The following is a 57,671-nucleotide window of genomic DNA, read 5'->3' on the forward strand; positions in this document are numbered from 1 at the left end:
GTGGAGAATCTGGGCAATGTCCTTATCAGCAGCAAGCGTCTCTCCTGCACGATTCACAATCTCGCCCGATGGATCATATCCTTCCCCAGTAGCCTGCCATACTTCATGTACAGTTGCCATACGAGTAACGGTCATCTCGTTTTTAGTCAATGTTCCGGTCTTATCCGAACAGATAACTGACACACGGCCAAGCGTTTCTAGTGCTGAGAGCTTACGCATGATCGCATTGCGCTTCGACATACGACGAATCCCCGCACTAAGCGCAATTGTAATCGTTACCGGCAGCCCTTCTGGAATGGCCGAAGCAATCAGGGCAACAGAAGTCGGTACCATCTGGCCGATTGTATTGCCGCGAAGCAGGCCGACTCCTAGTACGAGAATCCCCGCTGCAAAAGCGCCTTTCACGAACTTTTTGCTGATGGAGGTCACTTTTTCCTGTAATGGGGTCGTTACTTCTTCATCTTTTAACAGCGAGGTCAGATACCCAATTTCTGTGTTCATCCCGGTTTCCACGACAACGCCCAGTGCTTTGCCGCGTGTAATGTTTGTCCCCATATAAACCATGTTGCTTCGTTCCGCCAATGCTGTGTCGGTCGCCACTGTACCAACCGACTTCTTCACCGCCATCGATTCACCGGTGAGGGCGGCTTCATTCACTTCCAGGTTCCAGTCCGAAATAATCCGTATATCAGCCGGAACACAGTCACCTGCTTCGAGCACAACGACATCGCCTGGTACAAGATCAACAGAAGAAAGTTCACATTCGGTACCGGAGCGGATTACCTTGCACATTGGTGGCTGGAACTCATTGAGTTCATCCACTACTTTCTCTGCTTTTTGTTCCTGTACAGTACTGATGAAGGCGTTAGCTATCAGCACAGCTGACATCGCTACGCCGTCAAAAATATCCCCGGAAAAAATCGAGAGTGCGGCCGTACCGAGCAGCACAAGTGTGGTAAATTCTTTGAATTGACGGGCAAACCGCATCAGCCAGGGTGACTTTTCGGCAGGAAGCAATTGATTAAGTCCGGTTTTGGCCCGAATGCCCGCAATGCTTTTCTCTTCCAGTCCGATCTGCTTATCGGTATGCAGCTTAGAAAGGACATCCGCTTCCACTATGGAATACCACGAGGTGCCGCCCCGCTTTTCGATTTGTGGTTTAGCTCTTTCCTTGCCAGTCGTATCTATACTATTTTCCTGCTTAATATGCCGGGTAGCTCGCGTAATCCATAACAGCTTCAGTGCATCAGCAATCAGATTGACAAGCGGCGCAAGCAGCCTTCCGGTTACCATAAGCCCTGTTCCCGCTACATTCCACAGCGCTGTCCATTTCCGATGCTGTCCAGTTACATGCTCTGCATGTTTTGCGTAAGCATAATTCTTTGCTAGATGCTTTAGCTCCTCGATATGCAGATAACCGCATGCAACCTTTTCGAAGCTCGGGTTGTTCGTAATAACAAGATACTGCTTATTATTTTCCCGTTCTGGCGAGAAGCTCTCTTGTGCAATCCGGGTGAATTCCCGTTCCTCCGGGGCAGTTTTCTGTAAAATTCCGATTGAATCTTCTAGAAACCGAACCTGCACATGAGGATACTGTTCCACAAACTGTCTTACATACATCGCTTCTTTTTTCGGTGATTCTTCCCCATTAAAGAGAAGACTTGTATCTTCGACAACTAACTCCTGAACTTCAGCCATTTCACATAGTGTGATATTTTCCGGAAGAGTCACACCATCTTCCTTCGCTTTTAATTCCTGCGCTTTCCACGCATGTTCCTCCGCTACCAAACACGGCTGCGGGTTCGCAGCAAGTAATATACCCAGCGTATACAGTGGATTGCGTGTAAGAACAAACGCAGCTCCCGCCAGCCCAAAACCTAACGTAGTGGCTCGGCTTGCATACGTTTTTGTCTGGCTTGAGACGTATTGAGCCGAGTCTGTTTCTTTGCTAAAATGCTTCGTTCGCTGCCACTGCAGGAACTGGAGCGCACTAATGCCAGCCAACACGAGCAGATTCTCACGTATAAGCGCCAGGCCTAACGCAGCTGCCCCAAGAACGAGATCTCCATTTAAACGCTTTTCATGTGAAAAGCGCCTATATCCCTGTTTTAGAATGGGATACCCGCTTACAATCGAAAAAATGCCTGCGGCTGAAAACAGTCCCGTACTGCTTGCAAGTTGCGACCGCCCCATAAGCAATTGTTTTACACCCAGCACACCCATTCCGACGACAGACGCCGTAAGAGCGACCGGTGGTTTATCTTCTACTTCTCGCTTGTCCACCGGCATGACTCGAAAATGCTCGGAAATCCCCTCCGACGCATCCGCAGTCAGCACAGCAGCACTTGCTGTCTCAAGCACAGTCTGCTCATCCGGACCTTCTCCGAATTTCGAATGCCGCGCCGCATACTGTTCTTCTTCTAGCTGTTGCAGTAGACGGCAAAGAGTATGTGCTGAAACAATCGCGGTATCATATTGAAGTAGTACCCTTCCTGTAAATGGACAGGCACTGACGTTCACACGTTCGGTATTTTTATGAAAAAAGGCTTCAATCTTCCGTGCAAACGCGGTATCTCCTTTTAACCCGTATACTTCGATACGCAGCCTACCGGGCAGCGAACGAATAAATCTTTCTCTAAACGTAATGCATGCCAATGGTCCATCTCCTCTCCCTTCTTCCGTAATTCCCAAATTACAAATCATAACGTGTAGTATTGGTTGTGATAAACCGTTCTATACGTAAAAATTTGTTGAAATCATTTTTTACGATGTATAAAGATGGACAGATTATGTCACAATAATGGCTATATATTGATTAAGGAGGAGAAGTAATATGTTGAAAAAACTACTTCCCAAGTCTCCCTTAGGCATCGTTCTCACCGCCGCTGCCGTTATCTTATATGCATCACCTGAAGCAAGAAAAGCAGTTCGTAAGGCTGCCGTCAAAGGCTTATCGGCACTTATGGCTCTGACAGAACAAGTTAAAGAAAGTACTTCTTCGATACGCAACGAGCTTTCCGAAACGATGCGTGAAAGTGAAAAAGTAGAAACTAAGGAGCCTTCCAAACTCGATACACATACAACATTTACATACAACACAGAGATCGAACCGGAAGATTTCCTGAAAAGCCCGGGGCCATTAAATGTAATGAATGATGAATACTTGAAAAAGCACGCTACAGAGATTCCGACAAAACTACATTAAAGGTTGCAACATGCAAAGACCGGATAACCTGTCCGGTCTTTTTCCATACACCAAACGACGAGGTACAAGATTATGAAAAAAACGAATCAAAAAACACCGGATATTAGCCTGCCCACATACTACAACAACCGGGAGCTTAGCTGGCTGGCATTTAACGAACGGGTGCTAGAGGAAGCACAAGACGACAGCAATCCGCTCCTGGAGAGGTTCAAGTTTCTGGCAATTTTCAGTTCTAATCTGGATGAGTTCTTTATGGTACGGGTCGCTGGATTAAAGGACCAAATTAAAATCGGATTTACTAAGCCAGAGGACAAATCAGGGCTTACCCCTAAGCAGCAGGTTGATGAAATTACTAAAAAAACAACAGGTCTGGTAACCACTCAATACGCCGTCTATCATAAGATTCTGCACGCACTGCACCATGAGCATATAAAGATTGCCCGCATACAAGATATAAACGAAACGCAGTATGCGTACCTTGAGCAGTTATTTGAGCATACATTACTTCCGATTTTGACGCCGATGGCTGTAGATACGTACCATCCGTTTCCCAAGCTGTTGAATAAACGAATTAATCTTGCTGTTTTTCTGAGTCGGAAAAACGATCCGAAACAGGAACGACTGCTTGCGATTGTACAAGTACCCGCACTATTCAGTCGATTTATTCAACTACCAGCCGCTCAAGACAAGCATATCTTCATCCTGCTCGAAGATGTACTCTGCCATTTTATGTATAAGCTATTTACTGGCTACGATATCCTTTCGGTCTCCGAGTTCCGGATTACCCGCAACACTGATTTAACCATTGATGAGGAAGATGCTCAGGATTTTCTCCGCGAAATCGAAAAAGAATTAAAAAAGCGCGAACTCGGTGCAGCCGTTCGGCTGGAAATTCGTGAGAACGAGGTAGACCACACCCTCCTTCCGTATTTGCTCAACGCACTAGGCATTGAACAAAAAGATGTGTACGCCGTTAGCGGTCCGCTGGACTTAACGTTTCTATTCGCTTTTTACAATCAGCTTGCAGACACGAAAGAACACCTTATTTATGAAAAATTTACGCCGCAGCCGACTCAAGATTTTCTTGAAAGCCACAATGTCTTTGCGGTTATAGAAAAGCAGGACGTGTTGCTTCATCATCCGTATGAATCTTTCCAACCCGTGATTGATTTTCTGTGCCAGGCGGCAGATGATCCAGGCGTGATGGCGATTAAACAAACACTCTACCGTGTCAGCGGCAATTCACCGATCATTAAAGCACTAAAGCGTGCAGCCGAAAACGGCAAGCAGGTAACCGTTCTGCTTGAACTGAAAGCACGTTTTGACGAGGAAAACAATGTACACTGGGCTAAAGAGCTAGAGGAAGTTGGCTGCCATGTCATCTACGGAATGAATCGACTGAAGACCCACAGCAAAATCACGCTCGTCGTCCGGCATAAGGAAGGGAAAATTCAGCGCTTTGTTCATCTTGGTACGGGAAATTATAATGACGTTACAGCCAAAATTTATACCGATGTCGGCTTTTTCACCTCGCATCCAGAGTTCGGAAAGGACGCTACCGACTTCTTTAATTATTTAAGCGGTTACTGTGAAAAACCATCGTTTTACCATCTTTGTACGTCTCCCTTCGATATACGGGACGAACTGATGCGACTTATTGATGAAGAAATCGAATGCCAGCGCCAAAACGGTACTGGACATATCATTGCCAAAATGAATTCCATGACAGACAAAAAACTTATGATGAAGCTGTACGAAGCATCAAGAGCAGGCGTAAAAATCGAGCTGATTGTACGGGGGATTTGCTGTCTTCGTCCCGAAATGAAAAATGTGAGCGAAACGATTACGGTACGCAGCATCGTCGGACGATTCCTTGAGCATGAAAGGATTTTTTACTTCCATCATAACCATAAAGAGAAGGTCTTCATCTCTTCGGCAGACTGGATGACACGTAATATGGAAAACCGGGTAGAAATTATGTTTCCTATCTATGCAGATCATCTAAAAACCCGGATTAAAGAATTTTTGTCCGTTATGCTAAAAGATAACGTTAAAGCACGCGAACAAGGGGCAGACGGCAAGTATCGCTATGTATCTCCGAAGAAAGGCGAACCACGGATAAACAGCCAGCAGGTTTTCTGCATCCAGGCTTATGAAGCGGGGAAAGACAATTAAAAAAGCGTACCAAGGTACGCCCTTATTATTGTGAAGATAATGGACGACCTCTGTTGATCCTTTAGTTCTCTTCAAAATGATGTTTATTGGCTATTTGTATGGCATTCGTTCTGAACGGCAGCTGGAAAGAGAAATCCAAATGAATATTGCGTATCGCTGGTTTTTAGGACTGGGATTCACGGACCCTGTTCCTGATCATACAACCATTAGCTGGAATCGTCGTACTCACTTTAAGGGCACAATTATTTTTCAGGATATTTTCATGGTCGAACCCGAAACAAAGGCGTATGTGGAAGCGTTAAATCAAGCCGTTGAGGAGGATCGACTTTCCCATGGAAAAAAGCCGTTGAAAGAACAGCAGGAAATGTACATGATTCTATGCCGTACCTTGCTCGTTTAGATCGCCAAAGATTGTCCATTACTTTCTCAATGTACACAGTCCAAAAATCATCAAAAGATCATCACTCGTCATTTTTGGGAAGAATGCAAGGAAACGGTGCGAGAAAATCGATTATCGAAGTCAGGGAAAATTCTTTATAAAAAACGAAAAGAAAAGATTGAGCGAAGCTTCGCGGATGCAAAAGAACTCCTTGGGCTTCGCTATTGCTGTTTACAGGGAAGAGATAATGTGCAGGAACAGGCGCTTATGACAGCAGCCTGTCAGAACATGGAGAAGATTGCCAACCCTCTATCCTAGCTTGGCTAGATGGTTGAGAGGGCTTTTCCTCAAAAAATATCCTTTAAAAAATGTGTAGAGAAACGATGGGTTTCTCTACACTCTGAAGCTGCTTTTAATAGCTTTTTTTTCATAAAGTTATAAATTTGAATTAAATTAGCATATAAGCTTCGATTATCATTTTGATACATATAATATTTTATGACTATATTCAATGTTCCCTCTATGATAAAAGTATCATTTAACCAGAAATGGAAGGTAAATGAATCAAGGTGTCGAAAAGTTTTTTACTGGAATGAAAATAATTACATTAAATTAAATAGGGGGAAAAATTTATGATAAAGTTATGGGGAAATAAACATATCGCTCATAAAATCCAGCAGTCAAAAGAGTCTCGTTTTTTTCTTATTACAATGCTTTCATGTGCTTTCGTTTTCGCTCCATCTATCGTCAATGCAGCTACAACACTAGATAAAAACAGCCAAGACAGTCTCTATACGGGGTCTGTAGAATCTAATAGTGAATCATTTAAAACCCTCCTGAAAGAAGCAGAAGCAGGGGACGATGAATCACAGTATCTAGTTGGAGAGGCATATTATTACGGTTCAGGAGAAGTTCAAAAAAACTATAAAAAAGCATTTGAATGGTATATGAAATCAGCTGTACAAGGCAATATAGATGCACAGTATACAATTGGATATTTTTATTATAGAGGCTTAGAGGTATCTAAAGATGATAAAAAAGCGATGGAGTGGTACCTCAAGGCCGCTGAGCAAGGGCAAACTTCGGCTCAAACTAGTGTTGGAGATTTTTATCGCCAAGGGATAGCTACCTCTCAGGATTATAAAAAAGCAATGGAATGGTACCTCAAGGCCGCTGAGCAAGAGAATGCTGTTGCTCAGTATAATATAGGTAATTTATATTTCAAGGGGGCGGGCGTTACCAAAGACTATAAGAGAGCAATGGAATGGTACCTTAAGGCTGCTGAGCAAGAAGATGCTTATGCTCAATGTAATATAGGAATCTTATATGAAAATGGCTATGGTGTTACTAAAGATTATAAGAAAGCAATGGAATGGTACCTCAAAGCTGCTGAGCAAGAAAATGCTGTTGCTCAGTACAATATAGGTCTTGCATATGAAAATGGACACGGAGTTGCAAGAGACTATAAAAAAGCAATGGAATGGTACCTCAAGGCCGCTGCTCAAGAAGATGCTTATGCTCAATGTAATATAGGCGTTTTATATCATAATGGATTCGGCATTACCAGAGACTATAAAAAGGCCATGGAGTGGTACCTCAAGGCCGCTGAGCAAGAGAATGCTGTTGCTCAGTATAATATAGGAATCTTATATGAAAATGGCTATGGTGTTACTAAAGATTATAAGAAAGCAATGGAATGGTACCTTAAGGCTGCTGCTCAAGGAGATGCTTATGCTCAATGTAATATAGGAATCTTATATGCAAATGGCTATGGTGTTACTAAAGATTATAAGAAAGCAATGGAATGGTACCTTAAGGCTGCTGAGCAAGAAGATGCTGTTGCTCAGTACAATATAGGTCTTGCATATGAAAATGGACACGGAGTTGCAAGAAACTATAAAAAGGCCATGGAATGGTACCTCAAGGCTGCTGAGCAAGAAGATGCTGATGCTCAATGTAATATAGGCGCTTTATATCATAATGGATTCGGCATTACCCGAGACTATAAAAAGGCCATGGAGTGGTATCTCAAAGCCGCTGCTCAAGAGAATGCTAATGCTCAATATAATATAGGATTCTTATATGAAAATGGACAGGGAGTTGCTAAGAATTACAATAAAGCCCTGGAATGGTATCAGAAAGCAGCCAAACAGGGAGATCAAGATGCACAAGATCGAATTAAGGCTTTGCAAAAAAAATAATCGATTATGATTATAGAATAAAGCCTTCCTATCTTAGAAAATGATTTTTTAATGTATAAAAAAGGTTCGAGCCTTATTTCTCTCGAACCTTTTTTTATATATCTTAGAGATGTATACTGATTAACTTCTCCATCAATTCCCGTACTAGCTTCACACAGCGGTCATTATCCGACGTCAAATTATCCCCATCCGAAAAATGAAACGGATAAATATTATACCTCGACGGTGGATAGCGTTCATCAATAATCTCCAGCGCCTTACGGTACGCAGACGAACAAATCGTCCCGCCACTCTCTCCCTTAGAGAAAACTGCCTCTTCCGTTACTTCCTTCGCCTCTGTATGATGGGCAATAAACACAATCTCCACTTTTTCATACTTTGTGCGCAAAAAGCGCAGCATCCAGAAAAAGAAACTGTGCGCTACATACTTTTCCATCTGTCCCACAGCCTTATGCGGCTGTCTTCTTATACCAATCCCCAGTGTTAAGCAGTAAACAAATTCCTCTTTCTTAAAACTCTTTAATCTATTTTATAAACCATGATACCATGTAATTATATTTTTTACATAAAAAAAGAAAATAAGGATAAAGAGGTGAAGATATTGAAAATAAGAGAGGAATACACCTGCCCATTAGAACTGACACATGATATTACAAAGGGTAAATGGAAACCGATTATATTATGGCAGCTACGGCTTGGTAACACATCACTTACAAATCTTGAAAAGGATATTCGAGGTATTAATCAAAAAATGCTTATAGAACAGCTAAAAGAACTTTTAGAATTTGGAATGATCGGCAAAAAAACATTTGATGGTTATCCACTAAAGGTTGAATATTTTTTAACAGAGCGTGGAAAAAAAATGCTTGAAGCTATTAGCATTATGCAACAGATAGGCGTTGAGCTTATGCGGGAAAACGGAATGGACGAGGTACTAAAGGCAAGCGGATTTATTGAGTAGTTCAGCCATCATACCCACGAAAAAGTGTGTAATTTACGAATTAGTTGTGAGACATTACCATTAATTATGTTCCTAACAAATAAATTCACATGGAGGGTATCAAAATGATAGATATAGAGAAAACAATAGGAAATTTAATTGATAAAATTGGTGTTTCTTTTATCGGCTCTATAGATAATGAAGGATTTCCAAATATGAAAGCCATGTTACCACCTCGAAAAAGAGAAGGAATTAAACATGTTTATTTTACTACGAATACCTCGTCTATGAGAGTAAGACAGTATAAAGAAAATCCGAAAGCAAGCGTGTACTTTTGTGATACCCGCTTTTTCAAGGGCGTAATGCTAAAGGGAACTATGGAAGTGCTTGAGGATAATGATTCCAAAGAAATGATTTGGCGTGAGGGTGATACTATGTATTATCCTTTAGGTATAACTGATCCCGACTATTGCGTTTTAAAATTCACAGCACATAATGGGCGATTTTATAGCAATTTTAACTCAGAAAGCTTTACTATTGATTAGGATATCACTTGGTAATCTTAAAGTTTTACATAGAGAAGATGATATACATATTTTTGATTGGTAAATTTACGAATTAGGTTAGCTAATTAAACATCACACCGTTCCCCTAAACATACTTTGTAAGTGTAAGCATCATACGAAGGGTGTGTTCATCTTGAAAGTTAGTGTAAACGAGATATACTCTAACGGATCATCCGGTAAATTTAGGGTTGAACGCAAGATTTTATATATAGGTGATGAGGAGCAGGGAAAAGAGACATTAATATACATGGTAATTAGGGGCGAAGAAAGAGGTTTATGCTTTAAAACAACTATACATCATTTTTCTAATTGGGCTAAAGAGAACGTTCAGAGCCATAACATAATCTAAAACAACAAGGTAACTAAATGAAGGAATATATACCAAAAGGTTCGAGAGAAATAAGGCTCGAACCTTTTAATCATTGGTGGGTGTTATCAAAATCTCGACCCGTCTATTTTTTTGTCGATTCTTATCCGTATCGTTAGAGGCAATCGGTTTCGCTTCCCCATATCCTTTTGTTGTGAATGCAAGCAATTCTAGGGATGCTGCGTTTTTAAGATATGTTTCTACTTCTTTTGCCCGTCTCTCTGACAAATTAACATTATAATTTGCGTCTCCTTGACTATCCGTATGGCCGTAAATCTGCACATTTGCTTTTTGAATTTTTTTCAGCTCACCACTAATGTCATCAAGAACTTTTTTTGCTCCGTTTTTCAGGCGGCTGTCGTCATAGTCAAACAGCACTGTATCAGGGATTTCTATTTTGACCTGCTTCTCATCCGAGGTAACTTGCACGTTGTTATTATTGATATGAAACTCGATTGGCTTTCCTGGCTCAATCGGTTTGCCTGGAGTAATCGGCTTGCCCGGTTCAATCGGTTTGCCCGGGGTGATTGGTTTACCAGGGGTTATAGGCTCACCTGCTTCAATTGGTTTTCCCGGCTCAATAGGAGCAGACTCTTTTGCCTTTTCTTCGGTTTGCGTACAGCCGATAAGGAACATTGTCAATAGGACAGCACCTATTTTCTTATACATAACAAAGTCCTCCCTTGTATCTTGTTGCTATGTATTTCCCAAATAAATAGGACTCTCCTGAATCCGTGGCGGAAAACGTTTGGCACCTTAAAAGTTCAATCGCCACGAATTCAGGTTATCATCCTAGTCGATTATTTTTTTTTCAAAGCCTTAATCCGATTCTGTGCGTCCTTATCTCCCTGATCGGCCGCTTTTTGGTACCATTCTATAGCTTTACTGTAATTTTTAGTAACGCCTTCTCCATTTTCATATAAGATCCCTATATTATATTGAGCATCAACATCGCCTTGAGCCGCAGCCTTGAGGTACCACTCCATCGCTTTTTTATAATCTCTCGTAACGCCCGTGCCATCGTTGTATAGCACTCCTATATTATATTGAGCACCGGCATCCCCTTGTTCAGCAGCCTTGAGATACCATTCCATCGCTTTCTTATAATTTCTTGCAACCCCGTGTCCCGTTTCATATGAAACACCTAGATTGTACTGTGCATCAACATTTCCTTGTTCCGCGGCTTTGAGGAACCATTCCGTTGCTTTTTTATAATCTTTAGTAACGCCCCATCCGTTTAAATATAAACTGCCTACATTATATTGAGCATCAGCATCCCCTTGAGCAGCAGACTTAAGGTACCATTCCATCGCTTTCTTATAGTCTTTGGTAACGCCCGATCCCTTTAAATATAAATTACCTATATTATACTGGGCATCAGCATCCTCTTGCTCAGCAGCCTTAAGGTACCATTCCATGGCCTTCTTATAGTCCTGAGGGGTAGCTATCCCCTGGTGATAAAAATATCCAACGCTAGTTTGAGCCGAAGTTTGTCCTTGTTCAGCAGCCTTGAGGTACCACTCCATCGCTTTTTTGTAATCCTTCGGTACCTCTAAACCTTTATAATAAAAATATCCAATTGTATACTGTGCATCTATATTGCCTTGTTCAGCTGATTTCATGTACCATTCAAGTGCTTTTTTATAGTTTTTTTGAACTCCTAAACCGTAATAGTATGCCTCTCCAACTAGATACTGTGATTCATCATCTCCTGCTTCTGCTTCTTTCAGGGCAGTTTTGAATAATGCAGCGTCAGATTCCGTAGACTCTATATAAATACTATCCTGGCTGTTTCTATCTAGCGTTGTGGCTGCGCTGCCGACAGATGGAGAGAAAACAAAAGCACATGAAAGCATTGTAATAAGAAAAAACCGACGTTCTTTTGACTGTTGAGCTTTATGGGTGATATGTTTGTTTCCCCATAACTTTTTCATAAATTTTTCCCCCTCTTCAATTCGATGTAATTATTTCCATCTCAGTAAAAATCTTTTCGACACCTCGATTGATTTACCTTCCATTTCTGATCAAATGATACTTTTATCATAGATAGAATGTTAAATACAGTCATAAAATATCACATTTATCAAAATGATAATAGAAAAAGGCGCGATTGCTCACGCCTTTGCTGATTACTTGAGATTCGCGGTAAATCTGTTTGATATCTGGTATAAATCTTCCATTTGTACACATCTTACTAGTACATCAATTATGGAGGATAACAAAGTGAATAAACACAACCATAAAAAGAAAGCCACTAACGCAGCAAATCCTACCAACTCATTTGATCTTGTAGTTGATGGGTTTGAACACATGATGAACCCATCAAAAGAAACCATGCAAAAGATTGAATCCGATCGGGATGATAATCCCGATGATGTAACACTTATTTAGATATGATCAAACACATAAGTTTTATCATATCTACATGCAGCTACTCTTCATCATCCCGCTCAATCGGTACCTGCACATAGTTGCCCGTAAATGCATCGACATAATCAACTGCATTTTCGGAACGTTCCCATGTATACGTCAGAATAGGAGCAGGACCCTTCTGACCAAAATAGGATGGCCATAGGTATTCCAGTTTTAGCTTTTTGTTTTGCATGAAGGATTCGGCCGCTTTTTCTTTTGACGTTATTCCCTCTGGCGCAGGAAGAGAAAGCTTTTCCTTATAAGGAGCAAGTGAAAAACCGATAACTTTTCCAGTTACTGCATCAACCGTTACACTGTATGAACGATCCGCGATCGGGATGCCCTCATAGCGTTCCTGGAACCAGAAATGATGATTTTGCCGTTCGTTTCTTGAAAACGTAGAGATGTTTTCCTTGTCTGCCCAGGATGGCGGCTGTTCCTCTTCCCATATCATATATTGGACCTCCAACTCCTTGGCTGTAGGACTTGCATACTTTTCGATGAATGCAAGTGCTGTTGCGAAAGCTTCTTCCTTATTGACTGCTGCTGGGCGATTGTTTTCTGCATTCATATCCAGGCCTGCGCTCGTAATCAAGCCGCTTGCTTTTTCTATGGTTATATTAATTCCAGAGCCTTTTTGATCGCTCCCATAATAGTGGGCATATGGATATTGTTCTTGCCTAGTAGAAAAAGGCCAATCGGGTTTTTGTAGCTGCACCTGGCTAAAGTCGAGGTTAAACACTTTACTTAATACTTCTGCTGTTTCTTTTTCTGAATGAGCAGTCAACTTATTCCCTTGCGGATGAATTTGCACCACTTTCCACGGAGCAAAAAAGAGAGAAACTTGTTTGAGTTCTTCCCCTGTCATACTGCTAATTGGCTTACCGGTTTGAGCATCGAAAGTTCCATATACATTCATCAAATCATAGCGCAGTACCGATTTTGTTTTTTGTGTTCCTGTCGGAGGATAGCTATATATTTCCGGCTGCTCTTCCTCGTATTGGAGCGCAAGACTATCCGAAGTAATGAGCTGTTTTTTCATATCCTCAGCAGATCGAATATGGGCGATAGTTGGAATCGATATATTTTTTAGATTGGGCGGATTGTATGCCAGTCTCGTAACATGCCCTGCAGCATCCACGTTTATACGAAGAAAGTCATTCCCTGAAACCGGAATATTGTTAAGCATAAGCGGGAATTCGACTTGAAGGTTTGCCCAGGTAGTTGGATTTCCGTTCTCGTCATACGTCGTAGATGAGCCGCTTCCATGTGAGGTAGGTTCACCAAATTGTTTTCGTCCTTCAGCTCCCAGCCAATTGATAAGGAATTGCTCCGCCTTCTCTTTAGCTAACTTGGTAGATGGCTTTTTTTCAGAGGCCCATTCTTTCATTTGAATATCGAATGATCGAAGCTCTCCTGTTTCCAGATCAAAGACAAGATTTGCATTGGAAGGAATATTGTCTCCCTTGAACAAAGCTTCATCATTCGGTGCATCTGTAAGCGAAACATAGAATATCTTGTTATCATCATCTGGCATACTCATATGAATGCGTAGTTGCTTAAAAGCGGGTTGCAGCGCGAACAGTTTATCCATTTTCTTTTGAATCGTTGGAGGGATTGAGGTCACTTTCATGGCGATGGCTGTCTGCTCGATAGCGGTCGGCTTGCTTTCCTGTTCTGCGGCCAGCACTGATCCTGACGGAAACAGTGCGGCTGTCAAAAGAAGGACGGTAAATGATCGTTTCATTATATCTCCCCTTTACTATGTAAAAATTACAATATATTACCATGATACAGATAAATAAAATGATTTCAACATTATTTTCCAAATTATATAGTTTTGTATCAATAGATGGTCATCTGCCTGTTTCCTATCTAAAAGAAAAAGCCACTCCATCGGAGCGACTCTTTAGCCTTGCTTATTGCCAATATAGAAACTGGTACCCTTCTGCCTGATCCGCTTCCTCATTATCCAACTGGTTATCTTCATTTAAAATAAAGCTTGATACATCTGTATCCACTTTGTCATTTAGATACTGATTTTCTCCTGGGGCAAATCGTGCTGTAAGAAGGGAATCGTTTTCTTTCTTTTTATCCATTAACCATCATCATCCTTTCTGCAATTGGCTACCATACATTTATTATGTCCTGTACGATTGCGTTAAATCCTTTTAAATCAGGGGTTTGACGCTTTTTGCTGTGTCTTATTGCTTCAGTTTTGGTTATCCCTTCCTAAAAAATCTCTAACAAAATTAGGCCTCCCACTTATCCGGGAGGCCTTAATTATAACGGATTGCATGTATTTACGACTGATTTACTACCCTTCTACCTGCACAAACACTATTTTTGTTCTAACATATTAAGAAGCAGAACAACAGCCTCTGCTCGGGTAGTTGAATCATTGGGGACAAATTGATTATCGTCTCGTCCGTGGATTAAACCTTTCTCCAACAAAGCACTTACAAAGCCTCGTGCCCATTCTGGAATTTTTTCATTATCTGAAAATGTTGTCGATGGACGATTCTTCACTTCTAACTTCAGAGCACGTGCAAGAACACTAGCCATTTCCGCTCGTGTAATTTCCTGATTGGGACGAAACGTACCATCTGGATAACCGTTTACAAGCCCTTTTTTCACCACAAGAGAAAGGGATTGTTCCGCCCACTTCGGAATTTCCTCCTGATCATGGAATGATGTTACTTCCTCTTCACCCTGTAGTTGTAGAGCGCGTGCCAATAGTGATACCCATTGAATGCGTGTTACTGGCTGGTTTGGACGGAAGCTTCCATCCGGATAGCCGCTTACCAACCCCTTTTGCACAGCCTCTTGAATCTTTTCTTTTGCCCAGTGTTTCTCTATATCGTTAAAAACAATTGGGGAAGGCGGAACCTTTGGCGGCTCCGGTTGCTTCACTTCCACAGGAGGTAATTGTACAGTAGACGAAGAGGAGCCTCCCCCACCACTACTACCTCCCCCATTCGAAGCGTACGCACGGTATAAGGTAAGCTTATACGTTTTCTTTGTACCATCCTGAGCAGTCACTACAACTGCTACTACACTGTTCCCTTCAGGAACATGGATCGATTTGATTACACCGTTATTTTGTGTCTGACCATTTATCGTCATGGATGCATTCGTATCGTCTAACGTCGCCAACAAGTCAATGGACGTACTTTGATTCGGAAGAGTGAGTGTATACTCTGTTACCCCTGGATCAAATATCGGATTTATCGTTCCTTGATTCACTGTAAGATTACGCAGATTCGCATTTGAAGACAGTGGTTGGCTAGGCTGTGTGATTACAACAGCTACTGTTTTTGTATGACCATTGTTTATGATAGTTACTTCTATCGTGCCTGGCTGCGCTCCAGATGCAACCGTGATCAATCCATTTGGGCTGACGGTTACCAGATTCGTATTGGCCGATAAATAGGTAGTTCCTTCCGATCCTGCTGTCACATCTTTTGTGCTTCCATTAGACATTGTCGCTTCAACATATAACTGATGTGTGGCTCCCGGCAACAAGGTAATGGTATCTGGTGTCACCCCAATACTCGTTACGGTTGGTGCAGGAGGTGGTGTTTCTACTCCAATAAGAGTAGCAGTTCCAAGATTTCCCTGATACTCAGCCGTAACAGTAACCGTATCGGCCGATGTAACGTTCACCAGTCCGTTCGTTACACCTGCTATTGCTGGTTTATCTACAGACCATGTTGATAAGCTTGTTACATCTGTAGTTGCACCATCAGTAAATTCAGCTATTGCTCTATACTGCTGCGTTGCTCCTACCTCAACGGTTGCCGTAGAAGGTGTGAGAGTTAGCTGAGTCACAGTAGGTGGAGGATTCGTTGTAAACGTGATAATTGTGTCTGCTCCGGTAGGTGCTCCCGTTACCGCATTAGCTGCAACCCTTACTCTCACCGTACGGTCTCCACTTAGATCCGGATGGTTACTTCCGGTATACTGGACATACGCGCCCCCGTCTACACTAAACTCCATTGCTGTTGTTAAGCCTGTGATTACATTATTTAGGTCATCCGCTGTTACCTGTGGTGCTCCTGGCGGACTTACCAGTGTAATGGAGTTCGTAAGGGAAGTTTCGTTCCCTGCATCATCACGAAGCTGCATATGAACGGTTTTACTACCGTCCCCAGCAGTAAGAGTCCAGCCCTTAGTAGATTTCACCGTTTCCCAGTTAGTCCATGTACTTCCGTCATTGGAGAACCGCATATCGGTACTTCCACTCTCAGTAATATCAAGCGTGACACTTTCGCTTGATGTAAACGCTGCTCCGTTGTTAATCGTGAACGAGCCAGTTGGCGGTGTTTTGTCTATCGTAAAAGAAATGGTTGTTGTATTTCCCGCAGCATCCGTGACAACCAAAGTATACAAGCCTTCATTACTTATTTTTGTACCATTTGTAAAGGGTGAGCCGTTTAATGTAGCTGTTCCTTCGTTAAATGTAACGGTCAAGTCAGTATTAACTGTTTGACCATTACTCACTCCTGTCACAACCGGTGGTACTGTATCAATTGTCCACGTATACGTTGCTGGAGTTGAATCTACATTTCCTGCTGCATCCTTTGCTCGTACAGAGAAAGTGTGACTCCCTGTACCTAAACCCGAGAGAATAGCAGGAGAAGTGCAAGCCGTATATGCCCCTCCATCTAGGCGGCATTCAAATGAGCTACTTCCCTCATTTGAGGTAAACGTAAATATCGCTCCTGTGCTACTTGTAATTCCAGCAGGCCCTGACGTAATAAAGGTATCTGGTGGTGTCGTATCTACTATAATCGTGTCACTAAAAGAAGACACATTTCCTGCCCCATCACGAAGATTCATATAGACGGTTTTATTCCCTTCTCCAGCGACAAGAGTCCATGACTTCGAAGCACTAAATGCCTCCCAAGAACTCCATGTGGTATTATCGTTGGAGAATTGCATTTGCGTCACTCCACTAGCATCCGTACCTGTTACATTGAGAGTGACACTCGTAGAAGATGTATAAGAAGAATCATTGTTAATCTTCACAGCTCCAGTTGGAGGAACGGTATCTAAAATAATTGTATCGGAATACGTATCTGATACTAATCCACCTGCATCCTGGATTTGCATGTACACTGTTTTACTACCGTCTCCTGCTGCAAGCGGCCAAACTTTAGTTGTGGATACTGTTTCCCAATTACTCCACGTCGCATTGTCATTGGAAAATCTCATGTTAAGGGGGTCATTTTCTGGATCAGAGGCATTCACTTCTAGTGTGACAGTAGAAGATGATGTATAGGCTGCCCCAGAGTTTATTGTAATGGATCCTGTCGGGGGACTAGTAACAGGGTTATTCGTAACATAAGTAGCAAATTGCTCATTGGATGTATCATGTGTTGGACTAGCCCAGCCATTATTGAAATGAGCCAGAGTTACCCATAAAGCATAAGAGGGTGGGATTTCACTAGATGTAACTACCTGACTGCCATCAATGCTATACTTGTACGTTTGATAACGTATTTCCTTATTGTATGATACTGTTTCGATTTTAAATCTGGAAATCGTCGCCCAACGTGCATCTACCGGTATGGACAGTGGATTAGTCGTCTCTAGCACCTGATTATTTCTGCTATAAAGATATACTTCATCCCGAGAATCTGAAGACCATCCATTATCACGAATTGTCTTAGCTACTACCCATTTTGCGCTTGAAGGAGGGGTAGAGCTTTCGCTAATCTGTATCCCATCACTATAAACATAGTTCGTTACACTACCTAAATAACTACCATTATGATACGTATAGGATGCTAATACTTGGGCATTAGATACTGCTGCAAAAGATTTTTCGCTTGTGAAAATGGAAAGACAGGTAAAAAAGAAAAGTATAAAGGTTAATGCTATACGCCTTGCTCTTTTAGAAGAAGGGCTTTTAAGCATTATTCGTAGCCCCCTTTTTGTAATTAAAATTATAGTTCATAGATAATAATGTTACCTTTATAAGTTCCACCACCTTTTGTTTATTTATTTTTACGATACATCTGTGAAATGAAAAAATGGGTTGCGTGAAAATTATACCATTGACTTTACTGTCTACTCAGTCACATGTTTGGTCATAATTTCAATGAGGTAGATGGTTTTTTAGGCCTATAAGCTTGAGTTTCCTTACTCAATTACCACCAGTACGAAGCAAGTTGAAAAATCCATTTTAGGGAAGTTAGCCTGTCTAAGGAGGTTACACTACTGAGACGCACGGTTGTCGTCTAAACTTGGAGAATGATTTTGACCAAACTCAATGTATAAGAGAAAACTTAGCACTTGAAGAAAATTTCTTAATAGATTAAGATAGTTCAAATACAGATCCGCATTTTACATATTGCGAATTTGTAATTTATTAGAGAAGAAACGAGTATCTAATCTGGTTGGATGGAGTTGAGTTGTTGTGGCAATGCAAGTAATACGAAAAACACAAACGATAGTTCGCTATCAGAATCATGATGGTAAAATATACTACGGAATTGTTGAGGATGACGAAATTTTACAATTGTCCAGTGATTTTACTGAAATCGCAAATAATCAACTAAAATATGATGGTGTAAGAGTTAAATATAGCGATGTGAAAATTTTGGAGCCTGTAATCCCCTCCAAAGTGGTTAATTTCGGTTGGACATATGCGGAACACGTAAAAGAAGTTGGAGGACAGGCCAATCTCAAACAACCACTTTTATTTTTAAAACCGATATCTGCCTTGATTCCAGATCAGGGGGAAATTATTCTTCCGCCAAATGATTTAACCAATCAGGTCGAGATGGAGGGCGAATTAGCGCTCGTTATTGGGAAACGCGGCAAAAATATAAAAGAAGAAGATGCATTAGATTATGTTTTTGGCTGTACGGTATTTAATGATGTGACTGCAAGAGACCTTACACAAACAGATCCCCAGTATACACGCGGAAAAGGTTTTGACACGTTTGGTCCTTTGGGTCCATGGATTGTGACAGGTGTAGATCCAACTAATTTACGAATCGTTACAACTTTAAATGACAAGACCGTACAAGATTGTAATACCAATCAGATGTCATTTTCTATTCCTTTCCTTATTAGTTGGATTTCACAGATTATGACACTGGAGCCGGGTGATATTTTGGCTACTGGTTCACCTTCTGGCAGTTGTCCAATGAAGTCAGGCGATGTCGTATCTGTAGAAATAGAGAATATTGGCAAGCTATGTAATTATGTAAAATAATAAATACATTCTTACAATTATCAAAATATTGCATATACAAATTTCGAAGTTTACTGAACTAACGGAAATCGATCGTTTAATAAATCGGGAGCAGTCTAAAACTATATTTTCTAGTTTTGGGCTGCTCTTTGTTTTTTTCGGGTATTCAGTCTACAACTTTATTTTTCATTAACACCCTTTTTGGTGTATAAAACGAGGAAAATAATTCCTCATACTTTGCTAAAACCTTGTCATAATCCTTACCCTATCGCAATCTTACCGTTTTTAAGGTGTTCGGTATGTCCGATTACACTTTAACTTCCTTCCGAAAGAAGTCTCCAACTTCTAAACGTGAAGGTGCGACAGCACCAGTGAAAGTGGGAGATGAATTTCGGTTGGCGTAAACTAAAGATATCAGAATTATGATAGAATAGAACGAACGTTCCTTATAGAAATGAGGTGATTTGATATGGCAAATAAAGCATACAAGTTCCGTTTGTACCCAACACAGGAACAGGAGTATTTTCTTGCAAAAACATTCGGTTGTGTACGTTTCGTCTACAACAAAATGCTGGCTGAACGAAAAGAAATGTATGAGCAATTCAAGGACGATAAAGAAACGATAAAGAAGCAACCGTTTCCGACTCCTGCCAAATATAAAGATGAGTTTGTATGGCTCAAAGAAGTAGATAGCCTTGCATTAGCAAATGCCCAACTAAACCTGCAAAAAGCATACAAAAATTTCTTTTCAGGTCGTGCTGAATTTCCGAAGTTCAAAAATCGTAAGGCAAGACAGTCCTATACAACTAACGTGGTCAACGGTAATATTATGCTTTTGGATGGCTATATCAAATTACCGAAACTCAAGCTTGTAAAAATCAAACAGCATCGAAAAATTCCATCGCATCATATCATTAAGTCTTGTACGATTTCTCGAACAAAAACAGGAAAATACTATGTGTCGATTCTTACCAAATATGAACACAAACCTCCACAAAAAGAAGTACAAGCTGTCGTGGGCTTAGATTTTTCCATGAAAGTCTTATTTGTCGAGAGTGAAGAAGGTAAGACAGCCAATTACCCTCGCTTCTATCGTCAAGCTTTGGAAAAACTAGCAAAGGAACAGCGTATTTTATCACGCAGAAAGAAAAGTTCTAATCGTTGGCACAAACAGCGACTGAAAGTAGCCAAGCTACACGAAAGAATTGCAAACCAACGAAAAGACTTTCTCCATAAAGAATCGCATAAATTGGCGAAACAGTATGATTGCGTGGTGATCGAAGACCTCAATATGAAAGGAATGTCACAAGCCCTCAACTTTGGAAAAAGTGTTGCGGACAATGCCTGGGGCATGTTCACGACACTTCTCAAATATAAGTTAGAAGAGCAAGGGAAAAAGCTGATCAAAATAGATAAGTGGTTTCCCTCATCAAGAACTTGCTCATGTTGTGGTCAAGTAAAGGAGTCGCTATCTCTTTCTGAGCGCACATTCCACTGTGATTGTGGTTCTGTGGTAGACAGGGACTGGAACGCCTCGATCAATATCAAGCGTGAAGGACTGCGACGATTAGCATAATCATAGATAGAGCATGGAACAGGCTCGATAGCTAAGTGCATTTCGTACCAGTAGGTGCGATTACCTTAGAAGCCCCCACCTCTGAGCGAAGCGTAGGTGGCGGGTAGTTCACTGGATGTATGATAATTATCCATTACAAAGTCTATTTTTTGTACCCATTTTTGGTAAATACCGCTATTATGTTTCCGTTTATGTGCCTCTTGGACTTGATGCATTCCTCGTTTTAATGCCTATGGTACAGCAGACATTGACCCCTCACCTATCTCTTCTCCTGTATTTTTTGCAATTCTTACTGCTACTCTTTCTGTATAATAGGTATATACTAAGCAGTTCAAAAGGAAGAGGTAAAAATGCTAACAAATCAAGAAAAAGACGATGTAATCTATATGGCGCGACGGATCATGCTTTCGAATCGTGATGTGGAATGGGAAGGATGGAAGCAGCTAGTTGAAGATGAACTTCTACAATTGGGCTGGCCAATCGAAAAACAGCAAGAAGCACTTAAATTAGTAGGACTGTTCAAGAAAAAAACACTTTAGAACTAACGAAAATCAAAGTAAGCCTCCCACTAATTCCGGGAGGCTTTTGACTGTATATAACCTTGTATACTGTAATTGTATGTTTATAATCAGGAATTTATTGCACGTATTTTCCGCTGAGCTGCTGTTCTGCCATCTGAACGAGACGCTTTGTGATCTCGCCCCCGACAGAACCGTTCTGACGAGATGTTGTGTCCGGGCCGAGCGTCACACCAAATTCAGACGCGATTTCATACTTCATCATATCCAATGCTTGACGTGCTTGTGGAGCAACCAGATTATTCGTATTGCGGTTTTGACTTTGTTGTGGCATATTTTATTGCCTCCTATGGAGAATTTTACTGCTTGGTAATTTTAAGATTCCACATAGGGAAGATAGTATACATATTTCCGATTGGTAAATTCATGAATTAGGTGAGCATAAATTAAATGCGTATGAGAGGTTAACCAAGAGAAAGCAAAAAGCCCCAGCATATAGCCAGGGCTGCCATCATTATTTCGTAGCATCTACATATGATTGACCAAGAATATAAGCTACTACTACACCAGCAATAGACATAACGGATTCTTCTGGGATATTTAAGCCAAGTCCATTATTTGCAATTACAAGACCAGCTGTTACAACCGCCATCCAAAGCTTACGGGATTTAAGTTTCTCCATTATTGCTTCCCCCTTTTTATATGGTATGTTTGTTCGTGTTTATCTGCTTGTTCGTTCGCCTTAGTTTTGCATGAAATAGAAAAAGGCGCGATTGCTCACGCCTATGCTGATTACTTGAGGTCCACAGTTCTACCTAACTTTGAAGGATTTTCTTTTATGTTGTTGAATTGAAAATACATCAAATCTTTCTGTGGTGAAAAATGAACACTCATCTATATACTATTTCAAAACTGAACATGCTGATTTTTTTGTTTCCGATCCTCTATTTCGTTCATGATATTGAAGAAATTTTGACCGTTGAAAAATTTCTTGCGAATCATTCCGATATGATACCTTTTCGCATTACAACCGCACAATTTACATGTGCCTTTATTCTTTTATGGATTTTAACTTTATTCGGATGCTATCAAACTTTACACCAGAAACGCTTTTTAGGTATGAGTGCTATAACGTTCTTTTCCTTTTTAGTACCTGGTATATTTCTAGCAAATGGCATCGGTCATCTACTGCAATTTATTTTTTTTCAAAGTTATGTTCCGGGCGTTGTTACATCTGTTTTGATTATATATCCGTATTCTTTTTTCACGTTAAGGTATCTGTTACGAAAGAACCTGTTGACACTTAAAAAGTTTCTTTTGTTTTTATTTTTAGGATTCATTTTGCAAGCTCCCTTTGCATTACTAGCGCTTCTCATTGCGAAGGTACTTCTTTAATTTTTTCTTAGACGACGCTTCCTAAAAGAAAGAGTCACTCCATCGGAGCGACTCTTTATCCTTGCTTATTGCCAGTATGGACACTATTTGCCCTCACAAATCCACTTGATTAGTTCTCTGTCAAAGGATTGAGGCTCTTCAAACATAGGATTATGCCCACTATGCTCAAAAATTACTTTCTTCACATGCTTATACGTGTCATCAATAGAATCCCAAAGTGAAACAGGCGCTACCAAGTAATCATATTTTCCTAAACCAATAAATACAGGTTTATCGAAAGTGTTCAGTGACTGTATAAGATTTAACTCTCCGAACGCCTCTCCCCACAGGTAATCAATGACTGGCATATTCGTGTATACTCCATCCCACATATGCGCCGCATCAAATGTATAGTCGTAAAAGCTGTGCGCTCCCATACGAATACACATATGGACAAATCGTCGTTCAGGGTCTTTCTTGATATCACTTTCTAATAAAGCAATGTCCTTCTCAAACTGCCTCTTTCGTTCCGGGCTTGCTGTCTCATTAAAAAATGCAAAGCTTTGACGCTGCCTTTCCTGGCTATTTGTAGGTGCTGAATTTAACAAGATAACTTTTTGGACATGTTCAGGATATTTTCTTGCATATTCCAAGGCCATGAAAGCATGTCCTGAGTGCCCCAATATAATGAAATCTGTTAAACAAAGAGTTTGCCTTACTATTTCTATATCATCTAACACTTTATCCAATGTATAATCGTCTGATTCCAGAACGCGAGGCGGCTTCACAAATCCTCGATGATCAAGGAAAATAAACTGAAATGTTTCATATAAGTTTTCCGAAAATAGGCGGGGGTAATATACGCTGCTGCCTACCACCAATATAGGTTTTCCCGTTCCTTTTACACAATAATTCAGTTTAAATCCATCACTGTTTATACTTTGGTATTTGTTCATTGTAATCATCCTCTTTTATTTAATGAGAAGAGCTACTGATCAAGTAAAAGCTCTCCCTTACATCACTTCCTTTCTTTTTTCTAATTCCCTTACATTCTCCATAAAGCGTTCTAGCACTATACATCACCTCTATCAAGGTTGCCTTCAAGTAAAAATAATTTATCATAACTCAAACTGATAGACAATGTTTCAAATAAGCAAAAAACTCATACTTCTTTCGTAACTATTCAACCTGTGGATAATTACGTATTATGTTAGGTAAATTCATCCATATAATATAGTTGCGAGTATGTTTCTTCCGATTGGGAAAAGTAATTCACATCAGGAGGAATACAATATGAACCAGATCGAAGAACTGTTAGCAAAGATAGAAGCGTTAAGAAAAATTCTGCATTCATTGGCAGCGGAAAAGGGAATAAGCGATCCGGAAGTTCTAACAGCAAGCCAGATGCTCGATGCCTTGCTGAACGAATATGAGAAGCTAATTAGGAAAAAAGCTGAGAAAAATATTGATGCTAATTGAGTAGGAGGTTATATCATCATGAAAGCTGTAACATATCAAGGACCAAATACTGTAGCGGTTAACGAAGTGGCAGATGCAAAAATAGAAAAAAGTGATGACGTAATTGTTCGGATAACATCTACTACGATTTGCGGATCAGATTTGCATTTATACCAGGGGAATATGCCGTTACCTAAAGGATATATTATTGGTCACGAACCAATGGGAATTGTAGAAGAAGTTGGACCTGAAGTAACAAAGGTAAAAAAAGGGGACCGTGTTGTTATCCCTTTTACCGTTGCATGCGGTCACTGCTTCTACTGTCAGCATGAGATGGAAAGCCAATGTGATAACTCCAATCCTCATTACGACTCGGGAGGATACTTTGGCTACACTGAAAAATTCGGAAATCATCCAGGCGGCCAAGCTGAATATTTAAGAGTTCCTTTTGGAAACTTCACTCCTTTTGTTATCCCCGAATCATGTGAATTAGAAGATGAATCCCTGCTTTTTCTATCGGATGTTTTACCTACTGCTTATTGGAGTGTCGATCATGCTGGAGTAAAATCCGGGGATACCGTGATTGTACTTGGCTGTGGTCCAATTGGATTAATGGCACAAAAATTTGCCTGGATGAAAGGCGCAAAACGTGTGATCGCTGTTGATTACATCGGTTATCGGTTACATCACGCCAAAAAAATCAATAATGTTGAGGTATTTGATTTTACCGAGTACCCTGATATGGGTGAACATTTAAAGGAAATCACTCATGGCGGTGCAGATGTTGTCATTGATTGTGTAGGAATGGATGGAAAGAAATCACCCCTAGAGTTTATTGAACAAAAATTAAAGCTGCAAGGCGGAACGCTTGGACCTATTCAGATTTCTACAAAGGCTGTTAGAAAATTTGGGACAGTTCAGATAACAGGGGTGTATGGAGGAAATTATAACAGCTTTCCATTGGGAGCATTTTTCTCAAGAAATATCGATCTTAAAATGGGACAGGCGCCTGTGATTCATTATATGCCGGAGCTTTTTCAAAAAATCGTGAATAAGGAGTTTGATCCAACAGAAATCATTACACATAAACTTCCCCTCGAAGATGCCAGTCATGCGTATAAAATCTTTAATGACCGCAAAGATGATTGTATCAAGGTAGTTCTAAAACCGTGAACTACCCGCCCCACCTACGCTTCGCTTAAAGGCGAAGCTTTCTTTCAGAAGGAAATTAAAAAAGGCGCTTTCCTAACACCGTCTACTTGACAGGGGTAAGGCCAAAGCGCCACAGATTGTAGACAAAAGGCGCCCGCACCTCCCGCCCCACCATTTCGACAAAAAGGATATACTAAAAATTTTTTGAGAGCGGTTGCCACGGATGAATTTTTGCGTTAAATATTTTTTCAACCACAGCCGGGTCGTTGGTAGCTAAATTTGTAGCTTCTTCTACATCTTTCACTTCTAAAATGACGATACCTCCGGAATGATCCATAAAAGGTCCACCAGCTAAGACCTTTCCTTCCTGCTTGTATTTGAGCCAATATTCTTTATGTAGATCTAAATCTTGTTCCCAAATCGGCTTCCCTTCTTGCCAACTTTCCCCTTGCGTAAAGTAAATCACAAAAAATTCCATTACAATCCCCTCTTTTACTTAGGATTTGATAAAACTTTTTATTTTTCATACTCTATCAAAACTTTCCTACATTTTTCAATATTTATCAAGTATTATCATAATCTAAGTTATATCATTTGAAGTGATAGGTATATATCTTTTACAGCTCTTGGGCAAGGCGTATCATATCACAGCACACAATTCCATTCTCCACAATTTCTTCATTGTAATGCCTGATAAAAAAGTCTCTGTCGACCCCAGTTATTCGAAAGCCACTTTTTTGGTAAAGAGCTAGCTGCCCTATACTTGAATTTCCTGTTCCGATTTCAATGGTTTTGTATCCTTGTGACTTAGCATACGTAATAGCGTGATGTATGAGATGCTTGCCTATTCCTTTTCCTTGAAAGCTTTCCATAACGGATATATTTACAATTTCAGCTGTTCCTAGTCTTGTTGGGAGCAGAATGTATACTCCTACGATTTGGTCATCCACTTTGGAAACAAAGCATTTTCCCCGATGGATATACTTTTTAACCATTTCCTCCGATGGGTCAGCTTGAAGCAGCAGCTGCATTGGAAAAGCATCTCCTAAATGTAACGGTTCGATTTTCATACTACACTCCTTATATGTCCAGTTTTATGGCCCTTTGCACTTTATCCCTGTATTTATGATTATATCGATTGTTTAACTTGTAGTATCCTTCATCGTTCCTGTGCAACTTGTTTTATACCGATAACGTATATATACCAGGTTAAGGAAAAGGGGGGAAATATGACGTTAAAGAAAAAACTAAGCATTGTTCAAATGATAATAGCTGTCGTTGTCGTAGCTATGGCTACCATAAACATTATATCTAGCCCGGAACACAATTACATACCAAACGAGCTTCTGCAGTTGTTTCTTGGGTTATCCATGACAATACAGGGCATTATGCTAATGATAAAGAAAGGGGAAAAATGGCTCATCGCATTGTCTTTCGTAGCTGCAGCGTTTTGTTTTTACGTTTCATTGACGACATTTTTTACATAGGGTAAAGAAAATATCACCAAACTGAGCAGGAATTGAAAGCGGATGGTGTCGAGCAAGGGATTTCGCCCGAGGAAGTAGCTGAGCTTTCGCGCTATCGAGAACAATCCGTTTTACATTATGCCTGATCCCGACTACAGGCAAGCTGTGCAACAACGAATGGACGATATTTTAAAGCAGCAAAACCCGATATTCGTCATCCCTGATTCCATTTGATTTATTTTCTTTGTTGTTTGCCATTTACTACTCCCCTGTTCATGGTAAAATATTCTTGAGGTGCAAGAACAGAGAATCCCTCTCCGGATGGACGTCCAGAGAGGGAATTTTGTTTTACTAAAGGAGTATCTACATACTATAGGGAGGCATGTATTATGGATTTATTTCGATCTGGAAAACAGATTTTCGCCCAAATAAAACTCGAATCAAAACAACGTTTAGCTGAGACCCTTTCAACAACACTCGAAGAGATTAAAGAACAAAATCCAAAATACGATGTTGAACTCATTCAAGTTGTAAAAGAAGAAAAGAAAAAATACACGCTCATTATGAACCTCAGCTCGAAATATGGAAAAGGTAGGCCTATGCGGTAGCGCAATTTTCTTTATAAAATAGCAGCGATAGGTTTTTCTCCGCTTAAATTACTCTGTTGGACTTTTACACTTTAGGAAGCAAGATTGCGCCCCTTTCTTGCTTCCTCTTTTTTGTTCACTTACTCTGTATATCTTAACTACATCACCCTTGTGCCATGCTTCACTTTGATCTATACCCTTCTTGTATAGGGAAATTGTATGCTTGGATTAGTCAAGTGTTCTGGCATTTTTTTGCAAACGAGTATATTCTTTTGTTTTTTCGGCATCCTAAAAAATAATCTAAAAAAAGGAGTATGCCTTGATTTATAAAAAGTGAACATCTGTAATTCTGCACACAAAAAAGTCTTACTACCTGATCAAGACATAGGTGAAATTCAATGAAATGGATATTTTCCGTTTTACTTGTTGGAGTAATGCTGAGCTTTTACCCGTCACCCACGTTTGCTGAAAAAGAAATTTACATTAACTTGTGGCACAGAACGCTGGAACTACAGGAAAATGGAAAAACAATAAAAGCTTACCGGATCAATCCTGATATAAAAACCGCAAACACACTAAAATTCCAAGAAAATAAAAATTCAATAAAGCGTTATCGTATCGGCTCTGGCACAAAGGATACACCATCTCCTGTAGGTATTTTTAAAATTATTAATAAAAAAAAGAATTGGTATGATGGCTTCGGCCCTAGGTGGATGGAGCTTAGTGTTCCATGGGGAACTTTTGGCATCCACGGCACCAACAAGCCGCATTCAATTGGTGGATATGTGAGTGAAGGCTGTATTCGCATGCATGATAAACAAGTCGAAGAGCTTTACGAGCTTGTTAGCGTAGGCACAAAGGTTACAATCGATGGCCCTTTAACGGGACACCCGGATGTAAATTATCGCATCCTAGTCTGTGGATCAAGAGGGGCACTTGTGAAGATGGTCCAACACCATCTTCAAGCAGCAGGATATTATAAAGGGGCATGCAATGGTAAATTTAACCATGAGACAGAAAAAGCTGTTACCCTTTACCAAAAAGATCATGGACTTCCTATCACAGCGCAGATTCATTACGAGGACTTGCTTTACATGGGAATAATTGAATAGCAGTTAAAATCTTTTGTGCGGTCTCACCATTTACCTGAACCTGTCTCTTAAGTGGACTTTGTCCTGGGAACCATTTCACAAGCTCCTAGGACAAAGTTAGCTTCTACTACCTCATAAGCTTTCTCGTTAGTTAATGTGTATATATAGTTTTGTGCCTTATCATAGCTTCGTTTACTTCTTAAAGATCATAAGTTGACCTTTTCCCACGGAAACAATCAAAGAATCATGGGCTTCAGAACTTCTAATAACGTTAATAAATTCCTCAACCTCTTCCCGATGAGAATTTACGTTATCTACGACTAGTAAAGACTTATCTTTAAGAATTCTATTCAAGTCTTCCCACCAATTCATATATTGCTTTCGATCAGAATCCAAAAAAATAAAATCAAACGTCCCATCCGCTTGTTCCTTGATAAATTCCCCTGCATCTCCCTTATGTAAGGTAATCGTACTCTCCAATCCAGCTTTTCTAAAGTTATCTAATGCCATTGCTGCCTTATTATCATCAAATTCCAGCGTAGTTACATGCCCTTTTACATCTAAAAAATTCTGAGCTAACCATATTGTTGAGTATCCATTAGAAGTACCTACTTCTAAAATATTAGTAGCTTTACTGCTCTTAATTAAAATAGACAGGAATTCTCCTGTATCTTTGGTTATATTTTTCATTCTTAATGCACTGTCATTCGTATTGGAATCGTTATATATTCCGAAAGATTCTAGCTCATTCAACAACATCTCGATATTTTTTTGCATTGCTTTTCCTCCGGCATTACATTTTGATTTTCAATTTAATTCTACATATAGCTATTCCTCATCATTCCACTCAATCGGTATCTTCACATAGTTTCCCGTAAATGCATCAACATAATCAGCTGCATTTTCAGAATCCTCCCACGTGTACGTGAGAATTGGCGCAGGCCCCTGCTGTTCAAAATAGGACGGCCATATGTATTGCAGTTTTAGCTTTTTGTTTTGCAGGAAAGATTCGACTGCTTTTTCTTTTGATACAATCCCCTGTGGTACAGGAAGAGAGAGTGCCTCTTTTTGCGGATCAAGCGAGAAATGACTGATTTTTCCCGTTGCTGAATCAACGGTTACTGTGTGCAAACGGTCTCTGACAGGAATGCCTTCATAGCATTCTAAGAACATGAAATGGTAATCTGGTTGTTTGTCTTTTACATGTATAGGGACTTTTTCTTTATCAACCCATGCTGGAGGTTGTTCCGGTTCAAAGGTAACATGTTGTACCGCTAGCTCTTTGGCTGTAGGTCCGGCATATTTTTCAATAAATGCAAGCGCCGTTGTAAATGCTTCTTCTTTACTGACCGTTGCTGGATGACTATTTTCGCTGCTTATATCAAGGGCTGCATATGTAATCCATCCACTTGCTTTTTCGCCGCTAGCACTAATGTTGATGCCTTTGTCATTTGTCCAGGAATAATTAACGTATGAATCTTGTCCTTCTCCAGAAACAGGTGGATCATCACGTTTTTGCAATTGCATCTGGCTAAAGTCAACATCTAATGCTTTGCTTATTACCTCCGCTGCTTCTTTTTCTGAACGAGCGACTAGTTTATGTCCTTGCGGATGGATTTGCACCACTTTCCACGGATCGGAAAAGAAAGATGCTGGTTTACTTTCCTCCCCTGTCATAACGCTAATCAGCTTACCGGTTTGAGCGTCGAAAAACCCGTAATTTCGTAGATGGTATTGTAATACCTGCTTGGTTTCTTTCATTTCGTTCGGGCGACCGTCATATTTTTCAGGTTGCTTTTCCATGTACTGGAGATAAAGACTATCCGCAGTAATGAGCTGCTTTTTCATATCCTCAGCAGAGCGAATATGGGCAGTGGTTGGAACAGCTATATTTTTTAGATTAGGTGGATTGTACTCAAATTTTACAATACGTCCTGCACCGTCTACTTCTATACGAAGGAATTCACGACTGTAAACGGGAATATTGTTGAGAACAAGCGGGAATTCAACTTGGCGTTCTGCCCAGGTAGTTGGATTTTGGTCTTTGTCGTACATTGTAGATAAGCTGCTCCCATTTGAGGTAGATTCACCAAATTGTTTTCGCCCTTCAGCACCCAGCCAGCTGACAAGGAACTGCTCTGCTTTCTCTTTCGCCAATATGGTAGACGGTTTTTTCTTGGAGGCCCATTCCTTGATTTTAATCTCAAATGAACGAAGCTCCCCTGTTTTCATATCGAAAGTCAGATATGCACTAGAGCCAATCTCTCCCTCCTTAGAATCGTCTGCAAGCGCGATGCAAAAAATTTTGCTAGTCCCATCTATACTACTCGCCTGAATATGCAATTGTTTAAAGGCAGGCTGCAGTACGAAAAGTTTATCCATCGTTTTTTGAACCGCTGGTGGAATTGGAACTCTTTCAGGAGTAGCGGTTCCTTGTTCGATAGCAGTCGGTGTGTTCCCTTGCTCTGCAGCCAGAACCGTTCCTGTCGGAAGCAGCGTGGCTGTCAGAAGAAGTGCGGTGAGTGACCGTTTCATTGTATTCCTCCTTTGCTATGTAAAAGTTACAATATATTACCATGATACAGATAACTGAAATGATTTCAACAGTATTTTCCAAACTATGTAGCTTTGCATCAGCTGATGCTCATCCGTTTGTTTTTTTACATGAGCGTTCTGCAAAATAAAAAGCTGCTCCAAAGAGCAGCTTTATGTTCGTTTTACATACCCGACTTAAAGGTTTTACAATCTGTTTCTTCTGTCGTAGATGCTTGCTTTCCTTGGTGGCTTACCACATAAATCTGATCGGCGCTGCATTTATCGCCTTGCGCCCAGTACGTACAGTTATTTACTTCGCAAAGTACATCTTTTGCCATGGTTATTCACCTCCTTCGTGATTTATCATGAACGAATTTCGCTCTATATATTCATTAAGAACGCATAAAAAGCCGTCCCATTCAGAACGACTTGTTCATCTTACGGATTCAGGATTTTCTACACGATCAATGCCAACTGTTATGATTAACGTTTAGATTCCCCATACCTCTCCACTAAACCTCTTTCCACAAACGGGACTATCGGATAGAACTGTCTTTTTATGTTAAAATAAGGAAGTGGATTAAAATGACTGAGGAGAGATAAGCTTGTTAACTCCCACTTTTGTTATTGATATTATGCTCGCTTTTGCAATTGTCTTTATAGCCTTCTTTGTTTTTTTATTCATTCCAAGAAATTATAAAAAAACAGGAATTAGAGTTATGATCGCTATAGTTCTACTAGAGATTAGTTTTTTTGCTTTACGCCCGTTTTGGATTGATTATCGTGTAGAAAAAACGAGAGTAGCTGTTAACCAATACTTAGCAAGAAAATACCCTGGAGAATCATGGACAATAGTACGAGGAGACAAAGATAATCCTCATCACAAAGCATATTTTCTTAATGTAACTTTTCATAACGAAGCAAATTTTACTTATACTTATTACACAAACACCGACAATGAAGTCAAACAATCAAGCATTAGTTGTCCTGATGGAAAATTTCCGCAAGATGGAAAGCACACAGAGTGGTATCAAGACAAGCCAAAGTAATTATTGTGGCTTTACTTTAACAATTCCTGCCACCGACAGAATCGTTCTGCGAAATGTTGTATCTGGCCCGAGTGTTACACTGAGCTCTGTAGTAATTTCGTATTTCGAATCCGAGCCTTTCTCCTAGTTATTTTTATCAGAAACATCTGTTATAATGTCAATACATGAAATAATCTAAATTATCAACAAGAAAAAACTTAGACTACATTATCTTGTCCATTCGAAAGGAGGATCCACATGTTTTTTATCCATATCATCGCTACCCTTATCTGCATTATCAGCGGATTCATACTGCTACTTATGGGCTTGTTCCTTTACGGCGTTCCGCTCATGGCGCTAGGTATCTTGCTTTTCGTTGCACTCTATCGTATTTATCCTCGCGAGAAGGTAGATGACTGTTTTTCAACCATTTCGGGATGTTCTACCTACTGCGACTAACGGATATGAAAGATCTCATAATGAAAATCCCTTGCCACCGCAAGCCATCACGTTCTTTTTTTATCAACGGAAAACAGATGCCCCTTTGCGCCCGCTGCACCTCGATTTTTCTTGGTTATCTGGCGATTCCATTCCTATTATTCTTCTATCCAACCATCCCATTGTATGTAGGATTTTTACTGCAAATACCAATGTTGATTGATGGCTTTACTCAATTATATAAGTGGCGTGAAAGCACAAACTGGTTACGCTTTATCACAGGTATACTCAGCGGAACCGGACAATCTGCTGTGATCGTTTCGATCTCGATGTTCATCGTCAAATGGGTTTTAACTGTGGCCACATAAAAACTACTCCCATACTTAGTAAGTAAGCGTAGTATCTTCATTTTTTGAGTTTTGTATAAGAAAAAGAGTAAACCTCCTGGATTATCCAAGAGGTTTATGACTGTTTTTCTCCCCTATAATAGTATATTGGCTAAATTGAAAATTCTTGATACTTTCCTTTCCTATACTCTTTTAGCCAACGGTAAATCATAAAAGTATTTATTCCATTTTCCCTGGCTACTTTATTAGCATCTCGTGTTTCTAGTACTCGTTGAATCACTTGTCGTTTAAAAGTTAAAGAGTATGAGTTTCTCATGTTTTCCCCCTTTTGACGGCTTATCCATCATGATTTTTAAACAGTAATCATATCTTTCAACGAGCTGTCACTATAAACATAATACATTTAATATAATATTTACCATAACAAAATCTGATATTTTCCTCAAATGATTTTAGGATTATATACAATGGACAAAAAGTCCCGGCATATTGACATAATGTTAGGCTCTTTTGATGTTCACTTGGAAACGTATCTTTTAAAAATGTGGCGAAACACCACTAATACATAAATCAAACAAGCCTGAGGCAGCATCCCGTCTGTATAAGATGCTTCCTCAGGCTTGGCCTTTAACGATTTTAAAAAAATTATCTCGACTTATGCGTGAGTGTTCCCCCTAAAAATGAACAATCAACACTCATAGCATTATTTTGTATTTATAGATTTCATAATTTGCTTGGCAACTGGTTTCCATTCTTCCATTTGCTGTTCTTTACAATTAAATGTTACTAGTAACATTTTACCTTCTAGTTCAGTATAAAACATAAGGTTGTATATTTTTCCATCTGCAGCTGGAGTTAATAGTTCAAGTACTCCAACGTTTTTATTGTTGATTTGCTCCACAGTATCGCTATACCAGGTAGCATTCGGGTACATAGTAGTGAATAATTTTTTTATTTGATCCTTAGCCTCAGGAATTTGTCCATTGGTTATAGGATTCTGAGTGTGATTCAAAGCAACGTTTACTGAACCTGACTCATCCGTATAAATTAACGTCGGTCGATTTCCTGACGGATATTTTACCTTAGCCATTTCATCTGACATAATAGTGAACTTCTTAGGCAGCAGGATTTCGACTTTATCTGAAAGCACTTTCTTTGTTTCAAGTGGTACTGTCGATTTTGCTTCTTGCTGTTCTACCTTTTGTTCTGCTGGTTTAGCAGCACTTTTTTCCGGCGCATTAGTTTCTTTGTTAGAGCATCCTGTAGCTGTAATAATTATTAACAATGCAAAAATTAACCATGTTTTCATTAGTATTAACCCCTATTCTTATTAAATTAGGAAGGTACAAGTGCTGATTATCCATTTTATAAGAGGTCTACTCCCATATAAGTCGAAATAATTTTTTTAAAATCGTTGAATACCTTCCTTAATTGAAAGTCATATCGACATATAGCTGATTAATCAAACTCCCTTCTCTTCTTTATAAAAACGCGGATCAGCCTGAACGATACAACCAATACCCATAAATTCAATTAATTACATAGAAAACATAATATTACCTTTTATACATCAAAACTTATATCGGCCATTGATTTGTAATTCTTTAGAAATACTTATATTTTTGCAATTCAACTTAATACGTCCGTTATAGTAACCAAAGGTATTCTTATTTCTAATGTAATAGGAAAAATGCTAGATAATCGTTATAAAAAAACGTTTCCAAAAGGGATTAGGGAATAATAATGACCAAAATTAGTATTTTTTTACTGTTTTTCAAAAAACCAAAAACATCCTGCCTTGATTAAGACAGAATGTTTTATAAATCCGAAGTATACGATTGGAAGGATTGGTCCGGGTTTCCTACGTGTACCCACCAAACATTAAGTATGTTGATCAGTTCCAAGCAATCCAGAAAAAAGCACAAAAAGCAGGTTTAGGGATATAGCGTGCAGAAAATTATACCCAGGAGGATGGATTCCACTCAGAAACGAAGCCCGTGCTGCTGATACAGCTCCTATTAATCGCGGAGAACCTGATTATCGACCAGCAAGATTGGGACTATGATGGAGTAGTCTACGAATCATACATACTTGGAGGTAACACTATGAAACGCATTGTAAGTCTTTCAGTAGCTACACTAAGCCTGTCTTTATTGTTTAGCCCTGTATCCCCTGCCTTTGCTGCACAACTCCAAAAAGAGAAAGTTACAGTTACAGCTACAGCCCCAGCGTATAAGGTTGCTACTATCAATCTGACATTTGAGGGCGAACCGTTTACGATTTCTAAACAGCCAGTTATGATCGGCAAGACCCTCATGCTGCCAGCAAAAGACTTCTATGACGAGTTTGATATTAAAGTTAAATGGGATGCAAAGAACAACACAATGACAATGATTGACGGCGATGTAACAGCAAACTTCAAAGTCGGCAGCAAAATCGGTACGTTTCATGATCCTAGTGACGAAGTATCCGACTATGAGTTTGAGATGGATGTAGCACCAGTCATCATCAACGGAACTTTATATGTTGAAGCAGAAACTGTTATAGCATCAATATATTGTGTAGTGGACTGGACAGACGTTAATACTTTAGATATTAGCAACTATAATGGTGATGATGAATATGATACGTCAAGTGGAGATGACGAAGCTTACGATATAAGCGATGAATCTGGTTATGATGTATAACAAACACCTTTACTCCCTAGTACATATTAGGGAGTAAAAATAGTATAAGAAAAAGCCTGGCATATTACCTTATACAGTATATGTCAGGCTTCTTTATGTTACTTCTATTCCACAACATATATAGCGAGTCGTACCTCAAATACTTAAAACGATCTTTGGTCGTTCACTCATGGCTTGTCGACGAAAAATTAACCATGTTTTTGGAACAAACAAAATTACTCATTACTATAGTATTAGGTGGGAATGAAGTAATACAAGGAGAAAAGATTATCTATGCACCTAATAGTGGCTATATGCACGGAGAAACGTATATAGGCAGCTTGAAGCCCAGGGTGGAAAGATAATTAAGCAGGTGTCATAGTGCCATTTACGGTTTCATACTACATTATACAAGCGGGATGATATTGTACCGCAATTAGGAGGGACTAGGAATGAAGAAGAACATGCTATCCGTTCTGACGCTTGCCTTACTAGGCGGATTGATCCCGGCGCAGGCTAAAGGGTTAGAAATATATCAAGCGCATAACATCGACATCATTCAAGCACAAGACATCGAGATCGTCCAAGCAGAGGAAGTGAAGCCAGTTACTCCGCAAAAAAATAAACCGAGTACAGTACCCTCTAAGTCTAATTCGGTTGACTATGCTTTTCGGACATTTATTCTATGGGTACCTGGCACATCGTATTCTTTTGATAATTATGCGGCAGGTACGCGCACGCTGTATACATCAACCGGCACACTTCCAAAAAGTGCACTCACTGTCAATAAGGATGGTACGTATGTGTGGAACAGCGCCTGGGACGGAAAAATCATCAAAGGAAAATGGAAGAACAATAATAATGGAACGATTAGCCTACTGAAAGGACAGGAAGGAAAGACATGGACACTGAGCAAAGGAGGCGGAAAATACGAGGATATTTTCCTGATGGACGGATCGATATGGTATAGCGGTAAAACAGTCACATTGAAAAAAGGAAAAGTACCAAAAAAATAATCGAGGTATATGCAAAACTGTCTTTTCCTATGCAGCTGAAGAGGCAGTTTTTTATATTCTATTATCCTCTAGTAAAAAGTTCGGTGATTTTTTTAAGAAGCCAACACCTGCTCCTTCACTGTCATACTAAATTGGTCTATGATCCATTTTTACAGATATCTCGGCTGAACTCCTTTGTGCTATCAGTTCTCTTTACTGTAGAATTATAAAATTTAGTAGCATGACTCAAGGTGTGGCGAAAATCTAGGGAATAGGACAAGACTCTTTTCGTTGATGATGAAAATTCCAAGGTTCGTGCTGATAGGCAAGTCACCAAAACCAGCTTCAGTCAATAAGCTACCTATATAAGCCGAAGGGGGTGAGAAAATGGGTAGACGAATAAAACATACTTCACGTGACGTGGAGGAGTTAGCGAGGCTAATGCTGGCGGAAGCGGCCGGTGAAGGAGTCCAAGGGATGAACATGGTGGGAACGGTTGTGTCCAATCGGGTCGAGGCTGACTGTGCTCCTGACTTCAAAGGGTTGCGCAATATCAGAGATGCGATCTATCAAACCATACCTGGAACTGGAATTCCTCACTTCGAGCCCGTCTTAAATGGAACATTGTATACACAACGTCCCAGAGAAGCTGACCTCCAGAGGGCTAGGAATTTGTTGCAGGGTGATCGGGACCCTCGGGCCAGAATGAGTTTGTGGTTTTTTAACCCCAGTCCGGGGAAAAAATACCGAGCTCCTTGTACCGACACGATGCCAAGATCCCCCATGACAAAGTTCGATTTTGCGCACAAGAATCATTGCTTCTATGTCGCTGTACCAGGCTACTGTGAAGAGTTTTATAGATAAATTAAAAAGGAGATAACCTTCTCATGACTTGTGGAGATCTTACTTATTATCCGGTGAATTATTATCCTGGTTTTTATCCAGCTTCCATGATGCTGGGCAGTATCGCACGACAACCTGGCGGCAGCCCACCGACGACTATGCATTCTGGACCCTCTTATGCCACCCCGGTAGTTCCGATGGGGACTGGACAGCAACTTCCAACAGGCAAGATGGAAGAATCATTTATCGAAAATATCTTACGCTTCAACAAAGGTAAGGTCGGTACATTCTACTTTACTTACCAAGGTAACAGCAAATGGAATGCAATGGTTTACCGCGGGCGCGTAGAAACAGCTGGTCGTGACCACCTTATCATCAGCGACCCATCCAGCGGTAAACGCTACCTGCTGATGATGTCCAATCTCGACTGGGTAGAATTCGATGAACAAATTAACTATCCTCACATAGAAATTAGTCCAGATGTCCAGGCATCCCTGACGACATCGGGGTAAATTTGTAGAACCCTAAAAAGCCGCTTACTTCCTTTTTGGAAAATAAGCGGCTTTTTAGTTCTGACCACATATAGAATGCAAATTCGGGAATATGTCAGGATTTTTTACGTACTGAAGCTTTATTCAATTACATTTCTAAGTGAAATTATGACGTTGGTTCGATCGTCCATGTATGATCTTCATTTAATATAACGGTCATTGAATACACACCAGGATCGAATTGGACTTCTACCGCGTTTGTTTTCGCTTCGGTATCTAGTACCTGTCCTTCTGTGTAGTCCCCAAACGTGATGTAATATTTTGAGTGAGGAATAAAGCGCAAATCTAGATTAGACTGTGCCTGTACCGCATATACACTATTTCCAGACATTCCGACACCAACAGATGCTTCTTTGAACGGAATATTTAAATCTTGGTCAATGTGTAGACCATCTGAACTGCTTTGTGTGGTTTGATTTACAAATCGGTACGCTCCATCCTCATAAGCAAGTGTTACCGCGTTATTTTTGTTCAAGCCAGCTGGCAGTACTTCATTTGCTATAAATTGAACGCCTGGAGTAAGCGTCCCTGTTTCAGACCAAACAAAACTATAATCAACATTCCATTCGAAAGCCCCTTTTGTATTGGGATGCGCCATTTGAGTAAGCCATGCAAGAGATAGTACTTTTTGATCTTTTACTTTAGGAGCCTCTTGAAATACACAAAAATTACCGCTATTAGTAGATTTGTTTAAAAAGGTTATAGAGTATTGTTCACTCACGTTTATTCCTCCTCTTTATCGAGTAAATGTAACATAATTTCGTAAAATTACATTCTCCCCTTCTACGAAGATCTCCAGCCCGTCTACTCTACGTACAACGTCTGTGACTTTCATATGTTATCCCTCATTCCCTTTTATTTCTCTTATTATATTCCATACATTTAATTCCATAAAACAAAATCGATTCAACTCGTTAAAAAATAGTGATCTTATTTGCCCAGTAAAATTGGATCTAAAGAGATTTGCTCATTTCTTTCTGCCTATCTCCCCCCCTTATCACGAAATTTTCCCTTTCTCTTAGATACAGCACTGGTGAAAACTAAAGTAAGCCTCCCACTCGTCTGGGAGGCTTTTGACTGTATACAATGGGGGATGGTCTATTTTTTAAAATTAGTTTAGAAAACTAAAACAAAGCTCATCTCATTTGCGTATCTTGTACTAAGTTATACCAAAGGGGATGAGATAGGGTGCCCATTTCCAAACAACTTTGTAACCGCTTAGCCCATATTCTTGGTGGCAAAGGTATGCATGAAAATAACCGCTGTGACGTTACAAAGAAGCGTAATCTTCGCGTAACAATGTTAGGTAAAAAATATGAGGTTGAACAGGAATTTGTTTTTGAATCGATGGATAAAAGGGGTAGGACACTAAACACAGGTGAAATCACAGTTCTACAAAGGGAAGTAAATCGCTTTGTGCGTGCTCTTCATAGACGCGGAATTAGAACCACCGCTATCCATAATCACTGGTTATTTGAAAAACCACGCTTAATGTATGTTCATTATGAATTCGTAGAACGACCAGTTATAGCAGCAAGAAAGATAAAAGAAGCCTTGAGAGAAGTAGGAATCAGTTAGCTGCCCATTTAAGGGCAGCGAGGCTAATTTTAAAACAGATTGAGGAGTTAATCAGAAGAAAGAAAAAGTAACAACACTCCTACCATTTGAACGGATGGTGGGAGTGTCTTATTTCTAAGTTATATACCTGAAAACAGCACTGATACGGATTGATAAACACTATAAAAATCTTCTCATTCATCTGAGAGTTTTTTGACCGTACGGATTTACATTTGTTTTTTATCCCTATCCATTTCAAACTCACACAATCCACAAACAATTATTTTCCTAAATGTTGTGTTTATAGCTTCTGGATGTAGAATGCGAAAAGCCTCTAGTTCAGATTCTGAAAAAACTTTATTATTTCTATCTACGTACATATATACAGTTATACTATCCGTTCCCTTACAAAAGTGACATAGCATTCTTTATCCCTCCGATTTTATCCGCTTATTACCATTCTTTGTGAAGGGATTAAAAACCTCTTTAAGCAAAAAAAATCCCGCCATCCATCTGGACAGCAGGAATAATAACATTACTCTACTTTTTAGCATCTACATGTGATTGACCAAGAATATAAGCAATGACTAAGCTACTGTCATAATGGAATCCGTAGGGAAATGTAATCCTTGCATAATATTTAGATATACAAAAAGCCTGACTATCCATTGGTTGGGCTTTGCAGTTCTTATCGACTAATTATAATTTCGTAGTGCAGTGGCAGTGAAAACTTTGTTCATTCCAAATAGATTGACATTTCAGTGATAATACCTTACCATTTATTTAGATGATTATCTAAATATCTAATTGAAAGTTGGCAGGTGAATTTAATGAATGACGCCTTTAAAGCCTTATCTGATCCTAGTAGAAGGAAAATATTGCATTTGCTAAAAACCAAAGATTTGACCGCAGGTGAAATTGCGGACCACTTTGAGATGGCGAAACCAAGCATTTCTCATCATCTCAATATCTTAAAACAAGCTAATCTTGTGGACTCTGAGAAAAAAGGACAACAAGTTATTTACTCCCTGAATACAAGCGTTTTTGAAGAAGTAGTAGGGTGGTTTCTAGACTTTTTAGATAAGAATAAAGAGGTGAAAGAAAATGAAAAGTAAATGGTTAGGTTTTTTGTTAATCCTGTTAGCGTTTGGCGTCACATTATTTTGTTATCGAATGTTACCGGAACAATTCCCCATTCATTGGGGTATAGATGGTAGTGTGGATCGATATGAGCACAAAGCATTCGGAGCATTCCTGCTACCAGTAATTATGCTTATTCTAGTTCCATTAATGCTTTTCTTACCAAAAGTTGATCCCAGAAAAGACAATTACGTTCGTTTTGGGAAGACCTACGAACTAATAACTAATGGAATCCTTCTGTTTTTGTTTGTATTCCAAATCCTGGCTCTATCCCTTAGTCTAGGTTGGATTCATAACACGAACTATTTTATTCCTGTTTTTCTAGGCGTTTTATTTATTTTTCTTGGTAATTACATGCCAAAAATCAAACAAAATTACTTTTTTGGAATTCGAACACCTTGGGCGATAGCGAATGAAGATGTTTGGAGGAGAACACATCGATTCGGCGGGAAAGTTTTAGTCATCGCTGGAATCCTCTTTATTGGTACTATATTATTGCCCACCTCTTTGCAAAGCACAGTGATCATTATTGTTTTGTGTGTCAGTTTAATCATCACTTATCTAAGTTCCTATTTCTTTTTTGTGAAGGGTTAACACTTTGAAAAATTTTTTGATTTTTTTTACTTGAATCAATTTCATAACCTAAAAACCTTGAGCCGTAAGGTTCAATAGACATGAAAAAAAGGAGTACCTCCCCAAATCTCGAATAGAGTTGTTGACTAGACAACTCAATGAGAAAGGTTGGTCTCCTTATGTACTCTATTCGTCAAGGACATCTATTTTCCCTGCAAGATTTATTAAATTTAGAACCTACCCAACGATTAAACTACTCGTTCGCCGCTTAAAAAACGATATTCTTTTCTGCCTGGATTAATTGAAACACAATAAAGCCTGACATACTCCCCTATAGAAAAGGGCGTATGTTAGGCTTTTTTATCATTACAATATCTTCGATTTTATATTTTTATTACATAGGTTTTTGCAGCTATATCATTCCATCTTCGTTTATTCTTTTGCCATAAAAACTATAATTATCCTATTCCTAGAGGTAATACCAGCAAAGTAGCATAATTAAATCGTCTGTTTGGATATCGACCCAAAATATTCTACAACGACCTCACGGAACTCCCGAGCAGCCCACGAAATGTACCGACTTCGGTGCCATAATAAAGCGATCTCCCGTACAAATTCGTGATCCTCTACTTGGAGATATTGGATATGTTCCCGTGAATCCCTAGCCGTGCTTGGTATGAAAGCTATGCCAATTTCGGCTTCCACAAGCGTAATTAGCCTTGCTGGTTCATCTCCTTCATACACATATTTAGGTATAAATCCAACCGATTTGCATACAGAGTCCACTAAATCGCGTATACCGTAGCCTTTCTTTACACCGACAAACCATTCATCCTTTAGTTCTATCAAGGATACGCTGTTTCGGTCTGCTAGACGATGTCCTTTTGGAACCGCAACAAGGACAGGGTCGATGCATACGATTTGACACTCAATGTCATCCCTTTGTATAGGAGGCGAGGACAAGCAGAAATCTACCTCTCCTCTATAGAGAAGCGTAACCATTTCCTGCGTGCTCAGCATTTGCACATGAAATTGGATATTAGGCCTCCTTTTCCGAAACTGTCGAAGGATACTGGGTAACGTGCTTGCGGTGGTTACCGCCAACTTGAGCGCACCATGCTCCCGACTGGATGATAAATCTCTGAGCTCCTGTCTCCCCTGTTCCAATTCGAACAAAGCCCTTTCTGCACGGCGAAGGAATCTGCTTCCAAACTCGTTTAATCGCAGTCTTCTCCCTATTCGATCGAATAGAGGAACCCCTAGATTCTCCTCCAAGCGTTGAATCGTTTTGCTTAGTGACGATTGAGTAACGTGAAGACTTCGCGCCGCTTCGGTCACATGTTCCAATCGAGCTACCGCGAGAAAATACTGAAGTTGAAGAAGTTCCATTTCACATCCTCCATTTATTCCTTCTAGTCAATGAAATCATAACATTAAATGCGTTAGAGTAAATATAAGATTTCAAGTAAGATATCATTAAAACACTTCGGGAGGGAACTCAAAAATGAATGCTCGCGGTAGGTGGTTGATGATTTCTGTTGGACTAGGGACACTATTGAACCCATTAAACTCCTCAATGATTTCTGTTGCTATTGCAAGGCTGCAAAATGTGTACCGCCTTGACTTTACAGTTGTTTCCTGGATTATTTTTTCATTCTACATTGCAAGTGCCATCGCTCAACCTATTATGGGCAAAGCCAGCGATTTATTCGGTCGTAGAAAGATATTTCTTACTGGGCTTGTTGTATCCTTCGTTGCATCATTATTAGCCCCATTATCAGTAAGCTTTGGGTGGCTCATCGTATTCCGCATCGTGCAATCCATCGGAACAAGCATGATAGTTGCAGTTGGAATGGCTATTGTACGAATTCATATTACGGAGAAACAAGCAACTGCGCTGTCCGTTTTAGCCATATTCATGTCCGGAGCGGCAGCAATTGGCCCATTTATTGGCGGGGTCTTGATACACTGGTGGGATTGGCCAGCGATCTTTTTTGTCAACATTCCGTTCGTGGTGGCGAGCTTTCTATTAGCCTTACGGACGATTCCTAAGGACGAACCGTTAGCACCCGTTGCACGCAATATATCCTTTCGCAAATGGTTTGATTTGATTGATGCGTCAGGGATCCTGCTCTTCACAGTGGGTTTGGTTGCCCTACTCGTTGGATTACTGTCAACAAAATCATCCGAGCATGTCTCATTAGGACATGTGGTTGTCGGCTTGATCGGCCTCGTTGCACTGGGGGCTTTCGTACGGCATGAGTTAAAAACAACGTCACCCTTTATTCCTTTGCGCACATTCGCTAAATATTCTGCGATGACTTGGGTCAATGTCCAATTTATGCTCGTTAACGTACTTTTTTATGCTCTCTTTTTCGGGCTTCCGTCCTACTTGCAAATGGTACGTCATGTAAGCGAGTTCCATACAGGGATTCTCATGCTAACCTTAGGCTTGTGTTCACTCATTGCTTCTCCAATCGCAGGACGATGGATCGATAAATCAGGACCCATGCCTGCTTTATTGGTATCTGCAGTGCTGATGACATTTGGTTCAGTATGGATTGTAACATTGAATCAAACTTCACCGGTTATCAGTGTGTGTGTGGCGTTAGCTGCATTCGGTATTAGCAACGGGTTGAACGGTGTCGGTATGCAAGCAGCCTTGTTCCAAAATTCTCCAAAAGAAATGATCGGTGTAGCATCCGGAATATTCAATACATCGAGATATCTGGGGACCATTTTATCTTCATTGTTGACAGGAGTCGTTATGGGGGGACAGTTTAACGCTGGAGGTTTTCGACTGCTTGGGGTTATCCTTACAATCATTGCACTCTCCTTGGTATTCATGAGTTGGTGGCGCTGGGAGTCAAGGCAACTGGAAGAGTCGTAGGTTCACTAAGTCCAAATTAAAAGGAGTATCAATGTCGGTAGGAGAACTGTTGTTATAGGTACTTATCGCCCTTTCTAAATTTAGTAAGTTCATCCTGGCAGCTCTTGCATACAGTTTCCCCTCCCTAGTACATACTAGGGAGTAATAAAAATAACGTAGCCCTGTGTTCTCGATTCACGGAGAGCACAGGGCTACGTTTGTATTTCCTCGCTATTCAACTTTTCGTTCTCCTTTCTTACTTTAGTTTATATACCTGTACACCCCTAACGATCTCGGGAAGTGCCACACCTTCCTTCTTTCGTTATTCGACTGCTGTGTACATCGCCTTTCCCTATTTACCTGGAGCAAGCATCCATTGAATTTTACCCTCTGCAATCATCGTCATCACATCCATTCAGGTGTAGTGGGTTGAGTAGAAGGTTGTCCAACTGTTGTTGGTGTAAAATAAATATAACAAAAATTCAGAATAATTAAAACAACGAAATAGATTGTTTATCTCTTTATATCTTTATATATCATCTTATTAATCTGTTTATCATCCGTTTTCTCTCTTTTCATCTATTTTTACGCTCGCAAAATTGGTTAATACTCACAGTTAGAGCCATACTACATGCCTATTAACGGAACTAAAAAAGCCAGACATACTACCCGGGAATATGTCTGGCTGTTGTTTATATTCGCCCCCCTAATTACCTATCAATTTCCCTTTCTAATTATTGAATTAACAAACTCAACAACTATAATCTCTACATGATATTCCACCAAACACTCATCAACCAAAAAACTATACAAAAAAGTAAATAAAAGTTGAAAAATAGGCTTCCTTTCGCGAAAATAGTTTGTATATTATCCTAAACTAGTACGAAAGTAGGAACCTATCATGAGAAATTCCCACCACATTCCTTCATAATTCTGAAACGGATGATTCAGGAGAAAAATATACACTCGATCGCCGAATCAGCTAACTATACGAATGCAGAATGAAAAATTACGGTCTACTCTACTCTGATTTATAATCCTAGTCGCAGTTTCGCAAATTATGCAAATTAAATATTTATCTCATAAATACAAGGAGGAATTTGATGTCTCCACTATGCAAAAAAAGTCAACGTAAACAAATAAGCCTGACTTTACTTTTAACAGGTCTAGTGTCCTTGTCTGTTCTTATAACATTAACCATTCTTCTTATTGCATCTTATCAATCGAAAAAAAAAGCATTGATCGACACTACACTCACCTTAAATTATACAAGCGCAGCCAAAATGAGTCGTACTGTAGACACTTTATTTAAATCTATGCGAAGTAGCTTGCACTATTCCTCGGGCGTCTTATCAAATATAGATTCTATGAATGCTGATGAAGTATACGCGAATCTAGAATTAATACGTCATAGTAGCAACTATTTTAATTCTATTGTCGTGGTGGATGAAACAGGAGTTGTTCGAAATATATCTCCGAAATCTGTTGATACAGTTGGACGATATATTAGCACAAAAGAAGCAAAAGCTGCATTGGCATTAAAAGGGCCCTATCTATCTAAACCTTATATTACTACGAAGTCTAAACGCCTCATCGTATTTATGAGCGAGCCCATTTACGATAAGAAAGGTAGATACCGCGGGTATATAGGAGGAACTATTTATCTTCAAGAAAAAAACGTATTAAATATGATCTTCGAAAACAACCCTACAGATAAAATAGGTTCATATTTTTACATAGTAGGACCCAACGGGCATGTGTTGTTCCATCATTATGAAAGTCGTTTAGGCGAGGATATCAGTGCCAATCAAGTGGTTCGAAAGCTTATGCAAGGACAAAGTGGACAGGAACAGATGGTCAATTTGAAAGGAGAACATTTACTAGCAGGATACGTAAAGGTTCCGGAAAATGACTGGGGTGTAGTTGTGGTCTCTCCTATTAGTGTGGTTTATGAACAATTGAATGATCAGATAAAAGCCATTCTTTTTTATATGCTACCTCCATTTGTATTATTAATGCTAGTCGTCATAGGGCTTGCACGCGGATTAGCGAGACCCTTTGTAGCCCTTGCGGACTTTGTGACCAAAATTGGAGAAGAAAAAGTCGAACTTCCTGAAGGAAAACGACACTGGAATAGAGAGGTTGATTTGTTAACGGAAGCAGTTAGATATGCAGTAACAGATATTAAAAAACAGACTGACCAATTGACGCTTGAGGCAATGACCGATCCATTGACCGGGCTAACAAACAGAAGAGCACTTGAGGCAATCATGCACAGATGGATTGAGGAGCAAATCTCTTTTTCTATTATTATTATGGATATTGATCGATTTAAATCCATAAATGACACATTTGGTCATCAAGGTGGGGACGAAGTATTAAAGCATTTCGCGAAAATTATTACTTCATGCGTCCGACCAGGTGATGTATGTTGTCGTTTCGGAGGTGAAGAATTTATTTCACTTATTTCTCATGTCTCTGTCGAGGAAGCTTATCTTGTGGCTGAACGAATTCGCGTTATGCTCGAAAAGAGTTCCAATCCCATTGGACAAACTATTACAGTTTCACAAGGCATCGCACACTATTCTTCACACTCCGATTCGGCTGAAGAATTGATTCATTTGGCTGATCAAGCCTTGTATAAAGCGAAGGATTCGGGAAGAAATCAAACCATTATTGCAGAATTTGTAGAAAGGATTAGTGATTGAAACTAAGCTAATCCAGCTAATAAGCTGTCAATATTTCTCTATAAATAAAAAAGGTAATTACACAAGTGTTGATTATCCGTTTTTAGAAATACTACCCCCATATAAGCCAGCATACTTTTGGTTCAATAGCGCTAATAGTGTTCTTAACCAAACTTCTGGAACCATAAAAGGTATCATTAAGAATACGGCTGTTTTCGATGTCCACACAGAAATCGGCCCAACTGAACCTCTATAAACACATTTGTAATATATAATAAAAAGCCTGACGTAATTTCCACAAAGGAATATGTCAGGCTTTTTATATATGAAATGATCTATTCCACTATTTTCACAGGTGCATCTGAAATACGATGTACATTGCCATATGCATCAAGATATTGATAATTTGCTACCCCTGATTTCCAATCCCCTTCTAAAACAATTCTAAATGTTAAAGTAGGAGGGTTTGAGCTAGTGTCTACACCAGGAAGAACACCTTCTCGCACTCCGTTGCCTACCACTAAAATGTGCGTATTATTAGGCATAACGGTCATGTACGTGAAATTTCCTTGCACATGATACGTGTAGTCAATTGGTGGATTTACTGCTTGGGTGATATGACCGAGTCCACTAACCAGCTCTTTCGGGGTATTTACAGCTAAATCGAGCTGAAATAAAGGTGCACCTGGCTTATCCCCTCCGATTTGATAACGAGCAAGAAACAATCCTACTTGTACATTTGCACTCATTACTTTTCCCTTCTTTCTTCGATTAATTATAAAATCACAAAAAAAGAAACGTGCAGTAGTATACGTATGCATGATTAACGGTGCATTATTCCACTAAAAAATACTCAACAAAAGGATACTTTGCTTCCTAGTACATACTATAGAGTGAAAATATTCATCGAAAAAAGCCTGACGTATCACCCTATCTGGTATATACTAGATTTCTTTATGTTACTTCTACTCCATAACGTAAAGTAATAGAGTATCATGCAAAATGTGGATGAAAGGTGTACAAGCATATCCGCAATCTTTTCTCTTTTTTTCCTTCATCATCCAAATATATTGTAAAAACACGATATATTTGGTATATAATGGATACGTACATCATCGCCGATTCCATCGGCCTTATTTTTTACCTCAAAACACGAACTTACGTTCCTGAAAAGGAGGTCTTACAAGAATGTGGGAGTATTACCGACCGGGCATGATCGAGGAAACGATCGAAGACATATACAGAAGCCACAGTATTCTCCACCCCTGGGATTTACGCATTGAAAACCTCATGCGTACTTTTTCCATCGACCTACGTTATTGGTTCCTTGAACCAAAATGTATGTGGAGTGAAAACCAACGAGTTATTTTTCTAACAAAAGGGCTAACAGGCTTTGCATATAAGCAAACATTCTTTCATGAATTTGGGCACGTCTTAGTCCATGAAGGTGATCAGCTTGCCATGTCAAATGCACAGCGCCAGCTTATGGAGCTAGATATTCGCCGCTTCTTACGCTTTGCCATGATGCCTGCCTTTATGCTGCGTCAGCTTGAACCGTATCTCTTATCATCTCCCTGGGATTTGGTAGAGTCGTTTGAAGTTCCATATGAGTATGTCATCAATCGCCTGAAAGACATTCGTCGGCGTATCTGGAGTCGATACTGGCTAGAGCAAGAAGCAAAGTGGCGACGTCAACAGCAATTGGTTGTATGCTCTTGAGTAGATGTCCCATATCTTTACTTTGGCTTATAGCATTTCGGATTACGTCATGCATGATAGAGGACAAAATGCCAACAACATTACTGTACGAGGGACAAGCTTTGTCTTGATCTCCTTTCCTATGTAAACATTCGATATAATTCACCAACAAGGAGGGGAAAAGAAACATGAAAGGGTATTTTCATAAACGTGGAAGCAAATGGGCGTTTACAATTGATGTAGGGAAAGACCCGGAGACCGGTAAGAGGAAGCAAAAAGCATTGAGCGGATTTAAAACAAAAAAAGAAGCTGAAAAAGCCTGTGCAAAGCTTATCATGGAGCTTGAAAACGGAGAGTATATCGAAGAAACGAAAACCACGTTCGGCGCTTTCATCAATGACTGGCTTCAGCTTGTGGCGAAACCAACACTTCGCCCCACTACATATGCAGGATATGAAAGTGCTGTTCGCTCCCGGCTTATTCCTGCATTCAAAAATCGTAAGCTAGTTGATATCAAACCCATCCATGTAATGCGATTTTATAGCTCTTTATTAGATGAAGGTATTACAGAAGAATTTGTTCAATATTTGCATAGTATACTTAAAAATTCATTTCGCACAGCGATCAAATGGGAGTTACTGAAGCAGAACATCATGGATAAAGTCGAGCCACCAAGCCGCAAAAGAAAGCAGTTGCGTGTATGGACTTTGGAAGAAGCGATTTCTTTTTTAGAGGCAGCTAAAGAAACACGGCAACACTTTTATATGACCTATGTCCTCGCTATTTTTACCGGCATGCGCCGCGGAGAGATTTTAGCATTAAAGTGGACGGATTGTATGCTAGATGAAGGTAAGATAAGTGTCAATAAGAGTCTTTCCTTTGTAAAAGGGCACGGAATCGTATGCCAGGAGGCGAAAACCGGGAGCTCAAACCGCGTAATCTCAATCTCAGATATGATAGTTGAAGAACTACGAAAACATCGACTTCAACAGCAAAAAATGAAATTGATGCTCGGAGAAGCCTACCAAGATAACGGGTATGTAATTGCAAAAGAAACGGGTGAACCGGTCAATCCCAATTATATATTCAACCACTTTAAAAAGCTTTTAGGTAAGGTTGACGTGCCACCGATTCGCTTCCATGATCTACGCCATACCCATGCGACGATTATGTTGAAGCTTGGTGAACATCCAAAAGTAGTCTCTGAACGACTCGGTCACTCAAACATTCAAATGACCATGAACGTGTACAGTCATGTTACGCTCGACATGCAAAAAGAATCTTCAGATCGATTCGAACAAGCCTTCCAAGCAGCCAAGAGAAAAACAATGTGAGCAAAATGTGAGCATTTTTGATTTCCTGCCGTTTCTCCATTAAGAAGAAAACCGGAAAACCCTTGATATAACTTGGCTTTCCGGTTCTTATTTATCATAAGTAATTCAATCGTTATTACATAACCCTCTTAAACATCTTCTCAATATCATACGTCGAAAAATGAATAATAATCGGTCGACCGTGCGGGCATGTAAACGGGCTCGTCGTCCGGCGCAGCCGCTCAATAAGCGCTTCTAGCTCGGCATGATTCAAATGGCGATTCGCCTTAATCGCGGCTTTGCATGACATCGTAATCGCGGCTGCTTCCCGCAGCTGTACCACATCAATGCCTTTGCGCCCCGGCTTCACAACCATCTCCACCATTTCCTGAATAATGGCCTCTTCTTCCCCCTTCGGCAGCCAGCGTGGGTGGGAACGTACAAGAAAACTGTTTAGCCCAAACGGCTCAAGATGCACACCGATCTGCTCGAACCAGTCACGGTGTGCTTCCACCGCTCCCGCTTCTGCCGTGGTCAGCTCCAGCGTAATCGGAATCAGCAAGTCCTGACTCTCCACCGCTTCTTCGTGCAGCTTATTCAGGAAATACTCATAAAAAATCCGTTCTTGCGCAGCGTGCTGGTCGATCATATACATCCCTTCCGCATTTTGCGCAATAATGTACGTGCCATGCACCTGTCCAACTGGATACATGTCCGGCACGCGCTCCCCTGTACTTGCTGACTCTGCCTGATCCTCATTCGATACCCCTTCATCCGGCTCATAGGCAGTCTCTACCATGTCAGCTATATCTTCTTCTACTTGTTCATCTACAACAAGCGATACGCTCGGCTCCGCTATCGAATCAGGCTCCGGCTGATCCTCAGAGCCCTGCATAGATTTCTCCACCAGCACAGCAGGCTCGGTCGCAAGCAACGACTGTTCGTACGTTTGGCCACCTAGTGAATCGTACAGCTTGCCTGGTCGATTTGCTTCTTGTGCTTCTCCCGGACGATCTTCCGAAAAAGAAGTTCGACGTTTGTCCAACGCGGTCGAATCTGATGTTTCCGCCTGTTCAGGCACGAACACCGACCAGTCCATTGACGTCTGAAAGGATGGTGGCTTCGGCGTGCGCGGCGCTTCGTTTAAGCGAGTGCGGCCCGGCTCGGGAATAAGACGCTTATTACTCCATACACGGCGAACTTCTTCCTCCACAAAGCTGTACAATTCCTGCTCCTTACTAAATCGCACTTCAAGCTTCGCCGGATGAACATTCACATCAACAAGCGATGGCTCCATCTCAATCGCAAGCACCGCAATCGGACTTCGGTTAATCGGCAGCAATGTATGATACCCGCGTAAGATCGCGTTATTCACCCCATGATTACGCACGTAACGACCATTAATGATCGTCGATATATACGAGCGACCAGCCCGCGTAATCTCTGGTCGGGCAAGATAGCCAGACAGCTTGTAATCGAGGGATTCCGCTTCAATCGGAACCATGTTGCGAGCAATGTTCATGCCGTACACGGCTGCGATGGCGTGCAAGAGTTTGCCATCCCCTGGTGTTTTTAAGAGCTGCTTATCGTTATGCATCAATACAAAGGAAATGCTCGGATGCGATAGTGCCTGCCGATTCATCACATCGGATACGTGCCCGACTTCTGTATGAATTGTTTTCATATATTTAAGTCGAGCAGGTGTATTATAGAACAAATCCATCACATGCACTTCTGTCCCACGCGGATGCGCGACCGGCTCTACGACTTCCTCGACTCCGCCAGCGATCCGCACGCGCGTGCCGCCTGTGGAGCCTGCTTGTGTACTTTTGATTTCCGTACGAGAGACAGCAGCGATACTCGGCAGCGCCTCGCCACGAAAGCCAAGAGTTCGGATATGCGATAAGTCGCGCTCCCGCATCAGCTTGCTTGTGGCGTGCCGCTCGAACGCCAGACAGCAGTCTTCTCGGTCCATGCCGCGTCCATTATCGACCACACGAATGGACATCAATCCGCCTTCTTCAAGATATACTTCGACTCGTGTCGCTCCTGCATCAATCGCATTCTCGACCAGCTCCTTCACGACAGAAGCCGGACGCTCCACGACTTCACCCGCCGCAATCAAATTCGCAAGCTGCGCATCCATTACTTGAATGTCCGCCATGCCGTCATCCTCCTACACTTGCTTTTTAAGCTCGAACAAAAAGTTCATTGCCTGCATCGGCGTCATGTTCAACAGGTCAGCTTCTCGTAACTGCTGCACAAGTTTCTCTTCTGTTTTTGACACCTTTCCTCCTGAAGGAGAAGCAGATGGCACTGGTTCTTCAAACAGTGCGAGCTGTACCTGAGCATTCGATACCTGTTCCGAAACAGCTGCAGGCTCTTCCTGTACCTGCACGCTTTCGATCGGTTCTGGTGGAATGGCAGCTGGTGTCGTACTGGCGGTTGACGGCAGTACCATCCCTTCATAACTGCTCAACAGCTCATTCGCTCGCTCGATGATTCGCTCTGGCAGACCGGCGACTTGCGCACAGTAGATGCCATAGCTTTTATCTGCTGGACCGCTAATTAATTTACGCAAGAAAATAACCGTATCATCCACTTCATCAACTGCCATATGGAAGTTACGCAGGTGCGGCAGCGTCAATTCAAGATGCGACAGCTCATGATAATGCGTGGATACAAGCGTTTTACAGCCCACTACGTCATGCAAATATTCAATCACCGCCTGCGCAATCGACATCCCTTCCGATGTGGACGTACCACGGCCTAATTCGTCAATGATCACAAGACTGTGTGCATTCGCATTCGTAAGCGTTACTTCAATCTCTTTCATCTCAACCATAAACGTACTCTGCCCGCCTACGAGATCATCCGCTGCCCCGATCCGGGTGAAAATCCGATCTACAGGGGCAAGCGTAGCAAACTCTGCTGGTACGTAACTACCGAGCTGCGCCATAATGACAATCAGGGCCACCTGACGCATATATGTACTTTTCCCCGCCATATTCGGCCCGGTAATCAGCAGCATCGCTTGCTCATTCGTAAGTTTCGTATCATTCGGTACGAACGGCTCACCACGCAGTACCGCTTCCACAACCGGGTGTCTGCCTTCGGTAATCATCATCTGGCCGTCGGCTATGATTTGTGGCTTCACGTAGCGATTTTCCTGGGCAACAGCAGCTAGCGATTGCAGTACATCAACCGTTGCGACCTGCTGAGCCAGCGCCTGCAGCCGCTTCACTTCTCGCGCTACCGCCTCGCGAATCTCGACAAACAACTCATATTCAAGACCTGTTCGCTTCTCCTCCGCTTCAAGAATAAGCGCTTCTTTCTCTTTTAATTCTGGTGTAATGAAGCGCTCCGCATTGGCAAGCGTCTGCTTTCGCTCGTACCGTCCCGGTGGCAATGCGCCAAGATTCGCTTTTGTCACTTCTATATAATAGCCGAACACTTTGTTATAGCCGACTTTTAAAGAACGAATGCCTGTAATTTGACGCTCTTGCTGCTCAAGACCTGCAATCCACTGCTTTCCTTCCCGACTTGCATTACGCAGCTTGTCCAAATATTCATGATAGCCTTCTTTAATGAGGCCACCATCTTTTAAAGCAAGCGGCGGATCATCCGTAATGCCCTCCTCGATAATCTCCACCACATCCAGGCAGGCATCCATGCCATCCGCAAGTTCACGCAGCACATCTGCGCCGGGGGCAAGTTCGGCCAGTGCCTGCTTCAAAGCTGGAATGGTCGCAAGCGATGTTTTCAACTGCACAAGATCACGCGCACTCGCCGTTCCGTACGCAATCCGCCCGGCGAGACGCTCCAGATCGTATACATCCCCAAGCAGCGTCCGCAGCTCATCCCGTACCATCCAGCCATCGATTAACTGTTCAACCGCACGCTGACGCCGCTCAATCTGTGCGACTCCAAGCAGCGGCTTATCAATCCAGCGCCGCAACAGCCGTCCACCCATCGCGGTTACGGTCTGATCAAGCAGCCAGAGCAGTGATCCTTTTTTCGTTTTGTCACGAATCGTCTCCACCAGCTCCAGATTACGGCGGGTAAACGGATCGAGTACCATATATTCGTTTGCTTCATATAGTTGTATCCGATGCAGGTGTGCCAGTGAACGCTTCTGCGTTTCTTCAAGGTAAGCAAGAAGCCCGCGCACCGCAACAAGCATCGATCCCGTACAAGACCGCTCCCCTGCAATATCACTAAATAGTCCACTTAGCGCATCCTGCGGCCGATCGATATCATCCAGATTTGGCGAACGGCGTGTTACGACTACCTGGTAAGGAGCAAGCCGCTCTGCTAGCTCCTCTTCGTCTGTATTTGATGTGAGCAGGACGATTTCCGACGGGCTATACTGTGTCATTTCGTCCAGCATACCTGTAACGCCCCGTACTTCTGTTGTATAGAACTCCCCGGTAGAGATATCACAGGCCGCAAGTCCAAGCAAGCCGTCTGCTTCATACACACTAAGCAAGTAGTTGTTTTCCTTCTCCCCGAGCAGCTTGCCTTCCATAACGGTACCTGGTGTAATAATACGGGTTACTTCTCGACGAACAACGCCTTTTGTTTGCTTCGGATCTTCCACCTGCTCACAAATCGCGACCTTATAGCCTTTCTCGATCAACTGTGCAATGTAGGCATCCGCAGAATGATGCGGCACACCGCACATCGGAATCCGCTCATCCGTACCACCTGCACGACCTGTGAGCGTAATCTCCAACTCTTTAGACGCTCGTATCGCATCTTCAAAAAACAGTTCATAAAAATCGCCCAACCGAAAAAATAGGAATGCATCCTGGTGGCGGGCTTTTATCGTTAAATACTGCTGCATCATCGGCGTATGTGTCATCCGTTTTCTCTCTCCTGTACCGCAAAAATCTACTAATCGGCTCTATTATAGCATACTGGGCTCATGCGTTCGATTCACGATCATGTCGGGCTGGAACGGTGGGAGTTTCCAGGCCATCCGAATGTCCACATGCTCTTCCCACACCGCGCGCAGCGCTACTAACTCCCGAAATGGGGCAATATATGCTTCATACTCTTTGTATTCAGGAAGAGACTCAAGATCTTCCCACAGTTCTGCCACATACGGCAATAGCACATCCTGCTGACCGGTATAAAAAGCATGATGCAGCTCTGGAATTAAAAATAGTCCTCGTACTGGAAGCTTACGATACACGCGCGCTATAAGATGAGCCAGTGCCAGCACACCGCGCGTAATACGCGGTGAGACAATAAAGCTCGGCAAAGTCCGATACTCAAATCCACCGTGGAACTGGGGACGCATATCACCAAGCTGCCCATATTTCGGGCGCCGTGCCCGTGACGCTTCATTCTCCAGAAGTAATAAAGGCAGAGCCACATACGTATCGAGCGCTCGCAACAGTCTAGCATTACAAGGAATTTCGCTAAAATGAATATGTCCACCAATCGGATATCCCCGAAGTGGCATTCCTCCGGCCTCCCAAGCTAGATTAGACGGGCCGATCAATTGAATGCCCCGACACATAGCGCGGTATACGTTACGAAACAATCCCCGCGGTGTGTCCGCAGGCGCAGGTCGCAGCTCAGCGATGGGAAACTGTCGTCGTGTAATATCCCCACGCCACCACACTCGGTCACAGCCAACAATGCCATCTCTCGGAAAATAATGCGAAGCCATTACCATTTTTCCACCCGGAGTACGCAGTACGAATTCAATATCAGCTCCAATCATCACCGTACGTGTATATGATTGCTCATAGCCTGCTATAAATGTCTCAACTGCACACTGGAACTTCCGATTGATTTCTCCTATCTTCGGAAATGTTGGCCTAACCGCAAGCACCGCCGTCTGCCCTCGCGTATCTACTCCCACATATACAGCACCAAAATCGAGGCCAAGACTGTAGATACTACGCACCGCATACGAGAGCAAGCGGCGGATGGTTCGCTGCCCGGAATCCATCGTAATCTCTTGATATGACTCTTCTGTATCCATCACCCGATCATGCAACCAGAGTCGCTGACCATTCGCTTCATACAGTGCCAGCACCTCCTGCTGAAAAACAACTGCCATATAGCGGCGTATATTTGTGCTTTTCGCTGTTAATCCGCGTACTGTATGTACAGTCGGAATCCCTGCCTCTGCAAGTACTCCAGGCCAGATATCTCGATCAGTCGCATTTTCGATTGCTTCGCTTCCATTTAACACAATTGTGCGCGATTCTTTGCACGACAGACCACACTCTCCCCACTGCACCGTTACAGCAGGCCAGGGTGCAGGCACGTATGTTCCAGATGACCATGAGAAATTGGATGCAAACAAGGCCGCTTCTTTTTTATCCTGATGCAGCAGGAAACATGTCATGTACGATACTTCCTTTCGGGAAAGGTTCAACACTTTTATCTAGGAAAAGAAAAAGGGAGGACGCTCCTCCCATGTTAGCTGCGGTGTATGTGCCGGTTAATCCAGGAATGTATCAGGATCAAGGTCAGCGAAGTCATCCATGTCTTCGAATTCGTCCGTATACATCTCATCTTTTTCGTCGTCTCCGCATGAGTCACAGATAACGATACACAGCTTTGTTTCTCCGACGATTTCAACGGCGTATTCACGCTCAACAGATAAGACGATTACCCCGTTGCTTGCTACTCGCGCTTCCACACAGTTTGGTTCCTGCGTGACACGCGCCGTTACTTCAATCTCCCCACGGCAGTTACCGTCATAGTAGGAAAGCGGTACGACCTCAACAAACTTGATCGTTTCTTTCAACACCGTCGTCTCTCTGAAGAGAGGTTAATTGTAGATAACCACTTATAAAAATAAATTCTCTCCATCTTTTTTCTTTTGTCCCAATGTTTCTTCTTCAAAACTGTATTCATTTATCACTTTTATAATGGAAACAAAGTCTTCTTTAGGTTGGACAATAGTAGCTAGTTCTTTTCGAAGTTTTATAATATTAGATGGAGTAATAGGACCACGAAATACTGAATTCTGATGATGAAACAAGTACTTCTTACATATCTTGAAAACTTTATGTACACGAAGTTCGTTCACGTCATAAAATAGAAAAATATAGTTATAGTTCAACTTCTTTTCAGCCATCATTTCAACTCCTTAACACTGAATGGAACGAAGGGCTTATTCTCTACAATCAATTTGATTAATTTATACGCATCCAGTTTAATGGCTGTTTTATAACTTACTTTTCGTTTAAGTACAGGGTGCTGGAATACGCTATTAAACCGTTCTTCCAATGACGACAAAAAAATCTCCTTGCCCTGTTTATTCAGAAGACAATAATTTAACTTCCGCTCAAAATGCTTCTCAACCTGTAACTTCCTGTTATTCACATTCTCAAAAATCGTCCGAAATACTATAATCGGTTTAAATACTTCACATAAATCTAGACTTAACGAAAAACGACTTTCAGATGGCTCATGCAGAAAGCTAATCGTTTGATTTAAATGGGTCTGGTAAATCTGCGAAACCGTCTTAGAATATAGGATTGAGTTTCCAAGAGACACAAGAGCATTCATAGGGTTATCAGGTGGACGCCTTACTCGTTTATTCATAACAAAATCAGCTGGTAAAAAGCTTGAAAAAGAAGTATAAAACTTGCGCCAGATTTCTCCTTCTATGAACAATACCTGCTTACTATCAAGGTCTTTTGCCAAATATACAGGCACATCTTTGCGAAGCCAATCCAAAAAAGGTTTAAGATCTTTACGATCATGCTTGTAATAGTGATACAACA

General features: G+C 41.1%; 54 protein-coding genes and 2 pseudogenes (2 of these 56 running past the window's edge). 30 read left to right on the plus strand and 26 right to left on the minus strand.

Features of this window, described 5'->3' with window-relative positions:
* Window positions 1-2,655, minus strand: the 5' portion of a protein-coding gene (locus tag PO771_RS11855; protein ID WP_272559883.1) for a cation-translocating P-type ATPase. Its footprint begins 1,554 nt before the window's first position; the window shows 2,655 of its 4,209 coding nt (coding positions 1-2,655); its start codon is at window positions 2,653-2,655; the stop codon falls past the left edge of the window.
* A gap of 178 nt (window positions 2,656-2,833) precedes the next feature.
* On the opposite strand from PO771_RS11855, the gene PO771_RS11860 reads away from it, so the two are divergent.
* The 5 genes and pseudogenes from PO771_RS11860 (at window position 2,834) to PO771_RS11875 (ending at window position 7,960) form a co-directional block, all read left to right on the plus strand.
* Entirely contained in the window at window positions 2,834-3,205 is a 372-nt protein-coding gene (locus PO771_RS11860; RefSeq protein WP_272559884.1) for a hypothetical protein, read from the plus strand.
* Between the two features lie 72 nt (window positions 3,206-3,277).
* Entirely contained in the window at window positions 3,278-5,380 is a 2,103-nt protein-coding gene (locus PO771_RS11865) for an RNA degradosome polyphosphate kinase (RefSeq protein ID WP_272559885.1), read from the plus strand.
* A 26-nt stretch (window positions 5,381-5,406) separates the two neighbouring features.
* Window positions 5,407-5,613, plus strand: a pseudogene (locus tag PO771_RS19460) (transposase); the annotation flags it as partial.
* Window positions 5,614-5,840: 227 nt separating this feature from the next.
* Window positions 5,841-6,077: a transposase gene (locus PO771_RS19465; protein WP_422665005.1), complete on the plus strand. Its 237-nt coding sequence runs from the start codon at window positions 5,841-5,843 to the stop codon at window positions 6,075-6,077.
* 314 nt (window positions 6,078-6,391) lie between these two features.
* Window positions 6,392-7,960, plus strand: coding sequence for an SEL1-like repeat protein (locus PO771_RS11875; protein ID WP_272559886.1), 1,569 nt, complete (start codon window positions 6,392-6,394; stop codon window positions 7,958-7,960).
* 124 nt (window positions 7,961-8,084) lie between these two features.
* Here the strand turns inward: PO771_RS11875 and PO771_RS11880 are convergent.
* Window positions 8,085-8,408: pseudogene (locus tag PO771_RS11880) on the minus strand (DUF444 family protein); the annotation flags it as partial.
* 153 nt (window positions 8,409-8,561) lie between these two features.
* On the opposite strand from PO771_RS11880, the gene PO771_RS11885 reads away from it, so the two are divergent.
* Together PO771_RS11885 and PO771_RS11890 are read left to right on the plus strand one after the other, a co-directional pair.
* Window positions 8,562-8,921 carry a winged helix-turn-helix transcriptional regulator gene (locus PO771_RS11885; RefSeq protein WP_272559887.1) on the plus strand — a complete coding sequence of 120 codons (360 nt, stop codon included), beginning with the start codon at window positions 8,562-8,564 and terminating at the stop codon, window positions 8,919-8,921.
* A gap of 104 nt (window positions 8,922-9,025) precedes the next feature.
* Entirely contained in the window at window positions 9,026-9,445 is a 420-nt protein-coding gene (locus PO771_RS11890; RefSeq protein ID WP_272559888.1) for a pyridoxamine 5'-phosphate oxidase family protein, read from the plus strand.
* Window positions 9,446-9,881: 436 nt separating this feature from the next.
* On the opposite strand, the gene PO771_RS11895 is transcribed toward PO771_RS11890, so the two are convergent.
* Window positions 9,882-10,502 (minus strand): OmpA family protein, encoded by a 621-nt coding sequence (locus PO771_RS11895; protein WP_272559889.1) that lies wholly within the window; start codon window positions 10,500-10,502, stop codon window positions 9,882-9,884.
* 131 nt (window positions 10,503-10,633) lie between these two features.
* Entirely contained in the window at window positions 10,634-11,767 is a 1,134-nt protein-coding gene (locus PO771_RS11900) for an SEL1-like repeat protein (protein ID WP_272559890.1), read from the minus strand.
* Between the two features lie 289 nt (window positions 11,768-12,056).
* On the opposite strand from PO771_RS11900, the gene PO771_RS11905 reads away from it, so the two are divergent.
* On the plus strand, window positions 12,057-12,224 hold the full coding sequence (locus PO771_RS11905; protein ID WP_272559891.1) for a hypothetical protein: 168 nt from the start codon (window positions 12,057-12,059) through the stop codon (window positions 12,222-12,224).
* Between the two features lie 40 nt (window positions 12,225-12,264).
* Here the strand turns inward: PO771_RS11905 and PO771_RS11910 are convergent, their stop codons facing one another.
* From PO771_RS11910 to PO771_RS11920, 3 genes are all read right to left on the minus strand, one after another.
* Window positions 12,265-13,992: a YcdB/YcdC domain-containing protein gene (locus PO771_RS11910; protein ID WP_272559893.1), complete on the minus strand. Its 1,728-nt coding sequence runs from the start codon at window positions 13,990-13,992 to the stop codon at window positions 12,265-12,267.
* Between the two features lie 172 nt (window positions 13,993-14,164).
* Complete coding sequence (locus tag PO771_RS11915; protein WP_272559894.1) at window positions 14,165-14,344, minus strand: hypothetical protein; 180 nt, start codon at window positions 14,342-14,344, stop codon at window positions 14,165-14,167.
* Between the two features lie 241 nt (window positions 14,345-14,585).
* The gene (locus tag PO771_RS11920) at window positions 14,586-17,846 is read right to left on the minus strand and encodes an S-layer homology domain-containing protein (protein ID WP_272559895.1); all 3,261 of its coding nucleotides are present in this window, start codon (window positions 17,844-17,846) and stop codon (window positions 14,586-14,588) included.
* A gap of 829 nt (window positions 17,847-18,675) precedes the next feature.
* Here PO771_RS11920 and PO771_RS11925 point away from each other — a divergent pair.
* The 3 genes from PO771_RS11925 (at window position 18,676) to PO771_RS11935 (ending at window position 21,567) form a co-directional block, all read left to right on the plus strand.
* On the plus strand, window positions 18,676-19,473 hold the full coding sequence (locus PO771_RS11925) for a fumarylacetoacetate hydrolase family protein (RefSeq protein ID WP_272563153.1): 798 nt from the start codon (window positions 18,676-18,678) through the stop codon (window positions 19,471-19,473).
* 448 nt (window positions 19,474-19,921) lie between these two features.
* Window positions 19,922-21,028, plus strand: a complete 1,107-nt coding sequence (locus PO771_RS11930; RefSeq protein ID WP_272559896.1) for a transposase — start codon at window positions 19,922-19,924, stop codon at window positions 21,026-21,028.
* 350 nt (window positions 21,029-21,378) lie between these two features.
* Window positions 21,379-21,567, plus strand: coding sequence for a hypothetical protein (locus PO771_RS11935; RefSeq protein ID WP_272559897.1), 189 nt, complete (start codon window positions 21,379-21,381; stop codon window positions 21,565-21,567).
* 97 nt (window positions 21,568-21,664) lie between these two features.
* Here PO771_RS11935 and PO771_RS11940 read toward each other — a convergent pair whose 3' ends face one another.
* Entirely contained in the window at window positions 21,665-21,880 is a 216-nt protein-coding gene (locus tag PO771_RS11940) for an alpha/beta-type small acid-soluble spore protein (RefSeq protein ID WP_272559898.1), read from the minus strand.
* A 180-nt stretch (window positions 21,881-22,060) separates the two neighbouring features.
* Window positions 22,061-22,228 carry a hypothetical protein gene (locus PO771_RS11945; RefSeq protein WP_272559899.1) on the minus strand — a complete coding sequence of 56 codons (168 nt, stop codon included), beginning with the start codon at window positions 22,226-22,228 and terminating at the stop codon, window positions 22,061-22,063.
* Between the two features lie 236 nt (window positions 22,229-22,464).
* Between PO771_RS11945 and PO771_RS11950 the strand changes: the two genes are divergently transcribed.
* Complete coding sequence (locus tag PO771_RS11950; protein WP_272563154.1) at window positions 22,465-22,941, plus strand: HXXEE domain-containing protein; 477 nt, start codon at window positions 22,465-22,467, stop codon at window positions 22,939-22,941.
* A gap of 83 nt (window positions 22,942-23,024) precedes the next feature.
* Here the strand turns inward: PO771_RS11950 and PO771_RS11955 are convergent, their stop codons facing one another.
* A complete protein-coding gene (locus tag PO771_RS11955; protein ID WP_272559900.1) occupies window positions 23,025-23,876 on the minus strand; it encodes an alpha/beta fold hydrolase in 852 nt (283 codons plus the stop codon).
* 337 nt (window positions 23,877-24,213) lie between these two features.
* On the opposite strand from PO771_RS11955, the gene PO771_RS11960 reads away from it, so the two are divergent.
* Window positions 24,214-24,399: an aspartyl-phosphate phosphatase Spo0E family protein gene (locus PO771_RS11960; protein WP_272559901.1), complete on the plus strand. Its 186-nt coding sequence runs from the start codon at window positions 24,214-24,216 to the stop codon at window positions 24,397-24,399.
* A gap of 18 nt (window positions 24,400-24,417) precedes the next feature.
* Complete coding sequence (locus PO771_RS11965; protein ID WP_272559902.1) at window positions 24,418-25,551, plus strand: zinc-dependent alcohol dehydrogenase; 1,134 nt, start codon at window positions 24,418-24,420, stop codon at window positions 25,549-25,551.
* A gap of 172 nt (window positions 25,552-25,723) precedes the next feature.
* Here PO771_RS11965 and PO771_RS11970 read toward each other — a convergent pair whose 3' ends face one another.
* Both PO771_RS11970 and PO771_RS11975 read right to left on the minus strand, forming a co-directional pair.
* Window positions 25,724-26,008: a YciI family protein gene (locus PO771_RS11970; protein WP_272559903.1), complete on the minus strand. Its 285-nt coding sequence runs from the start codon at window positions 26,006-26,008 to the stop codon at window positions 25,724-25,726.
* A gap of 139 nt (window positions 26,009-26,147) precedes the next feature.
* Window positions 26,148-26,600: a GNAT family N-acetyltransferase gene (locus tag PO771_RS11975; protein WP_272559905.1), complete on the minus strand. Its 453-nt coding sequence runs from the start codon at window positions 26,598-26,600 to the stop codon at window positions 26,148-26,150.
* 159 nt (window positions 26,601-26,759) lie between these two features.
* Between PO771_RS11975 and PO771_RS11980 the strand changes: the two genes are divergently transcribed.
* The 3 genes from PO771_RS11980 to PO771_RS11990 all read left to right on the plus strand — a co-directional run bounded on the left by PO771_RS11980 (window position 26,760) and on the right by PO771_RS11990 (window position 28,695).
* The gene (locus PO771_RS11980) at window positions 26,760-27,017 is read left to right on the plus strand and encodes a hypothetical protein (RefSeq protein WP_272559906.1); all 258 of its coding nucleotides are present in this window, start codon (window positions 26,760-26,762) and stop codon (window positions 27,015-27,017) included.
* Window positions 27,018-27,385: 368 nt separating this feature from the next.
* Entirely contained in the window at window positions 27,386-27,604 is a 219-nt protein-coding gene (locus PO771_RS11985) for a hypothetical protein (protein WP_272559907.1), read from the plus strand.
* Window positions 27,605-27,981: 377 nt separating this feature from the next.
* A complete protein-coding gene (locus PO771_RS11990) occupies window positions 27,982-28,695 on the plus strand; it encodes a L,D-transpeptidase family protein (protein ID WP_272559908.1) in 714 nt (237 codons plus the stop codon).
* A gap of 171 nt (window positions 28,696-28,866) precedes the next feature.
* Here the strand turns inward: PO771_RS11990 and PO771_RS11995 are convergent, their stop codons facing one another.
* The 3 genes from PO771_RS11995 to PO771_RS12005 all read right to left on the minus strand — a co-directional run bounded on the left by PO771_RS11995 (window position 28,867) and on the right by PO771_RS12005 (window position 31,547).
* The gene (locus PO771_RS11995) at window positions 28,867-29,451 is read right to left on the minus strand and encodes an O-methyltransferase (RefSeq protein WP_272559910.1); all 585 of its coding nucleotides are present in this window, start codon (window positions 29,449-29,451) and stop codon (window positions 28,867-28,869) included.
* A 51-nt stretch (window positions 29,452-29,502) separates the two neighbouring features.
* Window positions 29,503-31,209, minus strand: coding sequence for a YcdB/YcdC domain-containing protein (locus PO771_RS12000; protein WP_272559911.1), 1,707 nt, complete (start codon window positions 31,207-31,209; stop codon window positions 29,503-29,505).
* A gap of 182 nt (window positions 31,210-31,391) precedes the next feature.
* Complete coding sequence (locus PO771_RS12005) at window positions 31,392-31,547, minus strand: DUF1540 domain-containing protein (RefSeq protein ID WP_272559912.1); 156 nt, start codon at window positions 31,545-31,547, stop codon at window positions 31,392-31,394.
* Between the two features lie 267 nt (window positions 31,548-31,814).
* On the opposite strand from PO771_RS12005, the gene PO771_RS12010 reads away from it, so the two are divergent.
* Together PO771_RS12010 and PO771_RS12015 are read left to right on the plus strand one after the other, a co-directional pair.
* The gene (locus PO771_RS12010; RefSeq protein WP_272559913.1) at window positions 31,815-32,258 is read left to right on the plus strand and encodes a hypothetical protein; all 444 of its coding nucleotides are present in this window, start codon (window positions 31,815-31,817) and stop codon (window positions 32,256-32,258) included.
* Between the two features lie 458 nt (window positions 32,259-32,716).
* The gene (locus PO771_RS12015; protein ID WP_272559914.1) at window positions 32,717-33,043 is read left to right on the plus strand and encodes a DUF2085 domain-containing protein; all 327 of its coding nucleotides are present in this window, start codon (window positions 32,717-32,719) and stop codon (window positions 33,041-33,043) included.
* Between the two features lie 130 nt (window positions 33,044-33,173).
* On the opposite strand, the gene PO771_RS19470 is transcribed toward PO771_RS12015, so the two are convergent.
* Complete coding sequence (locus tag PO771_RS19470; protein WP_422664943.1) at window positions 33,174-33,338, minus strand: transposase; 165 nt, start codon at window positions 33,336-33,338, stop codon at window positions 33,174-33,176.
* Window positions 33,339-33,725: 387 nt separating this feature from the next.
* Window positions 33,726-34,331, minus strand: coding sequence for a hypothetical protein (locus PO771_RS12020; RefSeq protein WP_272559915.1), 606 nt, complete (start codon window positions 34,329-34,331; stop codon window positions 33,726-33,728).
* A 796-nt stretch (window positions 34,332-35,127) separates the two neighbouring features.
* Between PO771_RS12020 and PO771_RS12030 the strand changes: the two genes are divergently transcribed.
* The 4 genes from PO771_RS12030 (at window position 35,128) to gerQ (ending at window position 38,038) form a co-directional block, all read left to right on the plus strand.
* A complete protein-coding gene (locus PO771_RS12030; protein WP_272559916.1) occupies window positions 35,128-35,709 on the plus strand; it encodes a stalk domain-containing protein in 582 nt (193 codons plus the stop codon).
* A 431-nt stretch (window positions 35,710-36,140) separates the two neighbouring features.
* Window positions 36,141-36,704, plus strand: coding sequence for a hypothetical protein (locus PO771_RS12035; protein WP_272559917.1), 564 nt, complete (start codon window positions 36,141-36,143; stop codon window positions 36,702-36,704).
* Window positions 36,705-37,124: 420 nt separating this feature from the next.
* Window positions 37,125-37,547: a cell wall hydrolase gene (locus PO771_RS12040; RefSeq protein ID WP_272563155.1), complete on the plus strand. Its 423-nt coding sequence runs from the start codon at window positions 37,125-37,127 to the stop codon at window positions 37,545-37,547.
* Window positions 37,548-37,570: 23 nt separating this feature from the next.
* Window positions 37,571-38,038, plus strand: a complete 468-nt coding sequence (gene gerQ, locus PO771_RS12045; protein ID WP_272559918.1) for a spore coat protein GerQ — start codon at window positions 37,571-37,573, stop codon at window positions 38,036-38,038.
* Window positions 38,039-38,183: 145 nt separating this feature from the next.
* Here gerQ and PO771_RS12050 read toward each other — a convergent pair whose 3' ends face one another.
* Window positions 38,184-38,798, minus strand: coding sequence for a hypothetical protein (locus PO771_RS12050; protein ID WP_272559920.1), 615 nt, complete (start codon window positions 38,796-38,798; stop codon window positions 38,184-38,186).
* 467 nt (window positions 38,799-39,265) lie between these two features.
* Here PO771_RS12050 and PO771_RS12055 point away from each other — a divergent pair, with 467 nt between their 5' ends.
* The 3 genes from PO771_RS12055 to PO771_RS12065 all read left to right on the plus strand — a co-directional run bounded on the left by PO771_RS12055 (window position 39,266) and on the right by PO771_RS12065 (window position 41,368).
* Entirely contained in the window at window positions 39,266-39,655 is a 390-nt protein-coding gene (locus PO771_RS12055; protein WP_272559921.1) for a DUF1259 domain-containing protein, read from the plus strand.
* An 809-nt stretch (window positions 39,656-40,464) separates the two neighbouring features.
* Window positions 40,465-40,749 carry an autorepressor SdpR family transcription factor gene (locus PO771_RS12060; RefSeq protein ID WP_272559922.1) on the plus strand — a complete coding sequence of 95 codons (285 nt, stop codon included), beginning with the start codon at window positions 40,465-40,467 and terminating at the stop codon, window positions 40,747-40,749.
* Window positions 40,739-41,368, plus strand: coding sequence for an SdpI family protein (locus PO771_RS12065; protein ID WP_272559924.1), 630 nt, complete (start codon window positions 40,739-40,741; stop codon window positions 41,366-41,368). The genes PO771_RS12060 and PO771_RS12065 overlap by 11 nt, the downstream gene beginning before the upstream one ends.
* 477 nt (window positions 41,369-41,845) lie before the next feature.
* On the opposite strand, the gene PO771_RS12070 is transcribed toward PO771_RS12065, so the two are convergent.
* On the minus strand, window positions 41,846-42,736 hold the full coding sequence (locus PO771_RS12070; protein ID WP_272559925.1) for a LysR family transcriptional regulator: 891 nt from the start codon (window positions 42,734-42,736) through the stop codon (window positions 41,846-41,848).
* Between the two features lie 115 nt (window positions 42,737-42,851).
* Between PO771_RS12070 and PO771_RS12075 the strand changes: the two genes are divergently transcribed.
* Together PO771_RS12075 and PO771_RS12080 are read left to right on the plus strand one after the other, a co-directional pair.
* Complete coding sequence (locus tag PO771_RS12075; RefSeq protein WP_272559926.1) at window positions 42,852-44,237, plus strand: MFS transporter; 1,386 nt, start codon at window positions 42,852-42,854, stop codon at window positions 44,235-44,237.
* Between the two features lie 1,082 nt (window positions 44,238-45,319).
* A complete protein-coding gene (locus tag PO771_RS12080) occupies window positions 45,320-46,924 on the plus strand; it encodes a sensor domain-containing diguanylate cyclase (RefSeq protein WP_272559927.1) in 1,605 nt (534 codons plus the stop codon).
* Window positions 46,925-47,238: 314 nt separating this feature from the next.
* Here the strand turns inward: PO771_RS12080 and PO771_RS12085 are convergent, their stop codons facing one another.
* Complete coding sequence (locus PO771_RS12085; RefSeq protein ID WP_272559928.1) at window positions 47,239-47,652, minus strand: DUF1842 domain-containing protein; 414 nt, start codon at window positions 47,650-47,652, stop codon at window positions 47,239-47,241.
* A 439-nt stretch (window positions 47,653-48,091) separates the two neighbouring features.
* Between PO771_RS12085 and PO771_RS12090 the strand changes: the two genes are divergently transcribed.
* Together PO771_RS12090 and PO771_RS12095 are read left to right on the plus strand one after the other, a co-directional pair.
* Window positions 48,092-48,622, plus strand: coding sequence for an ImmA/IrrE family metallo-endopeptidase (locus tag PO771_RS12090; RefSeq protein ID WP_272559929.1), 531 nt, complete (start codon window positions 48,092-48,094; stop codon window positions 48,620-48,622).
* A gap of 167 nt (window positions 48,623-48,789) precedes the next feature.
* A complete protein-coding gene (locus PO771_RS12095) occupies window positions 48,790-49,935 on the plus strand; it encodes a site-specific integrase (RefSeq protein WP_272559931.1) in 1,146 nt (381 codons plus the stop codon).
* A 115-nt stretch (window positions 49,936-50,050) separates the two neighbouring features.
* On the opposite strand, the gene mutL is transcribed toward PO771_RS12095, so the two are convergent.
* The 6 genes from mutL to cas1b form a co-directional block, all read right to left on the minus strand.
* Window positions 50,051-52,078 (minus strand): DNA mismatch repair endonuclease MutL, encoded by a 2,028-nt coding sequence (mutL, locus tag PO771_RS12100; RefSeq protein WP_272559932.1) that lies wholly within the window; start codon window positions 52,076-52,078, stop codon window positions 50,051-50,053.
* Between the two features lie 12 nt (window positions 52,079-52,090).
* Complete coding sequence (gene mutS, locus PO771_RS12105; RefSeq protein ID WP_272559933.1) at window positions 52,091-54,778, minus strand: DNA mismatch repair protein MutS; 2,688 nt, start codon at window positions 54,776-54,778, stop codon at window positions 52,091-52,093.
* A gap of 45 nt (window positions 54,779-54,823) precedes the next feature.
* The gene (locus PO771_RS12110; protein WP_272559934.1) at window positions 54,824-56,281 is read right to left on the minus strand and encodes a putative amidoligase domain-containing protein; all 1,458 of its coding nucleotides are present in this window, start codon (window positions 56,279-56,281) and stop codon (window positions 54,824-54,826) included.
* A 96-nt stretch (window positions 56,282-56,377) separates the two neighbouring features.
* Complete coding sequence (gene cotE, locus PO771_RS12115) at window positions 56,378-56,689, minus strand: outer spore coat protein CotE (RefSeq protein WP_272559935.1); 312 nt, start codon at window positions 56,687-56,689, stop codon at window positions 56,378-56,380.
* 39 nt (window positions 56,690-56,728) lie between these two features.
* Entirely contained in the window at window positions 56,729-57,019 is a 291-nt protein-coding gene (cas2, locus tag PO771_RS12120) for a CRISPR-associated endonuclease Cas2 (RefSeq protein ID WP_272559936.1), read from the minus strand.
* A protein-coding gene (cas1b, locus tag PO771_RS12125) for a type I-B CRISPR-associated endonuclease Cas1b (RefSeq protein WP_272559937.1) crosses the window boundary here: on the minus strand, window positions 57,019-57,671 show its 3' portion. Its footprint extends 352 nt past the window's final position; only the last 653 of its 1,005 coding nucleotides appear in the window; the start codon falls outside the window, past its right edge; it ends in the stop codon at window positions 57,019-57,021. Before cas1b ends, cas2 begins: the two co-directional genes overlap by 1 nt.

It is taken from the genome of Aneurinibacillus uraniidurans (assembly GCF_028471905.1).
Classification (GTDB): domain Bacteria; phylum Bacillota; class Bacilli; order Aneurinibacillales; family Aneurinibacillaceae; genus Aneurinibacillus; species Aneurinibacillus uraniidurans.

Bases quoted from the DNA above. Each gene is read 5' to 3' on its own strand.
- PO771_RS12110 (WP_272559934.1), bottom strand. From the start codon at position 56,281: ATGACATGTTTCCTGCTGCATCAGGATAAAAAAGAAGCGGCCTTGTTT.
- PO771_RS12065 (WP_272559924.1), top strand. From the start codon at position 40,739: ATGAAAAGTAAATGGTTAGGTTTTTTGTTAATCCTGTTAGCGTTTGGC.
- PO771_RS12070 (WP_272559925.1), bottom strand. From the start codon at position 42,736: ATGGAACTTCTTCAACTTCAGTATTTTCTCGCGGTAGCTCGATTGGAA.
- PO771_RS11945 (WP_272559899.1), bottom strand. From the start codon at position 22,228: ATGGAGAAACTTAAATCCCGTAAGCTTTGGATGGCGGTTGTAACAGCT.
- PO771_RS12030 (WP_272559916.1), top strand. From the start codon at position 35,128: ATGAAACGCATTGTAAGTCTTTCAGTAGCTACACTAAGCCTGTCTTTA.
- PO771_RS11925 (WP_272563153.1), top strand. From the start codon at position 18,676: ATGCAAGTAATACGAAAAACACAAACGATAGTTCGCTATCAGAATCAT.
- mutL (WP_272559932.1), bottom strand. From the start codon at position 52,078: ATGGCGGACATTCAAGTAATGGATGCGCAGCTTGCGAATTTGATTGCG.
- gerQ (WP_272559918.1), top strand. From the start codon at position 37,571: ATGACTTGTGGAGATCTTACTTATTATCCGGTGAATTATTATCCTGGT.
- PO771_RS12000 (WP_272559911.1), bottom strand. From the start codon at position 31,209: ATGAAACGGTCACTCACCGCACTTCTTCTGACAGCCACGCTGCTTCCG.
- PO771_RS11865 (WP_272559885.1), top strand. From the start codon at position 3,278: ATGAAAAAAACGAATCAAAAAACACCGGATATTAGCCTGCCCACATAC.
- PO771_RS11975 (WP_272559905.1), bottom strand. From the start codon at position 26,600: ATGAAAATCGAACCGTTACATTTAGGAGATGCTTTTCCAATGCAGCTG.
- PO771_RS12085 (WP_272559928.1), bottom strand. From the start codon at position 47,652: ATGAGTGCAAATGTACAAGTAGGATTGTTTCTTGCTCGTTATCAAATC.
- PO771_RS11950 (WP_272563154.1), top strand. From the start codon at position 22,465: ATGCTGATTTTTTTGTTTCCGATCCTCTATTTCGTTCATGATATTGAA.
- PO771_RS12005 (WP_272559912.1), bottom strand. From the start codon at position 31,547: ATGGCAAAAGATGTACTTTGCGAAGTAAATAACTGTACGTACTGGGCG.
- PO771_RS11960 (WP_272559901.1), top strand. From the start codon at position 24,214: ATGAACCAGATCGAAGAACTGTTAGCAAAGATAGAAGCGTTAAGAAAA.
- PO771_RS12040 (WP_272563155.1), top strand. From the start codon at position 37,125: ATGCTGGCGGAAGCGGCCGGTGAAGGAGTCCAAGGGATGAACATGGTG.
- PO771_RS11915 (WP_272559894.1), bottom strand. From the start codon at position 14,344: ATGGATAAAAAGAAAGAAAACGATTCCCTTCTTACAGCACGATTTGCC.
- PO771_RS11900 (WP_272559890.1), bottom strand. From the start codon at position 11,767: ATGAAAAAGTTATGGGGAAACAAACATATCACCCATAAAGCTCAACAG.
- PO771_RS11930 (WP_272559896.1), top strand. From the start codon at position 19,922: ATGGCAAATAAAGCATACAAGTTCCGTTTGTACCCAACACAGGAACAG.
- PO771_RS12090 (WP_272559929.1), top strand. From the start codon at position 48,092: ATGTGGGAGTATTACCGACCGGGCATGATCGAGGAAACGATCGAAGAC.
- PO771_RS11940 (WP_272559898.1), bottom strand. From the start codon at position 21,880: ATGCCACAACAAAGTCAAAACCGCAATACGAATAATCTGGTTGCTCCA.
- PO771_RS12035 (WP_272559917.1), top strand. From the start codon at position 36,141: ATGAAGAAGAACATGCTATCCGTTCTGACGCTTGCCTTACTAGGCGGA.
- PO771_RS12060 (WP_272559922.1), top strand. From the start codon at position 40,465: ATGAATGACGCCTTTAAAGCCTTATCTGATCCTAGTAGAAGGAAAATA.
- PO771_RS11935 (WP_272559897.1), top strand. From the start codon at position 21,379: ATGCTAACAAATCAAGAAAAAGACGATGTAATCTATATGGCGCGACGG.
- PO771_RS12015 (WP_272559914.1), top strand. From the start codon at position 32,717: ATGAAAATCCCTTGCCACCGCAAGCCATCACGTTCTTTTTTTATCAAC.
- cas2 (WP_272559936.1), bottom strand. From the start codon at position 57,019: ATGGCTGAAAAGAAGTTGAACTATAACTATATTTTTCTATTTTATGAC.
- PO771_RS12080 (WP_272559927.1), top strand. From the start codon at position 45,320: ATGTCTCCACTATGCAAAAAAAGTCAACGTAAACAAATAAGCCTGACT.
- PO771_RS12095 (WP_272559931.1), top strand. From the start codon at position 48,790: ATGAAAGGGTATTTTCATAAACGTGGAAGCAAATGGGCGTTTACAATT.
- PO771_RS11965 (WP_272559902.1), top strand. From the start codon at position 24,418: ATGAAAGCTGTAACATATCAAGGACCAAATACTGTAGCGGTTAACGAA.
- PO771_RS12075 (WP_272559926.1), top strand. From the start codon at position 42,852: ATGAATGCTCGCGGTAGGTGGTTGATGATTTCTGTTGGACTAGGGACA.
- PO771_RS11985 (WP_272559907.1), top strand. From the start codon at position 27,386: ATGGATTTATTTCGATCTGGAAAACAGATTTTCGCCCAAATAAAACTC.
- PO771_RS11910 (WP_272559893.1), bottom strand. From the start codon at position 13,992: ATGAAACGATCATTTACCGTCCTTCTTTTGACAGCCGCACTGTTTCCG.
- PO771_RS11875 (WP_272559886.1), top strand. From the start codon at position 6,392: ATGATAAAGTTATGGGGAAATAAACATATCGCTCATAAAATCCAGCAG.
- PO771_RS12020 (WP_272559915.1), bottom strand. From the start codon at position 34,331: ATGAAAACATGGTTAATTTTTGCATTGTTAATAATTATTACAGCTACA.
- PO771_RS11970 (WP_272559903.1), bottom strand. From the start codon at position 26,008: ATGGAATTTTTTGTGATTTACTTTACGCAAGGGGAAAGTTGGCAAGAA.
- mutS (WP_272559933.1), bottom strand. From the start codon at position 54,778: ATGACACATACGCCGATGATGCAGCAGTATTTAACGATAAAAGCCCGC.
- PO771_RS11955 (WP_272559900.1), bottom strand. From the start codon at position 23,876: ATGAACAAATACCAAAGTATAAACAGTGATGGATTTAAACTGAATTAT.
- PO771_RS11990 (WP_272559908.1), top strand. From the start codon at position 27,982: ATGAAATGGATATTTTCCGTTTTACTTGTTGGAGTAATGCTGAGCTTT.
- PO771_RS11895 (WP_272559889.1), bottom strand. From the start codon at position 10,502: ATGTATAAGAAAATAGGTGCTGTCCTATTGACAATGTTCCTTATCGGC.
- PO771_RS11980 (WP_272559906.1), top strand. From the start codon at position 26,760: ATGACGTTAAAGAAAAAACTAAGCATTGTTCAAATGATAATAGCTGTC.
- PO771_RS11860 (WP_272559884.1), top strand. From the start codon at position 2,834: ATGTTGAAAAAACTACTTCCCAAGTCTCCCTTAGGCATCGTTCTCACC.
- PO771_RS19470 (WP_422664943.1), bottom strand. From the start codon at position 33,338: ATGAGAAACTCATACTCTTTAACTTTTAAACGACAAGTGATTCAACGA.
- PO771_RS11890 (WP_272559888.1), top strand. From the start codon at position 9,026: ATGATAGATATAGAGAAAACAATAGGAAATTTAATTGATAAAATTGGT.
- PO771_RS11995 (WP_272559910.1), bottom strand. From the start codon at position 29,451: ATGCAAAAAAATATCGAGATGTTGTTGAATGAGCTAGAATCTTTCGGA.